The organism is Peribacillus sp. SIMBA_075, from assembly GCF_046534585.1.
Genome location: NZ_JAWRYN010000003.1, coordinates 173,015 through 230,685, shown reverse-complemented (window position 1 = coordinate 230,685; position 57,671 = coordinate 173,015). Strand labels below are relative to the sequence as shown.

53 protein-coding genes and 1 pseudogene (2 of these 54 running past the window's edge) are annotated in these 57,671 nt (G+C 42.0%); 50 read left to right on the top strand and 4 right to left on the bottom strand.

What is annotated here, in order from left to right; all coding sequences use genetic code 11:
* Positions 1–1,966: the 5' portion of a transglycosylase domain-containing protein gene (locus tag SB775_RS04405; RefSeq protein WP_410860633.1), read on the bottom strand. Its footprint begins 104 nt before the window's first position; the window shows 1,966 of its 2,070 coding nt (coding positions 1–1,966); the start codon lies at positions 1,964–1,966; its stop codon lies beyond the left edge, outside the window.
* Between the two features lie 207 nt (positions 1,967–2,173).
* On the opposite strand from SB775_RS04405, the gene speE reads away from it, so the two are divergent.
* The 4 genes from speE to argS all read left to right on the top strand — a co-directional run bounded on the left by speE (position 2,174) and on the right by argS (position 6,284).
* The gene (gene speE, locus SB775_RS04400) at positions 2,174–3,001 is read left to right on the top strand and encodes a spermidine synthase (protein WP_061465766.1); all 828 of its coding nucleotides are present in this window, start codon (positions 2,174–2,176) and stop codon (positions 2,999–3,001) included.
* A 13-nt stretch (positions 3,002–3,014) separates the two neighbouring features.
* Positions 3,015–3,893, top strand: coding sequence for an agmatinase (speB, locus tag SB775_RS04395; RefSeq protein ID WP_061465765.1), 879 nt, complete (start codon positions 3,015–3,017; stop codon positions 3,891–3,893).
* Between the two features lie 276 nt (positions 3,894–4,169).
* Positions 4,170–4,610 carry a YwiB family protein gene (locus tag SB775_RS04390; protein ID WP_061465763.1) on the top strand — a complete coding sequence of 147 codons (441 nt, stop codon included), beginning with the start codon at positions 4,170–4,172 and terminating at the stop codon, positions 4,608–4,610.
* Between the two features lie 3 nt (positions 4,611–4,613).
* The gene (gene argS, locus SB775_RS04385) at positions 4,614–6,284 is read left to right on the top strand and encodes an arginine--tRNA ligase (RefSeq protein ID WP_410860632.1); all 1,671 of its coding nucleotides are present in this window, start codon (positions 4,614–4,616) and stop codon (positions 6,282–6,284) included.
* 48 nt (positions 6,285–6,332) lie between these two features.
* On the opposite strand, the gene uvsE is transcribed toward argS, so the two are convergent.
* Together uvsE and cls are read right to left on the bottom strand one after the other, a co-directional pair.
* Entirely contained in the window at positions 6,333–7,286 is a 954-nt protein-coding gene (gene uvsE / locus SB775_RS04380; protein WP_410860631.1) for a UV DNA damage repair endonuclease UvsE, read from the bottom strand.
* Between the two features lie 27 nt (positions 7,287–7,313).
* A complete protein-coding gene (gene cls, locus SB775_RS04375) occupies positions 7,314–8,516 on the bottom strand; it encodes a cardiolipin synthase (protein WP_410860630.1) in 1,203 nt (400 codons plus the stop codon).
* Positions 8,517–8,823: 307 nt separating this feature from the next.
* Between cls and SB775_RS04370 the strand changes: the two genes are divergently transcribed.
* The 10 genes from SB775_RS04370 (at position 8,824) to pyrG (ending at position 22,719) form a co-directional block, all read left to right on the top strand.
* Complete coding sequence (locus tag SB775_RS04370) at positions 8,824–10,953, top strand: (Fe-S)-binding protein (RefSeq protein ID WP_410860690.1); 2,130 nt, start codon at positions 8,824–8,826, stop codon at positions 10,951–10,953.
* Positions 10,954–11,146: 193 nt separating this feature from the next.
* The gene (locus SB775_RS04365; protein WP_410860629.1) at positions 11,147–12,337 is read left to right on the top strand and encodes an acetyl-CoA C-acetyltransferase; all 1,191 of its coding nucleotides are present in this window, start codon (positions 11,147–11,149) and stop codon (positions 12,335–12,337) included.
* Between the two features lie 31 nt (positions 12,338–12,368).
* Positions 12,369–13,226: a 3-hydroxybutyryl-CoA dehydrogenase gene (locus tag SB775_RS04360; protein ID WP_125159900.1), complete on the top strand. Its 858-nt coding sequence runs from the start codon at positions 12,369–12,371 to the stop codon at positions 13,224–13,226.
* Positions 13,227–13,257: 31 nt separating this feature from the next.
* A complete protein-coding gene (locus SB775_RS04355) occupies positions 13,258–14,394 on the top strand; it encodes an acyl-CoA dehydrogenase (RefSeq protein WP_410860627.1) in 1,137 nt (378 codons plus the stop codon).
* 26 nt (positions 14,395–14,420) lie between these two features.
* Positions 14,421–15,560, top strand: a complete 1,140-nt coding sequence (locus tag SB775_RS04350; protein WP_089362035.1) for an acyl-CoA dehydrogenase — start codon at positions 14,421–14,423, stop codon at positions 15,558–15,560.
* 115 nt (positions 15,561–15,675) lie between these two features.
* Positions 15,676–16,308, top strand: coding sequence for a TetR/AcrR family transcriptional regulator (locus SB775_RS04345; RefSeq protein WP_061465749.1), 633 nt, complete (start codon positions 15,676–15,678; stop codon positions 16,306–16,308).
* A 30-nt stretch (positions 16,309–16,338) separates the two neighbouring features.
* A complete protein-coding gene (gene icmF / locus SB775_RS04340) occupies positions 16,339–19,605 on the top strand; it encodes a fused isobutyryl-CoA mutase/GTPase IcmF (RefSeq protein ID WP_410860626.1) in 3,267 nt (1,088 codons plus the stop codon).
* 137 nt (positions 19,606–19,742) lie between these two features.
* Entirely contained in the window at positions 19,743–19,904 is a 162-nt protein-coding gene (locus SB775_RS04335) for a hypothetical protein (RefSeq protein WP_176431817.1), read from the top strand.
* 214 nt (positions 19,905–20,118) lie between these two features.
* Entirely contained in the window at positions 20,119–20,700 is a 582-nt protein-coding gene (gene rpoE / locus SB775_RS04330) for a DNA-directed RNA polymerase subunit delta (RefSeq protein WP_061465745.1), read from the top strand.
* Positions 20,701–21,111: 411 nt separating this feature from the next.
* The gene (gene pyrG / locus SB775_RS04325; protein WP_089362033.1) at positions 21,112–22,719 is read left to right on the top strand and encodes a CTP synthase; all 1,608 of its coding nucleotides are present in this window, start codon (positions 21,112–21,114) and stop codon (positions 22,717–22,719) included.
* Positions 22,720–22,769: 50 nt separating this feature from the next.
* Here the strand turns inward: pyrG and SB775_RS04320 are convergent, their stop codons facing one another.
* Positions 22,770–23,300 (bottom strand): DUF2529 domain-containing protein, encoded by a 531-nt coding sequence (locus SB775_RS04320; protein WP_089362032.1) that lies wholly within the window; start codon positions 23,298–23,300, stop codon positions 22,770–22,772.
* A 298-nt stretch (positions 23,301–23,598) separates the two neighbouring features.
* On the opposite strand from SB775_RS04320, the gene SB775_RS04315 reads away from it, so the two are divergent.
* The 36 genes and pseudogenes from SB775_RS04315 to nuoH all read left to right on the top strand — a co-directional run.
* Positions 23,599–23,970 carry a response regulator gene (locus SB775_RS04315; protein ID WP_061465740.1) on the top strand — a complete coding sequence of 124 codons (372 nt, stop codon included), beginning with the start codon at positions 23,599–23,601 and terminating at the stop codon, positions 23,968–23,970.
* 248 nt (positions 23,971–24,218) lie between these two features.
* Complete coding sequence (locus SB775_RS04310; protein ID WP_061465738.1) at positions 24,219–25,076, top strand: class II fructose-bisphosphate aldolase; 858 nt, start codon at positions 24,219–24,221, stop codon at positions 25,074–25,076.
* Positions 25,077–25,250: 174 nt separating this feature from the next.
* Entirely contained in the window at positions 25,251–25,901 is a 651-nt protein-coding gene (gene fsa, locus SB775_RS04305) for a fructose-6-phosphate aldolase (protein WP_089362031.1), read from the top strand.
* 208 nt (positions 25,902–26,109) lie between these two features.
* Positions 26,110–27,393 (top strand): UDP-N-acetylglucosamine 1-carboxyvinyltransferase, encoded by a 1,284-nt coding sequence (locus tag SB775_RS04300; RefSeq protein ID WP_061465734.1) that lies wholly within the window; start codon positions 26,110–26,112, stop codon positions 27,391–27,393.
* Positions 27,394–27,492: 99 nt separating this feature from the next.
* Positions 27,493–28,455: a class II fructose-bisphosphatase gene (glpX, locus tag SB775_RS04295; RefSeq protein WP_284469187.1), complete on the top strand. Its 963-nt coding sequence runs from the start codon at positions 27,493–27,495 to the stop codon at positions 28,453–28,455.
* 324 nt (positions 28,456–28,779) lie between these two features.
* Positions 28,780–30,069 carry a transcription termination factor Rho gene (gene rho, locus SB775_RS04290; protein ID WP_034315849.1) on the top strand — a complete coding sequence of 430 codons (1,290 nt, stop codon included), beginning with the start codon at positions 28,780–28,782 and terminating at the stop codon, positions 30,067–30,069.
* A 149-nt stretch (positions 30,070–30,218) separates the two neighbouring features.
* Positions 30,219–30,419, top strand: coding sequence for a 50S ribosomal protein L31 (gene rpmE / locus SB775_RS04285; protein ID WP_053348458.1), 201 nt, complete (start codon positions 30,219–30,221; stop codon positions 30,417–30,419).
* A 138-nt stretch (positions 30,420–30,557) separates the two neighbouring features.
* Complete coding sequence (locus SB775_RS04280) at positions 30,558–31,163, top strand: thymidine kinase (RefSeq protein ID WP_061465730.1); 606 nt, start codon at positions 30,558–30,560, stop codon at positions 31,161–31,163.
* A 220-nt stretch (positions 31,164–31,383) separates the two neighbouring features.
* On the top strand, positions 31,384–31,839 hold the full coding sequence (locus tag SB775_RS04275) for a hypothetical protein (protein WP_089362030.1): 456 nt from the start codon (positions 31,384–31,386) through the stop codon (positions 31,837–31,839).
* A 159-nt stretch (positions 31,840–31,998) separates the two neighbouring features.
* Entirely contained in the window at positions 31,999–33,069 is a 1,071-nt protein-coding gene (prfA, locus tag SB775_RS04270) for a peptide chain release factor 1 (RefSeq protein ID WP_061465726.1), read from the top strand.
* Positions 33,062–33,931 carry a peptide chain release factor N(5)-glutamine methyltransferase gene (gene prmC / locus SB775_RS04265; RefSeq protein WP_410860622.1) on the top strand — a complete coding sequence of 290 codons (870 nt, stop codon included), beginning with the start codon at positions 33,062–33,064 and terminating at the stop codon, positions 33,929–33,931. Before prfA ends, prmC begins: the two co-directional genes overlap by 8 nt.
* Before the next feature lie 275 nt (positions 33,932–34,206).
* A complete protein-coding gene (spoIIR, locus tag SB775_RS04260) occupies positions 34,207–35,091 on the top strand; it encodes a stage II sporulation protein R (protein ID WP_089362029.1) in 885 nt (294 codons plus the stop codon).
* 262 nt (positions 35,092–35,353) lie between these two features.
* The gene (locus SB775_RS04255; protein ID WP_410860620.1) at positions 35,354–36,403 is read left to right on the top strand and encodes an L-threonylcarbamoyladenylate synthase; all 1,050 of its coding nucleotides are present in this window, start codon (positions 35,354–35,356) and stop codon (positions 36,401–36,403) included.
* Positions 36,404–36,478: 75 nt separating this feature from the next.
* Complete coding sequence (locus SB775_RS04250) at positions 36,479–37,045, top strand: manganese efflux pump MntP (protein ID WP_125159887.1); 567 nt, start codon at positions 36,479–36,481, stop codon at positions 37,043–37,045.
* A 146-nt stretch (positions 37,046–37,191) separates the two neighbouring features.
* Entirely contained in the window at positions 37,192–37,635 is a 444-nt protein-coding gene (locus SB775_RS04245; RefSeq protein WP_410860619.1) for a low molecular weight protein arginine phosphatase, read from the top strand.
* A 22-nt stretch (positions 37,636–37,657) separates the two neighbouring features.
* A pseudogene (locus SB775_RS04240) lies at positions 37,658–38,946 on the top strand (methyl-accepting chemotaxis protein).
* Positions 38,947–39,073: 127 nt separating this feature from the next.
* On the top strand, positions 39,074–39,520 hold the full coding sequence (gene rpiB / locus SB775_RS04235) for a ribose 5-phosphate isomerase B (protein ID WP_061465717.1): 447 nt from the start codon (positions 39,074–39,076) through the stop codon (positions 39,518–39,520).
* An 82-nt stretch (positions 39,521–39,602) separates the two neighbouring features.
* Entirely contained in the window at positions 39,603–40,199 is a 597-nt protein-coding gene (locus tag SB775_RS04230) for a TIGR01440 family protein (protein ID WP_061465714.1), read from the top strand.
* A gap of 369 nt (positions 40,200–40,568) precedes the next feature.
* Positions 40,569–41,810, top strand: a complete 1,242-nt coding sequence (locus SB775_RS04225; protein ID WP_061465713.1) for a serine hydroxymethyltransferase — start codon at positions 40,569–40,571, stop codon at positions 41,808–41,810.
* 235 nt (positions 41,811–42,045) lie between these two features.
* Positions 42,046–42,675, top strand: a complete 630-nt coding sequence (gene upp, locus SB775_RS04220) for a uracil phosphoribosyltransferase (protein WP_034315825.1) — start codon at positions 42,046–42,048, stop codon at positions 42,673–42,675.
* Between the two features lie 22 nt (positions 42,676–42,697).
* Positions 42,698–43,840 carry a non-hydrolyzing UDP-N-acetylglucosamine 2-epimerase gene (gene wecB / locus SB775_RS04215; protein ID WP_410860618.1) on the top strand — a complete coding sequence of 381 codons (1,143 nt, stop codon included), beginning with the start codon at positions 42,698–42,700 and terminating at the stop codon, positions 43,838–43,840.
* A gap of 84 nt (positions 43,841–43,924) precedes the next feature.
* The gene (locus SB775_RS04210) at positions 43,925–46,153 is read left to right on the top strand and encodes a S8 family serine peptidase (protein WP_410860617.1); all 2,229 of its coding nucleotides are present in this window, start codon (positions 43,925–43,927) and stop codon (positions 46,151–46,153) included.
* A gap of 286 nt (positions 46,154–46,439) precedes the next feature.
* Positions 46,440–46,811 carry an ATP synthase subunit I gene (locus SB775_RS04205; protein WP_061465708.1) on the top strand — a complete coding sequence of 124 codons (372 nt, stop codon included), beginning with the start codon at positions 46,440–46,442 and terminating at the stop codon, positions 46,809–46,811.
* A gap of 19 nt (positions 46,812–46,830) precedes the next feature.
* On the top strand, positions 46,831–47,547 hold the full coding sequence (gene atpB / locus SB775_RS04200; RefSeq protein WP_061465706.1) for a F0F1 ATP synthase subunit A: 717 nt from the start codon (positions 46,831–46,833) through the stop codon (positions 47,545–47,547).
* 72 nt (positions 47,548–47,619) lie between these two features.
* Positions 47,620–47,844: a F0F1 ATP synthase subunit C gene (gene atpE, locus SB775_RS04195; protein ID WP_061141280.1), complete on the top strand. Its 225-nt coding sequence runs from the start codon at positions 47,620–47,622 to the stop codon at positions 47,842–47,844.
* Positions 47,845–47,994: 150 nt separating this feature from the next.
* Complete coding sequence (atpF, locus tag SB775_RS04190) at positions 47,995–48,513, top strand: F0F1 ATP synthase subunit B (RefSeq protein ID WP_061465704.1); 519 nt, start codon at positions 47,995–47,997, stop codon at positions 48,511–48,513.
* Positions 48,510–49,046 carry a F0F1 ATP synthase subunit delta gene (locus SB775_RS04185; protein WP_089362021.1) on the top strand — a complete coding sequence of 179 codons (537 nt, stop codon included), beginning with the start codon at positions 48,510–48,512 and terminating at the stop codon, positions 49,044–49,046. Before atpF ends, SB775_RS04185 begins: the two co-directional genes overlap by 4 nt.
* Before the next feature lie 24 nt (positions 49,047–49,070).
* Positions 49,071–50,579: a F0F1 ATP synthase subunit alpha gene (atpA, locus tag SB775_RS04180; RefSeq protein WP_061465699.1), complete on the top strand. Its 1,509-nt coding sequence runs from the start codon at positions 49,071–49,073 to the stop codon at positions 50,577–50,579.
* Between the two features lie 37 nt (positions 50,580–50,616).
* Entirely contained in the window at positions 50,617–51,477 is an 861-nt protein-coding gene (locus SB775_RS04175) for a F0F1 ATP synthase subunit gamma (RefSeq protein WP_089362020.1), read from the top strand.
* A gap of 88 nt (positions 51,478–51,565) precedes the next feature.
* On the top strand, positions 51,566–52,963 hold the full coding sequence (gene atpD / locus SB775_RS04170) for a F0F1 ATP synthase subunit beta (protein ID WP_061465696.1): 1,398 nt from the start codon (positions 51,566–51,568) through the stop codon (positions 52,961–52,963).
* 25 nt (positions 52,964–52,988) lie between these two features.
* Positions 52,989–53,390 carry a F0F1 ATP synthase subunit epsilon gene (locus SB775_RS04165; RefSeq protein ID WP_061465694.1) on the top strand — a complete coding sequence of 134 codons (402 nt, stop codon included), beginning with the start codon at positions 52,989–52,991 and terminating at the stop codon, positions 53,388–53,390.
* 370 nt (positions 53,391–53,760) lie between these two features.
* Entirely contained in the window at positions 53,761–54,135 is a 375-nt protein-coding gene (locus tag SB775_RS04160) for an NADH-quinone oxidoreductase subunit A (protein ID WP_061465692.1), read from the top strand.
* A gap of 26 nt (positions 54,136–54,161) precedes the next feature.
* Positions 54,162–54,638 carry a NuoB/complex I 20 kDa subunit family protein gene (locus tag SB775_RS04155; protein WP_176431826.1) on the top strand — a complete coding sequence of 159 codons (477 nt, stop codon included), beginning with the start codon at positions 54,162–54,164 and terminating at the stop codon, positions 54,636–54,638.
* On the top strand, positions 54,639–55,754 hold the full coding sequence (locus SB775_RS04150; RefSeq protein WP_410860615.1) for an NADH-quinone oxidoreductase subunit C: 1,116 nt from the start codon (positions 54,639–54,641) through the stop codon (positions 55,752–55,754).
* A gap of 5 nt (positions 55,755–55,759) precedes the next feature.
* Positions 55,760–56,857: an NADH-quinone oxidoreductase subunit D gene (locus SB775_RS04145; RefSeq protein WP_410860614.1), complete on the top strand. Its 1,098-nt coding sequence runs from the start codon at positions 55,760–55,762 to the stop codon at positions 56,855–56,857.
* Positions 56,858–57,671, top strand: partial view of an NADH-quinone oxidoreductase subunit NuoH gene (gene nuoH / locus SB775_RS04140; protein ID WP_061465685.1) — the 5' portion only. 194 nt of this gene lie beyond the right edge of the window; only the first 814 of its 1,008 coding nucleotides appear in the window; the start codon lies at positions 56,858–56,860; its stop codon lies beyond the right edge, outside the window.

Here is a 57,671-nt window from a genome sequence, read left to right as displayed (position 1 = left end):
ATTCGACAGGTTCAGTTCCTTTAACATAATAAGTCAGTCTTGAGACAGGACAATCCTTTGTTGCCAATTTTCCGCTTGCGGGATTCACGTTTACCCCGATTACGTTTTTCGTTTCCTTAAACGATTTTGCCGGTTTCCCCTGTAGGCCCTTTTCCATATAGGAAGCCCAGATTTTCTTAGCATAGCTTTTTTCAGCGGGGATCTCGATCTTTTTCCCTTGATCATACCCAGTCCATACTCCAGCTACAAGCTCTGGTGTGTAACCGATCATCCAACTATCCGTCGGGGTGGAACCTGATTTACCGGCATATGGGCGGGTCAGCTGGGAGTTGATGGTGCTGCCAGTCACTTTCGTATAGCCATTTAAGGTTTCATCGAAAACCCCTGTAAGCATTTGAGTCATGACAAATGCCTTATCCTCATCCAAAATCTGTTCTGGTTTCTTATTTTCATCAAAAATCACTTCACCTTTTTGATTTTCAACCTTTTTGATAAACACGGGTTCAACTTTCTTGCCACCGTTAGCCAGAATGCTGTATGCGTTCACCATTTCAATCGCCCTTACACCTGACGTACCGAGTGCCAAGGACGGAACTGCATCCATTTTCGCTGTGATGCCGAAACGATGCGCCGTATCGACCAATGTCTGTTCCCCAAGGAACAAGTGCGTTTTTACGGCGAAGATATTATCGGAAAGAGCTATGGCCTGGGCCATCGTGATTTCGCCTTCCGCATATTGATGGTTGTAATTATGCGGTGTGTAAGATGAGTGACCATCATCGAAAGAAAATGTAGTGGTCTCGCTTTTTAAGGTGGTAGACGGTGTGAAACCGTTCTCCAACGCTGAATAGTATAGCAATGGCTTAATGGTGGAACCGGGCTGGCGAACGGCCTGTGTAGCTCGGTTGAATGGCGACTCCGCGTAATCTTTACCGCCGACCAGTGCACGGACCTCCCCGGTGTCCGGATCCATTGCCACTATCGAGGCTTGGATCCCTGAAGACTTGGGTATGATATTGGAGAGAACTTTTTCGGCAGCATCCTGCTGGGTTTCATCCAGTGTAGTATAGACCTTAAGCCCGCCCAGCTCGATCATCCGGTCATCTAAATGAAGCTGTGATTTTAAAGCCTGCTTGACTGCATCCTGGAAATAGGGAGCGGTTTTATTTGTAACCGTTCCGTGCTCACCCTTTAATGCAAGGGATGTTCGCAACGCTTCTGCGATATTTTGCTCTGAAATGTAGTTTTTGTTTTTCATTGCTTGAAGGACAACTCTCTGCCTTGATTTCGCTTTTTCAAAATTATCCAATGGAGAATAATTTGACGGCCCTTTTGGTATTCCTGCCAGCATGCTCGCTTCAGGAAGGGTCAAATCCTTGGCATCCTTGCCAAAGTAATATTGACTTGCAGCTTGGGCCCCATATGCACCATGGCCATAGTAAATCGTATTTAAATAACCTTCTAGAATATCCTTTTTTGAGTAATTCATTTCTAAACGTACCGTATAAAAGGCTTCATTAAATTTACGCGACCACGTTTTGTCATGGCCAAGAAACAGGTTCCTGGCATACTGCTGGGTAATGGTGCTTGCGCCCTGGACTTTGGACATTGCCTTAATATCCGCAAGGATGGCACCGCCGATCCGTTTTATATCAAATCCATTATGAGTGTAAAATTGACGGTCCTCAACAGCGACAGTCGCTTTGATGAGCTGTGGTGAAATCGAACCCAGCCCGGCCCAATAACGTTTCTGGCCATTATCGGTTTCGCCGATCACATTTCCATTATCACTATAGTAAAGAGTGGACTGCGGCACGACCAAAGGAGGCGGACCTAATATTTTTGCATAAATCAGTAAAGAGAGAAGCAATACAAAGAGTATCGTGAGCCCGATTGTGGCAAGGATAATGAAGGCCCGAACATATTTAGTTGTCCTTTTGAATCGTTCGCTTGGAATCAATTCCATTGCTTTCACCTCTCTTATCAGAAAAGAATCTATTATCTATTACTATTATGGAAAAAAAAGAAATTTTTAAACATAAGAACTGCATTTATGAAATTTATCTTGCAATTCTGCTAGATTCGTCTATAATTTTTCTAGCTAATGACTATAACGATTTTGGGGAACCTATTAGGTGACTGACAATATGAAATGGAAAAGGAGCGTTAATAAATGAGCATTTGGTTTACTGAAAAACAAACAGAGAATTTTGGTATTACGATGAAAGTGAATCGTACTTTACATACGGAGCAAACTGAGTTTCAAAAGCTGGATATGATTGAAACGGAAGAGTGGGGCAATATGCTATTGTTGGATGACATGGTAATGACTTCACAGCGCGATGAATTCGTTTACCATGAGATGGTAGCCCATGTTCCTTTATTTACTCATCCTAATCCAGAAAACGTTTTGGTTGTAGGAGGAGGGGACGGAGGAGTTATCCGTGAAATCCTTAAACACCCAAGCGTAAAAAAAGCTACATTGGTTGATATCGATGGGAAAGTTATCGAATACTCAAAGATATTCTTGCCTGAAATAGCAGGCATGCTTGAAGATCCGCGTGTAGACGTACAAGTGGGGGATGGCTTCATGCACATCGCCAAAAGTGAAAATGAATATGACGTGATCATGGTCGACTCGACTGAACCTGTTGGACCTGCTGTCAATTTATTCACTAAAGGTTTTTATGCCGGGATTTCCAAAGCTTTGAAAGAAGATGGGATTTTTGTGGCACAATCAGATAATCCTTGGTTTAAGGCAGACTTAATTCGTGATGTACAACGTGATGTGAAAGAAATATTCCCAATCACTAGCCTTTATTTAGCGAATATCCCGACGTATCCAAGCGGCCTTTGGGCGTTCACCATCGGATCAAAAAAATATAATCCATTAGAAGTGACAGAAGACCGTTTCCATGAAATCGAAACGAAATATTATACAAAAGAACTTCATAAAGCAGCTTTCGTCCTGCCTAAATTCGTTCAAGACTTAGTGAAATAAGGGGGGCATGACAATGAAATTCGATGAAGCCTATTCAGGCAATGTATTCATTAAAAGCCATCCCGTTTTTGAGGAATCTGAAGCTGTGCTATACGGTATGCCGATGGACTGGACGGTAAGTTTCCGTCCGGGCTCTCGCTTTGGCCCTACCCGGATTCGTGAAGTTTCGATTGGTTTGGAAGAGTACAGCCCGTATTTAGATCGTGAATTAGAGGAAGTTAAATTCTTTGATGCAGGGGATATTCCATTACCATTCGGTAATCCGCAGCGCAGCATCGATATGATTGAAAAATTTGTCGACAGCGTGTTGGATGCAGGTAAGTTCCCAATGGGGATGGGAGGGGAACACCTTGTCACATGGCCTGTCATTAAAGCCATGTACAAAAAGTATCCCGATATGGCCATCATCCATATGGATGCCCATACAGACTTACGTGAGGACTATGAGGGCGAGCCGCTTTCCCATGCATCCATCATCCGTAAATCTGCGGAACTTATCGGTCCGAAAAATGTATACTCTTTCGGCATTCGTTCCGGTTTGAAGGAAGAATTCCAATGGGCAAAAGAAAACGGCATGCACATCTCTAAATTTGAAGTTCTTGAACCTCTGAAAGAAGTACTGCCGCAGTTGGCAGGTCGTCCTGTATATGTGACGATCGACATCGATGTTCTAGATCCTGCACATGCGCCAGGAACAGGCACCGTAGATTGTGGGGGCATCACTTCAAAAGAGCTTTTAGCTTCGATTCATGAGATAGCCCGTTCTGAAATTAATGTAGTCGGCTGCGATTTAGTTGAAGTGGCACCGATTTATGATCCATCCGAGCAAACGGCGAACACGGCGAGCAAGCTGATTCGCGAAATGCTTTTAGGTTGGGTACAAAAAGGTTAATGGATGGAAGACTTGACTGTTCCTGTTTTTTAGCGGGGATGGTCTTTTTTTCATCCAATCCGGAAAAGAATTTTACACCTGATGGACTCTTTTTTAATAATTCCGCCCCAATGAGTCATTCTTGCGTTAAAATCAAATGAATTGCTACAATATGATTTCGCAAGTTTATCCTCACTTTATTGGATTTACACTTTATTTTCCCGCTCAAGTTGAAACTTCCTTGAAGAATATTTATACTTATAAAGTTAAGAACGACATGATGAAGGAAGTGTAGCTTTGACTCTTCATGATATAGATAAGCATACTATTAAAGTGACTTTACAGACAAAAATCAAGCACGGCTCAGAAACGGAAACGTATGAGCTAGTCACTTTTGGTACAAAAATGTATAAAGGTTCAGACTTATATTTGCAATATAAAGAGGAAAATGAAGCTGGTCAAACACAAACGACCATCAAGCACAAAACGGATGAAACGATCCTGCTTAGAAATGGTGCCATTAAAATGAGGCAGCTTTTCCGCTTGCAGGAAGCGACAAATGGACATTATGAAAGTATATACGGCAGGTTAGGGTTACGGACGACCGCGAAAAAAATTCATCATCAATGGGATGAGCAGTCCAAACAAGGGAAACTTGTCCTTAAATATACGTTACATATGCAGGGAAGCGAACCCGGTCAATATGAGATGACGATTTCCTATAAGGAGGAAGCATAGCACATGAATATAGTAAAAGAGGTACAGGAAAAACTGAAAGAAGAAATTAAAGCGGCAGTCATTAAAGCTGGTTTAGCAACGGAAGAGCAGATTCCAAACGTTGTATTGGAACTTCCAAGAGATAAAACACACGGAGATTATTCCACGAATATGGCCATGCAATTAACGAAGATTGCAAAGAAAGCACCAAAAATGATAGCGGAAGCAATCATCGAAAACTTTGACAATTCAAAAGCATCCATCGAAAAAATTGAAATTGCTGGTCCAGGATTCATAAACTTCTACATGAATAATTCTTATTTGACAGAATTGATTCCAGTCATTTTGAAAGTGGATGGAGCATATGGGGAAAGTGACTTTGGAAAAGGCGAAAAAATCCAAGTGGAGTTCGTTTCAGCGAATCCGACCGGTGATCTTCATCTCGGCCATGCCCGCGGTGCAGCAGTGGGTGATACGTTATGTAATATCCTGTCTAAAGCAGGTTATGATGTTTCACGTGAATATTACATCAATGATGCAGGAAACCAAATCAATAATTTGGCCTTTTCCATCGAAGCACGCTATTTCCAAGCACTTGGTCTCGAAAAGGATATGCCTGAGGGTGGTTATCATGGCGAAGATATCATTGGCATCGGTAAAACGCTTGCCAGTGAATATGGTGATAAATTTGTAAATGCCGATGAAAAAGAGCGTTTTGAATTTTTCCGAGAGTACGGCTTGAAATATGAAATGGAAAAACTGAAAACAGACTTGGGGAATTTCCGTGTCGGATTTGATGTATGGTATTCCGAAACTTCCCTATATCAAGACGGTAAGATTGATGAAGCACTCAAAGTGTTAAGGGAAAGAGGCCATGTCTACGAGGAAGATGAGGCTACATGGTTCCGCTCTACAGAATTAGGCGATGATAAAGACCGCGTGCTTATTAAACAGGATGGGTCCTACACATATCTGACACCGGATATTGCCTATCACCGTAATAAACTGGAGCGCGGCTTTGAAACGTTGATCAATATCTGGGGTGCGGACCACCATGGCTATATACCGCGTATGAAGGCAGCGATTGAAGCATTAGGATACAAACGCGAGCAGCTTGAAGTAGAAATCATCCAGCTTGTTCACCTGTATAAAGACGGCGAGAAAATGAAGATGAGTAAGCGTACCGGTAAAGCCGTCACGATGCGTGATCTTATTGATGAAGTGGGTCTGGATGCAACACGTTATTTCTTTGCAATGAGAAGTGCGGATACTCATATGGACTTCGATTTGGATCTTGCGGTATCACAATCCAATGATAATCCGGTTTATTATGCGCAATATGCTCACGCCCGTATTTCCAGCATTTTACGCCAAGGTGTGGAACAAGGGATCAGCTATGAAGGGGTCACTGATTTCTCGGCCCTTTCTACTGAAAAAGAAGTGGAGCTTCTGAAGAAATTAGGTGAGTTCCCGCAGGCAATAGCGGAAGCTGCCGAAAAACGTATGCCTCACCGCATGACGAATTATATATTCGACTTGGCTTCTACATTCCACAGTTTTTACAATGCCGATAAGGTTTTGGATGTTGAAAAGATGGAAAGAAGTAAGGCACGTCTAGGACTGGTCAAATCCGTCCAAATTACTTTAAAGAATGCATTAGCTATAATCGGGGTTTCGGCGCCGGAAAAAATGTAAAGGAAAAAGCGTCTGTTTCTAACGAAACAGACGCTTTTTTTAATTTGATTAACACTCGATGGCACCGCCGCTTACCCTTTTTACACCACGTACCTTAGCTATATCATCAATCAGCTGCAACATCGCCCGGTCCTTCATCTTGGCTTCAATCATGAAATCCACGTCTTGTCCATGTCCCTTAAGCACTTTAAAAAGGGGCATGATGAATTCCAAATCGATATAATCAGCATGCGAGCGAAATTCACCTGCCGATTTCGGGGATGAAATATGAATCTTTGGTACCGCCCCTGCCTGACTCCAAGTGGTGAACACCTCGGTGAGCAGCTCGTTAAGAGGCTCAGTTGAAAGGTTTGCGAGATGGTGGTGGTAATCAAAGACAAGTGGAATGCCTTCCTTCTTACATACACTCAGGGTTTCTGATGCTGTATAGGTTTTATCATCATTCTCCAAGGTCATTCTTTCCTTGACGTGGATAGGAAGCGATTTAAGATTGTCATGAACCCTTACTATGGCGGAATCTTTGTCACCATAGGCTCCGCCGACATGGATATTGATAAAAGAAGAGTCTGCAATGGCCATTGCATCAAGCATTTTATAATGGAACTCCATATCTTTTACGGCATTTTGTGTAATCTCGGGTTTAGGGCTGGTAAACAGCGTAAACTGATTGGGATGGAAGCTAATCCTCATCTTATGTTCAGAAACCCAATCTCCAAGCTGTTTCCACTCTCTTCTAAAAGGAGTGACGAAATCCCATTCTATTTCGGGATGCGTGGCTAAAGGAACAATTGAACTGGACATCCGGTATATTTCTATTTGGTGGGCCGTGTTATATTGAAGGACCCTAAAGGTATTTTCAATGTTCTGCCTAGTCACACTCAGCAGTTTTTCCATCCCTTTTTCCGTGCCAAGTGTGCTATATCGCTTGAAAGTAAGTGTCTTAGCTGGAGAAGCTTCCCATAAACAGGTTGCGTTGGATACAAATCCAAATCTTATTTTCATTATATTTTCTCCTTGAACAGCGGGATTTCAAAGAAAAGGAGAAAGGACGGAGGCCAGCGATTCTTTTGCTGATCGGACAACATTCATGGAGGAAAGCGCGTCACTGCTTAATGGCTTGGATTCAGCTTGGTCCACCGCCAATTCCTTTTCTGCATCTGCTATAAATGCCCGGTCAAATACCAGACAATTGATTTCACTATTTAAAAAAAGGCTGCGTTTATCAAAATTAGCCGTACCGATATCACAGATTGTATCATCAATAAGTATCACTTTAGAATGGTAGAACCCTCTTTGGAATTGCATGATTTCAGCCCCATCTTTTAATAGTACCCGGAAGTAGGGAAAGGATGCTTCTTTGACAAGGGCATGGTCTGATTTTTCAGGTACGATGACCGTTACGGAAACATTGCGTGCAAGGGCCTCCCTTAATTCTTGAAATAGAGTTTCACTGGGAATGAAGTATGGAGTCCCGATGATGATTTTATTATTGGCTTGCTGAATCATGTGTGCTAAGGATTGTTCAAGATCACTTCCATTCGTGACAAAAACCTGATGTACCTGCGACCCGGGAGTCAATGTCGGGAAATAGGCAGGTGTTCCCCTGTGATCCTCGTTTGTATCATAGAACCAATCCGAGAGGAAGACTTCCTGCAGGTCCCTTACCCCCTCCCCGGTCATTTTCAAATGATAATCCCTCCAAGGGTTGAGCTTTTCCCCTTGGTTAATATACTCCTTACCGATATTAAAGCCCCCAAGATAGCCGATTTTGCCGTCTATCACAGTAATTTTTCGGTGATTTCTTTTTTGTATTGTATAGAAAAGGAAAGGAAGTTTCGGTTTAAAGCTAAAAGAAAAATGAACCCCGCTTTTAGTTAGCTCCTGAATGGTTTTGCGGGAAATCTTTTTACTTCCAACCCAATCTACTAAAAGTCGCACTTCCACGCCCTCTTCCGCTTTTGATTGCAGTAACTTCAAAAAATCCTTGCTGAATTTATCATTTTTCACAATATAAAAAAGGATATGGATGGAATGCTGAGCTCGCTTGACTTCTTTCATAAAATCATCAAACAGGATTTTTCCTGATGTAAATATAGTCATGTCACTGTTCCGAGGCGGATATTTAATGTTGGTTGCCTGCTTCATATAACGCTTATGCCCTAACTTAAGATCAACCCAGCACCAAGTGAAGATCAATAAAAATATAGAGGCAATCGTAGTGATAATCTTCAAAAAAAATCCCCCCTAAATGATTTCATTTAGTTTGGCTCAAATTCCCTGTTAGTAACCATTAAAAAGCGGGGGAAGGAACCTCAATTTTTTTTAGAATACAGAAGGGGAAATTAACGGAATTGTCGAACTATACAATAAGGTGTAGAAAAATCAAATATGTTTTTAGAAGAAAAAAGTTGACTGAATGCTCATTCATTATATAATGGAGTTAATTAAATTTCAGAAAAATGCCAAATTTTCTATTTTATTTAAATGGCTGCCTTTTGGCATTTTACAATTTACAAAAAGGGGGAAAGACTGCATGGAAATGAATGGCTTGCTGTGGATCAACTTAACTGCATTCCTGATTGTAACCGCTTACGCCGCGGGTCTATTTATCTATTTGGTAAGGACTCGTATAGCTTATATAAAACTTGGCAAAAAAGTGGAATTCGATAACCGTGTGAAAGATCGTCTTGTGAAAATAGGGGTTTATGTATTTGGACAGAAGAAGCTCTTTAAAGATAAGAAAAGCGGAATCATACATGCCATGTTATTTTATGGTTTCATCTTAGTGCAATTTGGGGCACTGGACTTCTTCATTAAAGGCTTAAGACCGGGATGGCATTTACCGTTTGGCCCTGTTTATCCGGCCTTTACTTTCTTCCAGGAAATTGTGACGCTTACCGTTCTTGTAGCAATCCTATGGGCGGCTTACCGTCGTTATGTCGAGAAGCTCGTTCGCTTGAAAAGGGATTTCAAAGCAGGATTGGTTGTCATCTTCATTACTGGAATCATGATTACCGTGTTACTGGGGAATGGAATGGGAATGATCTGGCATGGACACGATGCAACTTGGTCAGAGCCAGTCGCATCAAGCATTGCTTTCCTTTTTGGCTGGATGGGAACAGCAGCGGCAACAGTTGTTTTTTATGTAGCTTGGTGGCTGCATTTACTGATCATATTATCGTTCCTTGTTTATATCCCGCAATCTAAGCATGCCCACTTGATTGCCGGTCCGATAAATGTATTCCTCAATCGCCTGGACAATCCGGGAAAATTGAAGCCGGTTGATTTGGAAGAAGAAGTTTTCGACAAAGAAGGCAATCAATATTACGGCGCCAAATATATCGAAGACTTGACGCAATATCAAATGGTGGACCTCTATGCCTGTGTGGAGTGCGGGCGTTGTACGAATATGTGCCCTGCTACTGGTACCGGTAAAATGCTGTCACCGATGGATATCATCATCAAGATGCGTGACCATTTAACAAATACAGGCGCTGCTGTTACAACGAAGCAGCCATGGGTGCCATCTTTTGTTTTTGGGAATACGGAGGGAAATAAGATAGCTCTAGCGAGTGCCGCAAAGGGGGCGCAGGAATCAGCTGCAGCGACCGAAGCATACAGTCCGAGCCTGATTGGCGAAGTCATTACGGAAGAAGAACTCTGGGCATGTACGACTTGCCGGAACTGTGAAGATCAATGCCCGGTAATGAATGAACATGTCGACAAAATCATCGATATGCGCCGTTATCTGGTATTGACAGAGGGCAGGCTGGATCCTGATGCACAACGTGCCATGACAAATATCGAACGTCAAGGAAACCCGTGGGGGCTTAACCGTAAAGAGAGAGAAGATTGGAGAAGCCTTCGGGAAGATGTCAGCGTTCCTACCGTGAAGGAATTACAAAAGGCAGACGAGGAATTCGAATATTTGTTCTGGGTAGGTTCAATGGGATCATACGATAACCGAAGCCAGAAGATTGCCCTTTCCTTTGCAAAATTATTGAATGAGGCGGGCGTCAAATTTGCAATCCTCGGAAATAAGGAGAAAAACTCAGGGGATACTCCTCGTCGATTGGGAAATGAGTTTGTTTTTCAAGAGCTTGCCATGAAGAATATAGAAGAATTCCAGAAGAATGAAATCAAGAAAATCGTAACGATCGACCCGCATGCATACAATATTTTTAAGAATGAGTATCCGGATTTTGGCTTGGAAGCTGAAGTGTATCACCATACTGAATTGTTAGCCAAACTTGTAAGTGAAGGCAGATTGGTGCCTCAGTATCCAGTGAATGAAACGATTACATTCCACGATTCCTGTTATTTGGGGAGGTACAATGAAGTATATAGCCCGCCGCGTGAAATTTTACAATCCATTGAAGGTGTGAAACTTATTGAGATGGAGCGTAACCGTGAAAAAGGGATGTGCTGTGGAGCTGGAGGCGGTTTGATGTGGATGGAAGAGGAAACAGGAAACCGAATCAATGTGGCACGTACTGAACAAGCACTCGCCGTCAGTCCAACAGTGATCAGTTCCGGATGTCCTTATTGCCTGACCATGCTATCTGATGGGACGAAAGCAAAAGAAGTTGAGGAAAATGTTAAAACGTATGATGTAGCTGAACTGCTCGAAAAAGCGGTCATTGGTGAAAATAAATCGATTGCATCTTAATTTAAAACGGAATGCCTGCTTCTTCTATATGGAATGAGTCAAATGGAAGCAGGCAATTTTTAAACATTTACAAACTAAATATTTTAATTTTTGTAAAAATTATGTAAGATGATATTAAGCGCTTACAAAACGATTTTTTTTAACTTCATATTGAGCGAGCGTTCAATCAATGTTATTGAAGGGGGAAATAATGATGGCAAAAACAGTGATTATTAGTGGTGTGAGAACACCTTTTGGTAAATTTGGCGGCGGTCTTAGCAGTTTGACAGCATCTCAGCTTGGTGGAATAGCAATCAAAGAGGCACTTGATCGGGCAGGGGTTGAAGGCGGGCAAGTAGGCGAAGTCATCATGGGGAATGTACTTCAAGCGGGCCAAGGTCAAATACCGTCACGACAGGCAGCACGTCATGCTGGAATGCCTTGGGAAGTGAAGACGGAAACCATTAATAAAGTATGCGCATCAGGACTTCGCAGTGTTACATTGGCTGATCAGATTATTCGCTTAGGTGAAGAAGAAATCATTGTTGCCGGTGGAATGGAATCGATGAGCAATGCGCCTTATATTCTTCCGAAAGCAAGGTGGGGCCTAAGGATGGGAGATGCCCAACTTAAGGATACCATGATTTCGGATGGACTTAGTTGCAGCTTTACAGGCGTTCATATGGGCACTTACGGAAACAGTACTGCCGAAGATCTTGAAATCACCCGTGAGGAACAGGATAGCTGGGCTTACGAGAGTCATCAAAAAGCGATAAAAGCAATCGATGGCGGTATTCTTGCAGAAGAAATCATTGCCGTACAGGTGCCGGTGCGAAAAGGCGAACCAATTACCATCGAACATGATGAAGGCCCAAGAAAAGATACATCTGCCGGGAAGTTAGCAAAATTAGGTCCTGCTTTTAATAATGAGGGAACCATTACGGCAGGTAATGCACCTGGCGTCAATGATGGGGCAGGAGCACTCGTATTGATGAGTGAGGAACGTGCGGAAAAAGAAGGGAAAACGCCTTTTGCCTATATTGTGGCTCATGCAGAAGTGGCAGTGGAAGCAAAGGACTTCCCTAAAACGCCAGGTTTGGTCATAAATGAAATCCTGAAGAAGACAGGTAAATCGATAGAGGATATTGATTTATTTGAAGTGAACGAAGCATTTGCAGCGGTTGCACTCGCCAGTGGAAAAATTGCCAACATCGAGCCAGGAAAAGTGAATGTTAACGGCGGTGCTGTAGCATTAGGTCACCCAATCGGGGCAAGTGGTGCTCGCATCATCATTACGCTGATGCATGAATTGAAACGCCGCGGAGGAGGATTGGGCATCGCAGCGATCTGTAGTGGAGGCGGGCAGGGAGATGCCATTTTAATCGAAGTGCCAAAACAAGGATGATAGTTTCATAGATAAATGAGGAGGGGTTTTCATGAGCATTCAAAAAGTGATGGTCATTGGTGCGGGACAGATGGGATCTGGCATTGCCCAGGTTTGTGCAATGAGCGGTTATGAAGTACTTTTACACGATTTAAAAGAAGAATATGTAGAAAAGGGACTAGGGACAATTACCAAGAATCTTTCCCGTCAAGTGGAAAAAGGGAAAATGGGGCCCGGGGATAAAGATGCGATCCTTTCCCGTTTGACATCATCGACGGATTTAAAAAATGCAGCTGCCGTTGATTTAGTGATTGAAGCGGCAGTGGAAAATATGGAAATAAAAACAAAAATATTCGCCGAGCTGGATGAAATCACGCCGCAGCAGGTCATTCTTGCATCCAATACTTCTTCGCTTCCGATTACTGAGATAGCCGCTGCCACGAATAGGCCGGAAAAGGTGATTGGCATGCATTTTATGAACCCCGTTCCAGTCATGAAGCTGGTTGAGATCATCCGTGGCCTTGCTACATCGGATGAAGTTTATAAAGAGGTTGAAAAGATGGCTGAAACCTTGAACAAGGTACCCGTGGAAGTCAATGATTTTCCAGGTTTTGTAGCAAATCGGATTTTGATGCCGATGATCAATGAGGCCATCTATACACTTTATGAGGGCGTCGCTACTAAAGAGGCGATTGACGATGTAATGAAGTTGGGAATGAACCATCCCATGGGCCCGCTTACGCTAGCTGACTTCATTGGGCTCGATACATGCTTATACATAATGGAAACCCTTCACCAGGGGCTGGGAGACGATAAATACCGACCGTGTCCGCTGTTAAGGAAATATGTGAAAGCAGGGTGGCTAGGCAAGAAAGCAGGACGTGGATTTTATGAATATAACCAATCATAGAAAGCATTTGCAGCTAGGGAGGAGTGAAGGAATGGATTTCAAGTTTACCGAAGAACAGGAAATGATGCGGAAGATGGTAAGCAATTTTGCAGAAAATGAGATTTCACCTCATATCGAGACAATGGAAAGGGGAGTGTTTCCAAAAACGATCCTGCAAAAAATGGGCGGACTTGGTTTGATGGGAATCCCCATTCCAGAAAAATACGGTGGCGCAGGTATGGATTTCATGTCGTATATCATCGCCATCAATGAGATTTCCAAAGTAAGTCCAACTCTTGGTGTCATACTGTCCGTTCATACTTCTGTTGGCACAAATCCAATCGTTTATTTTGGAACGGAAGAGCAGAAGCAAAAATATGTGCCTAAGTTAGCCGCTGGTGAATATCTGGGCGCCTTTTGCTTAACTGAGCAAAGCTCGGGTTCAGATGCCGCGAGCTTGAAATCCAAGGCAGTAGCAGTAAAGGAAGACGGAAAATATCGAATAAATGGGTCCAAAGTTTTTATCACCAACGGCGGGGAAGCGGATGTGTTTATTGTTTTTGCCTCAACCGACCCTCAGAAGGGAAGCAAGGGAATCTCTGCTTTTATCGTGGAAAAAGGGACGCCAGGCTTAATCATCGGTAAAGATGAACGTAAAATGGGCCTTCATGGTTCGAGCACCGTACAGGTGACGTTCGAGGATATGAAAGTGCCTGCTGCCAATCTCTTAGGCAAAGAAGGTGAAGGCTTTAAAATTGCCATGGCCAACTTGGACGCTGGAAGGATTGGCATTGCTTCTCAAGCTCTGGGAATTGCAGAAGGCGCCATGGAACATGCTGTCCAATATGCAAAAGACAGGGTTCAATTTGGCAAACCCATTGCAGAACAGCAAGGGATTGGTTTCAAACTGGCCGAAATGGCAACGAGCATAGAAGCTTCAAGGTTACTCGTCTATCGGGCGGCGTATTTACGCTCAAGTGGATTGAAGTGCAGTAAAGAAGCGGCCATGGCTAAGCTATTTGCTTCGAGGACGGCTGTCGATGTGGCGATAGAAGCAGTCCAAGTGTTCGGAGGCTACGGGTATACAACAGAATATCCGGTCGAGCGCTATTTCAGGGATGCAAAGGTAACCGAAATTTATGAGGGAACGAGTGAAATACAGAGAATGGTCATCAGTAAGAGTCTATAAATACGAAAAAGACGGGGGACATGGTCATGCAATTTAAACTAACGGAAGAACATGAAATGATTAGGAAGATGGTACGCAATTTTGCCCAGAATGAAGTGGCTCCGACAGCTGCCGAGAGGGATGAAGAAGAACGATTTGACCGAGAGATTTTCGATAAAATGGCTGAACTTGGACTGACAGGGATTCCGTGGCCAGAGGAATACGGCGGAATTGGAAGCGATTACTTAGCGTATTGCATAGCGATTGAGGAACTTTCCCGCGTTTGCGCTTCTACTGGAGTGACTCTATCAGCCCATACTTCGCTTGCAGGGTGGCCAATATATAAATTTGGTTCTGAAGAGCAAAAACAAAAATACCTTCGCCCGATGGCACTGGGGGAAAAAATCGGTGCATACGGCCTTACTGAACCTAGCTCAGGCTCAGACGCAGGCGGTATGAGAACGTCTGCAAAGCTTGTAGGTGATGAATATATTATCAGCGGTTCGAAAATCTTCATTACGAACGGCGGGATTGCTGATACATATGTCGTCTTTGCATTGACAGATCCTGAATCGAAACAAAAAGGAACGAGTGCCTTTATCATTGAAAAGGACTTCCCGGGTTTTAGTGTTGGTAAAAAAGAGAAGAAGCTGGGAATCCGTTCATCACCGACCACGGAAATCATCTTTGATGAGTGCCGAGTTCCTAAAGAAAACCTTCTTGGAAAAGAAGGGGAAGGCTTTAAAATTGCGATGATGACGCTTGATGGGGGCCGTAATGGAATTGCAGCACAAGCTGTAGGCATAGCCCAAGGTGCACTGGATGCCGCAGTTGACTATGCAAAAGAGCGCGTACAATTCGGCAAGCCAATTTCTGCACAGCAAGGAATCGGTTTTAAATTGGCGGATATGGCAACGGGTGTTGAAGCTTCAAGGCTATTAACCTATCAGGCTGCCTGGTTGGAATCAGTGGGCCTTCCTTATGGAAAAGAGTCGGCCATGTCCAAACTCTTTGCTGGAGATACAGCAATGAAAGTGACGACGGAAGCCGTGCAGGTTTTCGGTGGTTATGGTTATACAAAAGATTACCCAGTGGAGCGGTATATGCGTGATGCGAAAATAACCCAGATCTACGAAGGTACACAGGAAATTCAAAAGCTGGTCATCTCAAGGATGATTACTAAATAGTATTGAAATCGAGGTTTTCCGATGAGGCATCGCCCTTACCGGAATACCCTTTTCAATTTCTTCGGAAGTATGTCTTTGGTAATTAATTGATGGGATTCAAAAAAGGGGTTTGAAAATGGAAAAAAGAGAAGTTCTTGCATCGGTAAAGGATGAGCGGCTGGTTGAAAAAAGGCGTACACAAATGATTAAAGGGGCGGTGACCCTTTTTAAGGAAAAGGGATTTCATCGAACGACTACAAGGGAAATTGCCAAAGCCGCTGGCTTCAGTATTGGCACGTTATACGAGTATATCCGGACCAAGGAAGATATATTATATCTCGTCTGTGACTTTATCTACGATGAAGTCCAGGAAAAGCTTCAAAAAGAAATAGAACAGAGTGATGGGACACTTGAAAGTTTGAAGCTGACGATCGCTTACTTTTATAAAGTGATGGATGAAATGCAGGACGAAGTGCTGGTCATGTATCAGGAAGTGAAAGCTCTTACGAAAGATGCTTTACCTTATGTTCTGAACAAAGAAATTCGGATGGTGGGCATGTTCGAAAAGGTCATAACGAAGTGTGTTGAGAATGGGGAGCTATTGTTGACGGAAAAACAAATAAGCCTTGTTTCACATAACATTTTTGTTCAGGGACAGATGTGGAGTTTCAGAAGATGGGCTTTGCATAAAAATTACACGCTTCAAGAGTATGTTGAACTGCAGACGCAATTATTGATTCAAAATGTATCGCTTCAGAAAAGTCTCTGATATAAAAACGTTTCAATAAGGAGGAGCTAAATGAGTACAGTTGAGGTGTATAAACCGAAGAACCATATCAGATTCGTTACAGCTTCAAGTTTATTTGATGGACATGATGCATCTATCAATATAATGAGGAGAATCCTTCAGTCCAGCGGGGCGGAAGTAATTCACTTAGGACATAATCGTTCGGTGGAGGAGATCGTGAATGCTGCCATCCAGGAAGATGTTCAGGGAATAGCCATGTCATCTTACCAAGGCGGTCATGTGGAATATTTTAAATATATGTATGACCTGCTGAAAGAAAAGGGAGCCGAGCACATTCGGATTTTTGCCGGAGGTGGCGGTGTCATCATCCCGAAGGAAATTAAAGAACTCCATGATTATGGGATTGCCCGCATCTTTTCTCCTGATGAAGGGCGGGAATATGGGCTTCAAGGCATGATAAATGTATTGATGGAGGAGTGTGATTTCTCGACTGTCAAACCATCTTTACAGGAACGCTTTGATGAATTGATTGCAGGGGGAACAAATGCCATTGCCCAATTTATTACCTTTGCTGAAAATAGACTCGACGCTTCAAAGGAATCTGCGGCAGCGGTGGAGAGTCTTTTTGAGCAAATCAAGACTTCCGAAAAGAAGGTTCCTGTTCTTGGGATTACAGGGACGGGCGGCGCTGGGAAAAGTTCGTTGACTGATGAATTGATACGGAGGTTCATTAACGAAATTCCAGACGAGAAAGTCGCCATTCTATCTGTCGACCCGACCAAACAAAAAACAGGCGGTGCCCTGTTAGGTGACAGGATTAGAATGAATGCGATTTTTTCAGAGCGAGTTTATATGAGGAGCTTAGCCACGCGTCATTCAAAAAGTGAGTTGTCTTTGGCGATAAAAGATGCCATTTCAGTCGTGAAGGCAGCTGGATTCGACCTAATCATCGTTGAAACGAGCGGAATTGGTCAGGGAGATGCAGAAATTGCCGAAATATGCGATGTATCCATGTATGTAATGACGAGTGAATTCGGTGCGCCTTCACAACTCGAAAAAATCGATATGATTGATTACGCAGACTTGATAGTCATTAATAAATATGAGCGTAAAGGCTCCGAGGATGCAAAAAACCAAGTTCAAAAACAATATCAAAGAAGCCGTACGCTTTTTGATCAAGATCCATCGGAAATGCCGGTATACGGTACAATAGCTTCCCAATTCAATGACCCAGGAACAAATGCATTATTCGCAGCACTGATTGAAAAGCTTAATGAAAAATCAGGGACGGGTTGGATTACTGCCTTTTCGAAAGAAGCGGATGTCTATAAGCAAAATGTCATCATTCCAACCGATCGCCGTTATTATTTACGTGAAATCAGTGATACGGTCAGATCGTATCATAAACGCGCGGCTGAACAAGTACGTATTGCCCGCAGGCTTTTCCAGCTTGAAGGAGCTATTGAAGCAGTTAAGGAAAATGATAGTAACGAAGGCATTGTGGCTTCTTTAAAGAATTTGAAAAAGGAAACCGCTTCAAATTTATCACCTGAATCTAAAAAAATCCTTTCTGGATGGATGGATTTAAAAGAAAAGTATGCAGGGGAGCAGTTTGTAACGAGAGTCAGGGATAAGGAAATCGTCACAAAGCTGAAAACTAAAAGTTTATCAGGTTTAATGATTCCGAGAGTATCACTGCCTAAATATGTTGATTATGGAGAAATCTTAGGATGGGTATTCCGTGAGAACGTTCCCGGCTTCTTTCCTTACACAGCGGGAGTCTTTCCATTCAAGCGTGAAGGGGAAGACCCGAAGCGGCAGTTTGCCGGTGAAGGATCGCCCGACCGGACAAACAGGCGTTTTCATTATTTGTCAAAGGATGATAATGCTAAACGGCTAAGTACGGCTTTCGATTCTGTAACTTTGTATGGCGAGGATCCTGATCATCGGCCTGATATCTATGGAAAGGTAGGGGAAAGCGGAGTCAGTATCTGTACGTTGGATGACATGAAAAAGCTTTATGCAGGCTTTGACCTTTGCCACCCCTCAACCTCTGTATCCATGACCATCAATGGACCGGCACCGATCATTTTGGCCATGTATATGAATACGGCAGTCGATCAGCAGATTCAACGGAAAGAAGAAGAGCTAGGCCGCCCCCTTACGGATGCCGAAGCAGAAGAAGTGCAGGCTTATACTCTTCAAACGGTACGCGGAACCGTTCAAGCGGATATTCTGAAGGAGGACCAAGGCCAGAATACTTGCATCTTCTCTACGGAATTTGCCTTAAGGTTAATGGGAGATATCCAAGCATACTTCATTGATCGGAAAGTCAGGAACTACTACTCTGTATCCATTTCTGGCTATCACATTGCTGAAGCGGGTGCCAATCCCATTTCACAGCTGGCTTTTACATTAGCGAATGGCTTTACTTACATCGAATATTATTTAAGTCGCGGAATGAATATTGATGACTTTGCCCCGAATTTGTCATTCTTCTTCTCAAATGGGCTCGACCCGGAATATACGGTTATCGGGAGGGTGGCAAGAAGGATTTGGGCGACAGTCATGCGGGATAAATATGGTGCGAATGATCGTAGCCAGAAGCTGAAATACCACATACAGACTTCAGGGCGCTCCCTTCATGCGCAAGAAATTGATTTTAATGATATTAGAACGACACTACAGGCTTTAATGGCACTACAGGACAACTGTAACTCGCTGCATACTAATGCGTACGATGAAGCCATCACGACGCCTACTGAAGAATCCGTACGCCGGGCAATGGCCATACAAATGATCATTACAAAGGAGCATGGGCTCTCAAAAAATGAAAACCCGATGCAAGGTGCCTTTATCGTAGAGGAATTGACGGATCTGGTTGAAGAAGCTGTACTGCAAGAGTTCGATCGGATCAATGATCGAGGCGGGGTGTTGGGTGCTATGGAGACACAGTATCAGCGCGGGAAAATCCAGGATGAATCCATGCATTACGAAATGAAAAAGCATACGGGTGAATTGCCGATCATTGGGGTCAATACGTATTTGAACCCCAATCCTCCTTCCGAGGAGGCTGTGAACAGCATGGAAATTGCCCGTGCAACAAAGGAAGAAAAGGAAGGGCAAATCATAAATCTCCGGGCATTCCAGGAAAGAAATAAGGAGTTCACGGATGAGGCGCTAACTAAACTGAAATTGGCAGCCATGAATGGGGAAAATATCTTTGCTGAACTGATGAACTGTGTGAGAGTGGCCAGTCTTGGCCAGATAACCAGGGCGCTATATGATGTAGGCGGTCAGTATCGAAGAAATATGTAGAGCAAGAAGGGGGGCACCGATTTTTGGGCCCCCTTTTTTAAATAATTTCCGTCTTTTTTAACAAAATGAAGATTTTACCTTATAATTATTTGGAAAAGGGGCATAAATGAAGAATCAGCCCTATTGGAGTTGAGAAAATGAACCTGAAAATGATTGGGAAAATCATAGGTTACATTCTTGCCATCGTTATTTTAATTGAATTGTATGAGCATCAATTGGGTGCCGTCTCTTTTTTTATCCTGACTGTTGTATTTTTTACGGCAGCCTTTCGTCAGAAATCGAAAAAAGAAAGTGCATGATTTTTTCTGCTTAAGGGTTCCGGTGAAAGATAGACATTTAGGTAAATCTGTGAAAGTATCAGATAGAACTAGCATAAACCCATTTAGATTGTTTATAATGGAGTATATGTCTAGCAGGAATTGTCGTTATTTTATCGAAATACTGTTTTAGATTATTTTTTTATGTGAAAAAACACGGAATTCAGTGTTTGAATAGAGAAGGGAAGTGCGGAATTTGAGTTTAAAAGAACACTCAAAAGAGCAATTATTGGAAATGTCCTTAATAGAGATGGCATATGATTTGTTGGTGGAAAGAAATGAACCGATTCCATTTAAAGACTTAATAAGCGAATTAGCTTCGCTGCACCATTTATCTAAAGCGGAAGTGGCAAAGAAAATTGCACAATTCTATACGGATTTAAATGTGGATGGCCGCTTCACTTCACTTGGGGACAACCGCTGGGGATTGAAAACATGGTATCCAGTTGACCAAATCGAAGAAGAAGTCGTGCATGTTGTAAAACCTAAAAAGAAAAAGAAAACGAAAAAGGCTGCTGTCGTTATCGACGATTTCGATGAACTTGAAGACGAAGATCTTGACTTTGAAGAAGATGTCGATGATCTTGATGAGGATGAAGATGACGACGATGATGATATTCTAGGTTCTCCAGTTATTGACGAAGTGCTTTTGGATGATGACGTGGATGATGATGACGATCTGGAAGAAGAAATAATTGAAGATGAAGCATTTGTCCTGGAAGATGATGAGGACGAAGATGAAGACGAAGAAGAGTTGAAAGAAGAGAATGACAAATAAATAATCGCCCTTGACTTTTTGAGGCGAAATTTGTAGAATCATTTTTGGGCTCCTTAAAAAAGGACACAATGATTAAATTATATCGCTCCCTTACTTTTATTGTAAGCGGAGCGTTTTTGTTTTTAATGATGGAATGAATAAATGACATCATTTTTTTATTTTTAAAAATGATTTCTCTTAGAATTGTAAAAACTATAGAGAACATATTTATGTTAACTGTCATTTAAGGAAATTTATTCTTGTTCATGTATCCTGCATGACTCTCACTAAAAACCTTTAAGTGATTAATGGTTTGTACAGATTTTATGGTTATAGCTTTAACCGCCTGTGTGGCGGAAGATTTGATGCAGGTTCAGATTAAAAGATGTGAAGAACGGCATTCGAAGAAAACAATCTATAGGAGGATATAAGATGACAAAATATATTTTTGTGACAGGTGGAGTAGTTTCTTCCTTAGGAAAAGGGATAACTGCAGCTTCTTTAGGTAGACTTTTAAAAAATAGGGGATTGAATGTTACGATCCAGAAGTTTGACCCTTATATCAACTTGGATCCTGGTACGATGAGTCCATATCAACATGGTGAAGTGTTTGTAACAGATGATGGTGCTGAAACGGATTTGGATCTTGGGCATTATGAGCGTTTTATTGATATCAACCTTGGTAAACACAGCAATGTGACTACAGGTAAAATTTATTCAACCGTCCTGAGAAAAGAACGCCGTGGTGATTATTTAGGTGGAACAGTTCAAGTCATTCCCCATATCACGAATGAAATTAAAGAACGGGTTTTCCGTTCAGGTAATGAAACGAATGCCGATATAGTCATTACTGAAATTGGTGGTACTGTAGGGGATATCGAGTCTCTTCCGTTCCTTGAAGCGATTCGCCAAATTAAAAGTGATATCGGGATCAATAATGTTATGTATATCCACTGTACACTGGTCCCTTACATCAAAGCTGCTGGTGAAATGAAAACAAAACCGACACAGCATAGTGTAAAAGAATTACGCAGTCTTGGCATTCAGCCGAATATCATCGTTGCACGTACAGAAAGCCCAATTTCACAAGATATGAAGGATAAAATCGCTTTATTCTGCGATATCGATAAAAATTCTGTCATCGAATGTCTTGATGCGGATACACTTTACTCCATCCCTCTTGCGCTTCAAGCACAAAATATGGACCAAATCGTTTGTGATCACTTGAAATTGGACTGTGGCGAAGCGGATATGGAGGATTGGAAGGAACTTGTCAAAAAGGTAACTTCTTTATCAAAGAAAACGAAAATCGCTCTAGTCGGAAAATATGTTGAATTGCAAGATGCTTATCTTTCTGTTGTGGAAGCACTTAAGCATGCAGGTTACGCATTTGATGCAGATGTTGAAATCGACTGGGTGAATTCTGAAGATGTAACAAAAGAAAATGTTGCTGAACTTCTTAAAGATGCAGATGGAATCCTTGTCCCTGGCGGCTTTGGAGATCGCGGAATCGAAGGGAAAATTGCAGCGACCGAGTTTGCCCGTACGACAAAAACACCGTTCTTCGGAATCTGTTTAGGCATGCAGTTGGCATCCATTGAATATGCACGCAACGTCCTAGGATTGCCAGAAGCGCATTCAGCTGAAATTAAGGAAGATACTCCAGATCCAATCATCGATCTTCTTCCTGAGCAAAAGGATGTAGAAGATTTGGGCGGAACACTGCGTCTTGGTTTGTATCCATGTAAGCTTATCGAAGGAACTAAAGCATACGAAGCATATAATGATGAGGTTGTTTATGAACGTCACCGCCACCGTTATGAGTTCAATAACCACTACCGTCAGGCTATGGAAGAGGCAGGATTTGTCTTCTCCGGTACAAGCCCAGATGGCCGTCTGGTTGAAATCATTGAATTGAAAGATCATCCTTGGTTTGTGGCTTCCCAATTCCATCCGGAATTCACGTCACGCCCTAACCGTCCACAGCCGCTATTCCGTGACTTTGTCGGTATGTCTTTAAAGAGCAGCAAAAAACTTTAATAAATAAAAAAACAGCCCATGTGGCTGTTTTTTTTGTTTAAGATAATTTATCATTCTTCATCTTCATATTCTTTTATGATTTCTTCAAGAGTGAATTTAATCCCATAATAAGCGAAAAGAGCGGCAATGAGGGTAGGGTACCCATATCGATTTCCAGTTTCATCGGGGATCAACCCTCGTTGCATACGTAAGTCTATATGTACGTCTGCCAACTCTGGAAGGGACTCCTCTTTAGAAGGAACGGATGTAGAAACTGCAACAAATGGTATATCATTTTCCTTTAGTTGTTTTGCCAGCATCAATGCTTCAAAATCATCTGAATGGCGAGTGAATATAAGAAATCGATCTTCCCTGGACATAGTTTCTCCCAATTCAAATCTTTTTGCCTTAGGAAAAGGTTCTGCCCCATCCAAAGCCTCCGACGTGACGCCCTGCATTTCACCAAATCCGTGAATGAACACTGAGCCATCCCCAATCGCCGCCTGAGCCAGCAGGCGGCCGGCATCCTCCATTTCAAAGGCTTCATTTTCAATCATTTTTTTAAATAAACCGCTTATCTGTGTCGAGAAAATTTTTAACATGACTAGGGACTCCTTTAAAGAATTATATCTTTATTATAAAGGACTTTCCTTTGCATTGACAGGCTTCTGGGCTTCTGATCCAAAGGGCTGAATTAACTAAATCGGTCGAAAAAACAAAAAAAATGAAAATCCTTTTAGCCATAGAGCAGGAATTTTGTTACAATTATCGAATATGAACATAGAAATCATGAATGGGAAATAAATGCGTTGGACTACAAGTAATTTGACGCAGCCTATGTAATGGCCGACTAGGCTAATACATTTAATTAAATAAATCGGGTAAGGGAGAGGTGATTAAATGTCAGGGAAAATATTAATAGTTGATGATCAATTTGGGATTCGTATTTTATTGAACGAGGTTTTACATAAAGAAGGGTATGAAACATTTCAAGCCGCAAATGGCATTCAGGCCCTGGAAGTGCTAAATAATCATTCACCAGATCTTGTATTACTGGATATGAAGATTCCCGGAATGGATGGCATTGAGATATTGAAGAGGATGAAAGTGGTCGATCCGGACATCCGGGTCATTATCATGACCGCATATGGTGAACTCGATATGATTCAAGAAGCAAAGGATTTAGGTGCAATGACCCACTTTGCAAAGCCGTTTGATATTGATGATATTAGAAAAGCCGTTCGTGAATATTTACCGATACAGTCAAGTTAATGGTCTTGAAAATTTAATATTTTTGACTAAAGAATTGCCGCGGCTATCTTTTTTAAGATGGGCCGTTGTTTTTTTTGGAATAAAATTTGAAGCACGATATAGTGTATTTGTTGCTGTTTTTTTGATGTATTGATATGCTAAAAGAAGCGAGATATTCTGATTTATAAGCGTATGCTACTTTGGTTTTAGGGAATATCTAGAAAGAATTAACTTTAAAATAATTACATTCACTAGTAGGAGGAAATCAAATGCCTTTAGTTTCTATGAAAAATATGCTGAATAAAGCTCTTGAAGAAAAATATGCAGTAGGTCAATTCAATATCAATAACTTGGAATGGACTCAAGCCATTTTAGCTGCTGCAGAACAAGAAAAATCTCCAGTCATCCTTGGTGTTTCCGAAGGGGCTGCCCGTCATATGGGTGGTTTTAAAACGACTGTCATGATGGTTCAAGGATTGTTGGAAGACATGAAAATCACTGTTCCTGTGGCCATTCACCTTGACCATGGTTCAAGTTTTGATAAATGTAAAGAGGCTATCGAAGCTGGATTCACTTCAGTAATGATCGATGCTTCGCACCACCCGATTGAAGAGAATATCGAAACAACCAAGAAGGTTGTCGAATTCGCTCACGCACGTAATGTTTCTGTTGAAGCGGAAGTGGGCACAGTTGGCGGACAAGAAGATGATGTGATCGCTGATGGAGTCGTATATGCAGATCCTCAAGAATGTGAACAGTTAGTTAAAGAAACGAATGTCGATTGTTTTGCTCCAGCGTTGGGATCCGTTCACGGTCCATACAAAGGTGAACCTAACCTAGGCTATAAAGAAATGGAAGAAGTACGGGATTTAACAAACAAACCTCTTGTTCTTCATGGTGGTACAGGCATTCCTACGAAAGATATCCAAAAAGCGATTTCTCTTGGAACATCAAAAATCAATGTGAATACGGAAAATCAAATTGTGTTCACAAAAGCCGTTCGTGAAATTCTGAATAACGATGCTGAAGTATACGATCCACGTAAATACATGGTACCTGGCCGTGAAGCGATTAAAGAAACTGTCATCGGCAAAATGCGTGAATTCGGTTCAAACGGTAAAGCATAAATAACAAAAGCAATATGGGTTTCATCCCTTAAATGTAAGATGAAATAGATGATAATTCCATTTGGGGGGGCACCCCCCTAATGGTTTCTTTTAGATGCAGACTGGAATCCGAGCTCTATTTTTTGAACAATTAGAATTCAGATAAAAAAATTGATTACATACGGAGGATATTTTATGAAATTCTTTATTGATACAGCAAACATGGAAGAAATAAAGCAAGCACACGAACTTGGCGTTTTAGCAGGTGTTACGACTAACCCGTCCCTTGTTGCAAGAGAAAAGGGAGTTTCTTTCCATGAACGGTTAAAAGAAATCACAAGCCTTGTTAAGGAATCCGTTTCTGCAGAAGTCATTGCGCTTGATTTTGAAGGAATGATGGCTGAAGCCAAGGAATTAGTTGCAATTGCACCTAATATCACGATTAAGGTACCAATGACTCCAGACGGTTTGAAGGCTGTTGCAGCTCTTACAAAACAAGGTGTCAAAACAAATGTCACCCTTATTTTCAGTGCCAACCAAGCATTATTGGCAGCTAGGGCTGGGGCAACATATGTATCGCCATTTTTAGGACGTTTGGATGACATTGGCCAAAATGGTTTGGATTTAATTTCGGATATTGCTGACATATTTGCGATCCATGATATCAATGCTGAGATCATTGCAGCTTCTATCCGCCACCCGATGCATATTACTGAAGCGGCTCTTAAAGGGGCACATATTGCAACGATCCCTTATAAAGTTTTAATGCAACTATTCCACCACCCATTAACGGACAAAGGGATTGAAGCTTTCTTGAAGGATTGGAATTCTCGCACTGAAGCATAATGCCTTGCCGCTAAGTCGCTATAGATTGCACCGTTTTAAATAAAATTAACATAAATTAGAAATTTTTAGCTTTTTTTACATGAATTTTATAATTTTGTGTAAACTAAGGAACAGATAGTGAATGTTGTCGGATTATGCAATTTTCTTGTGGTAAAATATTACTTTTTGGAAGTAGCATCTAAGTGCTTAGCGTGGAAGGGAGTTTATTATGGAAAAACTTAAAATTGCCGGTGGCTATCCTTTAAAGGGAAGCATTCGTGTCAGCGGAGCAAAAAATAGTGCGGTTGCCCTTATCCCTGCAACAATTTTGGCGGACTCTCCTGTAACGATTGAAGGCCTGCCTGATATCTCGGATGTACAGATGCTGAAAGAGTTAATGGAGGAAATTGGCGGTGAGGTTTCCTTTGATGATGGGGAAATGACAGTGAATCCCAGCAGAATGATTTCAATGCCTCTTCCCAATGGAAGAGTTAAGAAGTTACGTGCCTCCTATTATTTAATGGGGGCGATGCTTGGTAAATTCAAAAAGGCAGTGATTGGCTTGCCTGGAGGCTGCCATTTAGGTCCTCGCCCAATAGATCAGCATATAAAGGGGTTTGAAGCGCTAGGCGCACAAGTGACGAATGAACAAGGAGCCATTTACCTTAGGGCGGACGAGCTACGGGGGGCACGCATTTATTTGGACGTCGTCAGTGTAGGGGCAACGATCAATATTATGCTTGCCGCTGTTTTGGCCAAAGGCCGCACAGTGATTGAAAATGCTGCGAAAGAACCGGAAATCATCGATGTTGCCACATTGTTGACCAACATGGGAGCGAAAATCAAGGGTGCCGGAACCGATATCATTCGTATTGATGGTGTGGAGAGTTTACATGGGTGCAAACATACGATCATACCAGATCGGATTGAAGCCGGGACTTTCATGATTTTAGCCGCTGCGGTCGGTGAAGGAATCTTGATCGATAATGTCATCCCCCAGCATTTGGAGTCATTGACTGCCAAAATGAGGGAAATGGGAATTAATATTGAAGCCGGTGATGATCAGATCTTTGTCTCACCAGGAGATAAATATAAGTCCGTTGATATCAAGACGCTGGTTTATCCCGGATTTCCAACAGATCTTCAGCAGCCCTTCACTTCGCTCTTAACAAAAGCAAGCGGTTCTAGCATGGTGACCGATACGATATACGGGGCACGATTTAAGCATATTGATGAACTGCGACGCATGAATGCGAAGATCAAAGTCGAGGGCAGAGCAGGCATCATTGATGGTCCTGTCCAGCTTCATGGAGCAAAAGTGAAGGCAAGCGATTTACGTGCCGGAGCAGCTCTGGTAATTGCCGGTTTAATGGCTGAAGGGATTACCGAAGTGACCGGGCTTGAACATATAGATCGCGGATATAGCCATCTGGTTGAAAAACTTTCAGGTTTGGGAGCAACGATTTGGCGTGAAGAAATGACGCAAGAAGAGGTGGAGCAGCTTAAAAGCTGATCCCTTTTCTTGTTACCCCATTGTGTTACTATATATGATATAATGTGTTATACTAATATATAAATAAATCATGCTAGTGTACATGAGGGGGAACCGGAAATGGAAAGAAGTTTATCGATGGAGCTTGTCCGCGTAACAGAGGCGGCGGCACTGAATTCTGCTCGTTGGATGGGAAGAGGAATGAAAGACGAAGCAGATGATGCAGCAACAACTGCAATGAGGGATGTTTTCAATACAATACCCATGCAAGGGACGGTTGTAATCGGTGAAGGGGAAATGGATGAAGCGCCAATGCTTTATATTGGTGAAAAGCTTGGTACTGGTCTTGGGCCACTAGTGGATGTTGCAGTTGATCCTTTGGAAGGAACGAACATCGTTGCATCTGGCGGCTGGAATGCATTGGCTGTATTGGCGATAGCAGATAAGGGGAACTTGCTTCATGCCCCGGATATGTATATGGATAAAATAGCCGTTGGTCCCGAGGCTGTTGGTCAGATTGATATCAATGCTTCTGTGTTGGACAACCTGAAAGCGGTAGCCAAGGCAAAAAATAAAGATATCCAAGACGTAGTCGCAACAGTTTTGAACCGTGATCGTCATTCGAAGATCATTCACGAACTTCGTGAGGCAGGGGCACGTATCAAGTTGATCAACGATGGAGATGTAGCAGGTGCCATCAATACGGCCTTCGATCTTACCGGTGTTGACATCTTATTCGGATCTGGCGGAGCTCCAGAGGGAGTTATTGCAGCTGTTGCCTTGAAATGCCTCGGAGGAGAAATTCAAGGTAAACTTATTCCTCAAAGTGATGAAGAAGTGGAACGCTGTGTAAAAATGGGCCTTGAATTAGGAAGAGTCCTCAGAATGGAAGACCTTGTTCGCGGAGATGACGCAATTTTTGCTGCAACAGGTGTGACTGATGGAGAGCTTTTACGAGGTGTACAATTTAAAGGAAATTACGGCGAAACACAATCCGTAGTCATGCGTGCTAAATCTGGAACCGTTCGTTTCATTGATGGACGTCACAGTCTTAAAATTAAACCGAATGGTCTGATTGACTAAGAACGTTTTTTAGAAAATCACAGCTAAAAAGCGAGCGGGTTCATCGCTCGCTTTCTCTTTTAAAAAATTTAAGTTGAATAATTAAAATAAAAAAAGTAAAATAAAGCTTGGTTTACTATTAATTGATTTATATATAAAATCTGCCCTTTCACTCCAAACTTCAAGAAGCCTTCAAATAATTTTCTTCTTTACATGTAAAAATGTATCATCCTTTCTAAGAAAACTCTGGTCGGGTACATGGATTGCGGTTTTTCTTCCATCTAACAAACCATTTCTTTTTCAGTATGGGTGAAAACGTTTAATTAATAAAAGTGTGGTGTCATAATGAATTTAACTATTTCTAATTTAGAAAACATGAAACTAAAGGATCTCTATGAGCACGCGCGTGAATATAAAGTTTCCTATTACAGCAAACTTTCAAAAAAGGAACTTATTTTCGCTATCCTGAAAGCACAAGCTGAGCAGGATGGTCTCCTATTCATGGAGGGTGTTTTAGAAATCATCCCTTCCGAGGGCTTCGGTTTCTTGCGTCCAATTAATTATTCTCCAAGCTCGGAGGATATTTATATTTCTGCTTCACAGATCCGCAGATTCGATTTGCGAAATGGAGATAAAGTGTCCGGTAAGGTAAGACCTCCAAAAGAAAACGAGCGCTATTATGGATTGCTGCATGTTGAAGCCGTCAATGGCGATAATCCGGAATCGGCTAAGGAGCGTGTACATTTTCCAGGCTTAACGCCGCTGTATCCAAACAGACAAATTAAACTGGAAACGACACCGAAGAACTTATCAACTAGAATTATGGATGTCTTGGCACCGGTAGGTTTTGGACAGCGTGGTCTGATTGTCGCACCTCCAAAAGCTGGTAAAACGATGCTTATCAAAGAAATTGCCAATGCGATAACCACGAACCATCCTGAATCGGAATTGATTGTACTATTGATCGATGAACGCCCGGAAGAAGTGACGGACATTGAACGCTCCGTTGCTGGAGACGTGGTGAGTTCAACGTTCGATGAAGTGCCTGAAAACCATATAAAGGTGGCAGAGCTAGTGTTGGAAAGAGCTATGCGCCTTGTGGAGCATAAACGGGATGTCATCATTTTAATGGATAGCATTACCAGGCTTGCCCGTGCTTATAACCTTGTCATTCCGCCGAGCGGGCGTACACTATCCGGAGGGATTGACCCTGCTGCATTCCATCGTCCAAAACGCTTTTTCGGTGCGGCGAGGAATATCGAGGAAGGCGGCAGCTTGACGATCCTTGCTACGGCATTGGTAGACACGGGTTCGAGAATGGACGATGTCATTTATGAGGAATTTAAAGGTACGGGTAATATGGAACTGCATTTAGATCGTGCCCTTGCCGAAAGACGTATCTTCCCGGCAATCGATATCCGTCGCTCAGGCACTCGTAAAGAAGAATTGTTAATTCCGAAAGATCGCCTGGATAAATTATGGGCTATTAGGAAAACGATGTCAGATTCACCTGATTTCTCAGAGAAATTCCTTCGCCGTCTAAAACAGACAAAAGGTAATGAAGAGTTTTTCAGTAAGTTGGATGAAGAGATGTCAGAAATGAAAAAGGGACCAGCGAGCGTTAAACGTTCTTAAACAGTGAAAGAAACAAACTGTTGCACAACTAGTCTTAAGTTGCTATAATGGGTTCATGTGTTTTTACAATAAATGTGAGGGTGCTTTTCCCTCACCTTGAAGTATATAACTCTGTTTCGAATGATTCAGGGCAGAAGGAGCTGAAAAGAATGAAAACTGGAATTCATCCAAATTATAAACTTTCAAAAGTATCTTGCTCTTGCGGAAACACTTTTGAAACTGGTTCAGTTAAAGAAGAGATCAAAGTTGAGACTTGTTCAGAGTGCCACCCATTCTATACTGGTCGTCAAAAATTCGCTGAAGCTGGCGGACGTGTTGATCGTTTCAACAAAAAATACGGTATTAAATAAGCCGGACTTTTTAAAAAACAGGCAAGTATTTTTCTTGCCTGTTTTTTATTTTCTGTAAACAGGTAAGAATTTTTATAAAGCCGGGTCCACTTCAATTATGGCTAAGGGATCGACAGGTGGAAGGGAGTGGCTGTTTCCATGTATGTAATGAAACAAACAGGCTGGATTGAGCTTATTTGCGGAAGCATGTTTTCAGGTAAATCTGAGGAATTGATTAAACGAGTCAGCCGTGCTCAATTTGCTAAAGAGCAAATAGCTGTATTTAAACCGGCTATAGATAATCGCTATGCGGAAGAGGCTGTCGTATCGCACAATGGCTCTTCTGTGATGGCAAAACCGATTGCCCATTCAACTGATATTTTTAAGCATTTGGACAAGCCCCTGGATATCATTGCTATAGATGAAGTGCAATTTTTTGATCATGAAATTATCGGGGTTGCCCAGCATCTTGCGGACAGCGGTTATCGAGTGATTATGGCTGGACTCGATCAAGACTTCAGAGGTGAACCATTCGGTCCTATGCCTGTTCTATTGTCGCTAGCAGAATCAGTGACTAAGCTGCAGGCTGTGTGTGAAGTGTGCGGTTCACCTGCGAGCAGGACACAGCGATTGATAGATGGGGCGCCGGCCTCCTATGATGAGCCGATCATCCTAGTGGGTGCATCGGAATCATACGAGCCCCGCTGCCGCCATCATCACGAAGTTCCAGGTAAGCAGGCTGTCGGGATTAAAGAACATATTTGAGATCTTAGGGTGCTTTTTTATGAAGAAATGGGTAAGTAATTTATACGGGAAATTGAGTTTATTCTGAAAGCGGATAAGCCATGTTGAAAAAACTTTCTAAAGGCATTCAGGTGGTAAGACCAATACATGGAAGGGAAATAAAAGATAAATATTGCCCCATTTTGGGAAGGCTAACTTAGGAAATGTCCTTGTTTAGCTAGTCAAAATGGAGGGAGAAAATATGAAATCAATACTGGTTTTTATGATGGCCTTTTTTCTTGCTGCACTAACAGCATGCGGTCAAAATGACAATGCAATAAATAATGATTCGGAATATGGCGATCAATCCCGGGATGGAAAAGATTTTGTTGGCAAAGGTTTAAAACGTATGTCTAATAATGATTGGGACAATGAAACGGAACGGCCATCGGATCAAGTCCTAAACACTCCGCATCAAACATCGAATAATTCCCCTTCCATGGGGCAGGAAATTGATAAAATCCGAGAGGTCGTTAAGTCGAAAACTAAATATGAAGCGGGCACCGTGTGGTTAAATGGCAATACCATACATGTTACGGTCCATGATAAAGGCGAAATCAAGACGGAAGAGAAAAGAAATGAGGAAAAGCGGCGAATTCAAGACATGATAACCAGGGTTGTGCCCCAATATAAAATAGATGTTAAGTTAAAGAAATAACCACAATTTTGAATCCTCTTTGACGTTGATTATTCACCTATACTATAATTAACCTAGAAGTGAACTGAGCTGGGGCACTGAACTACTTATTTATAGTTAGAAAAGATGGATTACTTCCAATTCGTTTCAGATGTTTTGGAAAATTATGAGGTGAATAATTTGTTTGATCGATTGCAAGCAGTAGAAGATAGATATGAAAGATTGAATGAACTATTAAGTGACCCGGAGATCATTAATGACAATAAGAAGCTAAGGGAATATTCTAAGGAGCAATCCAGTATTCAAGAGACCGCATCGACTTATAAAGAATATAAAGCGGTTCGTGAGCAACTTCAGGAAGCTAAGGCTATGCTGGAGGACAAACTTGATGCGGATATGCGTGAAATGGTAAAAGAAGAAATCAATGAACTCGAAGAGACCATACAAGGCCTTGAGGATAAACTGAAAATATTGCTCATTCCGAAAGACCCTAACGATGATAAGAACGTAATCATGGAGATCCGCGGAGCGGCAGGCGGAGATGAAGCGGCTTTATTTGCAGGTAGCTTATACCGAATGTATAGCCGTTTTGCAGAAGTGCAGGGTTGGCGGACTGAAGTCATTGAAGCAAGTCCTACCGGGCTTGGAGGCTACAAGGAAATCATATTCATGATTAATGGCAATGGCGCTTATTCAAAATTGAAATTCGAAAATGGAGCCCATCGGGTTCAGCGAGTGCCTGAAACTGAATCAGGTGGACGAATTCATACATCTACAGCAACGGTTGCCGTTTTGCCCGAAGCTGAGGAAGTGGAAGTCGAGATCCATGATAAGGATGTTCGTGTCGATACCTTTGCATCAAGCGGTCCTGGAGGGCAAAGTGTCAATACGACCATGTCAGCGGTGCGATTGACTCATATTCCGACTAATACGGTTGTATCCTGTCAAGATGAAAAATCACAAATCAAGAACAAAGAAAAAGCGATGAAGGTTTTGCGTGCCAGGGTGTATGATAAAATCCATCGCGAAGTGCAGGCGGAATATGATCAAAATAGGAAGCTTGCTGTTGGTACGGGCGATCGTTCCGAAAGGATTCGCACGTATAACTTCCCGCAAAACCGCGTTACTGACCACCGCATTGGTTTAACGATTCAAAAGCTGGATCAAATCATGGAAGGTAAACTGGATGATGTCGTGGATGCTTTAATCATGGAAGACCAATCTTCAAGGCTGGAAAATGCAGATGAATAATTCTGGCCTGAAAGTGTTTGAAGCCCTTAAGTGGGCTTCTTCTTTTTTAAAGGAAAATGATCGTGACGCCAATGCAGGGGAAATCCTGTTACAGCATTTATTAAAACAAACGCGCTCCCAGCTACTAGCCAACCTTCATGATGAGCTTAGTGAAGATGATTTTGGACAATTTAAGGCAGCTATTGAGCTTCACGCTCATGGAACACCCATCCAATATATAATAGGCAGTGAAGAATTTTATGGACGGACCTTCTTTGTAAATGAGGAAGTGCTGATACCGAGACCTGAAACGGAAGAATTGATTTATTATACATTACGTAAGCTCCCGGCCATTTTTATGGAGGGACAGAAGCTCCGATTAGCGGATATTGGGACGGGCAGCGGTGCAATCGCCATTACGATGAAACTTGAAAAAACAAGCTTGTTGGTGATGGCCACGGACATAGCAGATCCTTCACTTGAAGTAGCGAGGGAAAATGCTGAATCACTTGGTGCCGAAGTGCAGTTCATGCAGGGTGATTTGCTTCAGCCTTTCATTAACACGAACCAGAAGGTGGACATCCTTTTATCGAATCCGCCATATATACCAAATGATGATCAAAAATCCATGTCTGTAGTCGTAACAGGCCATGAACCACATCGTGCATTATTTGCTGGTGTCGACGGGCTGGATTTTTACCGCCGTTTTATGGAACAGTTACCTCTAATCATGAATGTGCCTGGACTGATCGGTTTTGAAGTGGGTACTGGACAGGGTCAGGCGGTTGCCGATTTATTGAAGCGAACCTTTCCCGCCGCAGAAGTATCCATTGTAAATGACATTAACGAAAAAGATAGAATGGTCTTTGCCGTATTAAAATAATTCGTCTCTTCTTTGGGACGGAAAGCGAGTGCCCTGCGTTCCAATCAACGTTCTAATAGTGCAAACCCTCAAAAAAAAGTAGGCAAAAAAATCAATAAAATATCGAGTTGGTCTACAGTCTGGATCCGTCTCTACTTAGAGGCGGTTTTTTTTTATAATCTCCCCCCTCACTATCCAATTGGAATCTATATTTCCAACTATCAACTTTTTTGATTTTTACTAGTTTAAGATAGCTGGAAAATGGTGAGACTAATTCATGTGAGGGGGCGAAGGCGATGAAAACTAAACATTTAGCCATTATTTATCTATTAATCTTAACTATAGGAACGATCGTAAGTATATATATGCCTAAAGCGGAAATGGTCGGTGCAGAGGAAACGATGGTGATCCCGGATGAGGCGATTCGTCTGCGGATACTTGCTAATAGTGATACAGAAGAGGATCAATCGGTTAAGCGGCTGATTAGGGACGAGGTAAATAAAGATATCACAAAGTGGGTCGAGGAGCTTACTTCTTTGGATGACGCGAGGGATGTGATCACCTCACATCTGCCGGATATCCAGGCCACGGCTGAGGCGGTTATAAAGGAACATGGTTTGGAACAGTCAGTAAAAGTAGATTTTGGACAAGCAGAATTTCCAACAAAACTTTACGGGCAGTATTTATATCCGGCAGGGGATTATGAAGCTGTGATCATTACACTGGGTGAAGGGGAAGGGGCTAATTGGTGGTGTGTGTTATTTCCTCCATTATGTTTCTTGGATTTTTCAAATGGGACGGCTGTAAGTCAAAGTCCGATTGTCGAGGATGAAGAGAAAGAATCCGTAACTTCGGGAGGGAAGGCTTATGCTGCAACGAATGAAGAGAAAGAACCTGTTCAGGAGGAAGAAGTTGAAGAAAAGGTAAAAGATGAAAGTGTAAAAGAGGAAGTACCGGAAGAAACGGTAAAGGTTATCGAGCCTGAGGTAAAAGAAGAAGTGACAGAAGTAAAGGGGAACGAGGAAGTAACGGAGGAAGTCATTGATGGGAATGTTAAGGAAAACAAAGAGAAGCAGCTTGCAGCATCCAATGAACAGGGGCAACAATTATATGAAGGTGAAAAGGAGCCTGAGGTAGAAGTGAAGTCCTTATTTGCAGAAATCTTCAATGAGCTTTTTTAAGATCAGATAATTTAAAAAACATATCCACAGGGTTATTAACAAAAAATCAAAAAAGTCTGTCATTAATCTTTAATATCCACAAACTTATCCACGGATTCGATATAGTTATCCCCAATTTGTGGATAACACTTGAATTATGTGTATACTTCTTTTATACTTTCAAAGTATCTTTTAAGTAAAATTAGTAAGATAAGTTGAAAATATCGTTCATATAAAAGCAATCATATAAAATAAGAAATGTTAAAAGGCGATGGTGTTAAAAATGAAAACGAAAGTTTGGTCAGTGGATAAAAATGTGGATAATTTACAAAGTTATCCCCAGATTACACAATCAGCTGAATTATTAATGGCTAATCAAGTGGTTGCCTTTCCTACAGAGACCGTTTATGGACTAGGCGCGAATGCCAAAAGTGACGAGGCGGTCAAAAAAGTGTTTGAAGCAAAAGGGCGTCCGAGTGATAATCCTTTAATCGTTCATATAGCCTCAGATGACCAGTTGTCAGGTATTGTAGAAGAGATCCCGGTAAAGGCACGGAAGCTAATGGCGGAATTTTGGCCGGGTCCTTTGACTTTGATCATGAAACGAAAACCGGGCCAGCTATCAACCCTTGTTACAGCTGGATTGGACACGGTGGCTGTCAGGATGCCAGATCATCAGGTTGCCCTCGGTCTTATTCGTGCGAGTGATTTGCCCATTGCGGCTCCAAGTGCAAATACTTCAGGAAAACCAAGCCCCACCTCAGCCAAACATGTTGAAGATGACTTGATGGGCCGGATTGCAGGCATTGTCGATGGCGGTACTACGGGTGTGGGCGTAGAATCCACAGTACTGGATTGCACTGTGGAAGTCCCTGTTATTTTAAGGCCTGGTGGGGTGACCTTGGAACAGTTGGAAGCGGTAATAGGAGAAGTTAGGCAAGATGTCGCTTTGAAGAATCAGGAAACGGCGCCAAAAGCTCCGGGCATGAAATATACCCACTATGCTCCAAAAGCCCCTCTATTTTTAGTCAAGGGTAATCAATCTTTCCTTCAGAAGCTTGTGAATGAAAAAAGAAATGACGGGTTAAAGGTAGGCATCATAACGGCTTTAGAACATCAACAGGATTATAATGCGGATTATGTGGTTGCCCCAGGTTCTTTATCGGATTTACATACAGTTGCGACAGGCTTATATGATACTTTACGACAATTTGATGAGCTGGAGGTCGATATCATTTTCAGTGAAATGTTTCCTGACCGCGGTATCGGGGCTGCTGTCATGAACCGGCTTGAGAAGGCGGCAGGTCATCAAATCATCGACGAACAAGTGTAACAAGGACTGATTTATTCTTCTATTTCTTTTCGGACATGCATAACATGTAATAGGCACGTCCGAGGGAGGATTGGAATGAATACATTTGCTGGGGAAATCATCACCTTATTGCTCATGGCATTCGCGTTGGGAATGGATGCCTTTTCCGTCGGCCTAGGAATGGGAATGTTTAAGCTAAGGTTGAGGCAAGTATTTTTTATAGGGCTGATAGTAGGTATTTTTCATATTTGGATGCCCTTGCTTGGTATGGGGGCTGGTCGTTTCATTTCAGAAAAATTCGGGACCTTTGCTACATACGCCGGAGGTCTCTTGTTGATCATTCTTGGTATACAGATGTTCATCCCGGGTAAAAAGGGTGAAGCTGATGCCAGGGGAATTAAGATGCTGGCTCCTGTCGGGAAAGGCTTATTCATTTTTGCTTTAGGGGTAAGCCTGGATAGCTTCTCAGTAGGATTAACCCTGGGGATTTACGGTGCGAAAACGATTATAACCATTCTTTGTTTTGGGTTGGCTGCCACTCTGTTAACGTGGGGAGGGCTATTACTGGGTAGAAAAATACAGGGGGTGCTCGGAGTTTATAGTGAGATTCTTGGCGGAAGCATCCTGTGTGCGTTTGGATTAAAATTATTGTTCTCTTTTTAAATCCACTTGACCTCATACCTTTCCTTCCTCAACTGTTCCGATTATCGGGACGGTTTTTATTTTTCTCATGACATAAAGAGAGTGTTTATTTTTTTGCCTATATAGAACGGGCGATAGCTTATAATGAATAAAAAGGAGGCGTTAATATGATCCGAGTATTATTTGTATGTACAGGTAACACATGCAGAAGCCCCATGGCAGAAGCGATATTAAAAAATAAGCATATTGCAGGTGTTGAAGTGAAGTCCGCTGGTGTTTATGCTTCAATGGGCCAGGATGCTTCCATGCATGCTAAAAATGTATTGGTTGAGAATGACATAGTGCATAATCATCATTCAACGCCTTTATCCGAGAAGGAAATGGAGTGGGCGACTCATATTTTCACCATGACGGAAGGGCATAAAGCGGTCATTATCCGTACATATCCTAAGATGATCGATAAGACTTTTACTTTAAAAGAATTCGTTATTGACGATAAATATGATAGAGACATAATAGATCCGTTTGGCGGTTCTGAAGGCATCTATCGGGAAACCTTCAGGGAGCTGCAGGAATTAATAGAAGAATTAGTCATAAGGCTGAAAGAGTAAACAGTCTACAGGGGGGAGCGGTATGGAGGAAAGAACACATTATAAGTTTGGCTTGCGAAAAAAATTGGTTATCTTCACTACAGTCCTTGCTCTGATCACCTATTCAACCTCGGCATTTTTTATTTTCGTGATCCATCCAATGTTTTTTGAAAAAACGAGTTCGCTAAGTTTTAGTGTAGGGACGCTTTCATTAGGCATATTTTGGTCGGGGATTCTTTCGTTTTTTGCTTCTGGTCTTATTACTAAACCACTAAAAAGACTAGAAAAAGCCGTATTAAGTGCTGCTGATGGAAGTATAAACGAAGAAGTGGTGTTATCGAAGACGGATGATGAAATCCGTTCATTAGGCACTGCTTTCAATCATATGCTTTCTAACCTTAAGGACATGGTTCGGAATATTGAAGAGAACTTCCGTGAGACCAACAAAAAAGTCCTCCATATCTCTCAAGAATCTTCAAAAGCATCCGAAAAGGCAGATAATATAGCAAGAACCATAGAGGAAATCTCAAAAGGGGCGGATACATCTGCCGCTTCCATCATGAATACTGCTGAATCCATTGATGATGTCGTCATGATTGCCAAAAAGGTTCAAAGCAAAGCACAGGAATCCGTTGGACTATCCAGTGATATGGCGACAGAACTTGTTCAGAGCAAAGCGTAGTCAATTCCTTGGTTCATGGCATTAAACAATTGGCTAAAGAAAATCAAAAGTCGCTGAAAACAGTCAATCGTTTAGAGGAAAATGCAAAAAAGGTAGAGCAAATCATCGAACTTGTCGGCGAGATTGCGGCACAGACGAACCTGCTGGCATTGAATGCTTCCATTGAAGCTGCACGGGCAGGAGAACATGGAAAAGGGTTCGCAGTTGTAGCCGAAGAAGTCCGGTTGTTAGCTGATCAGAGTGCAAAAGCTGTTCAGGGCATTTCGAACCTGGTTCAAAATATTCAAGATGAGGTCCAGGCAGTTGTGAAACAAATCGGCGATCAGGTCATATCGGCAAATGAAGAAGCCCAAAAAGGGACAAATACGGATATAGCGATAGAAGGAATGACAAAAACGGTACATAATGTGGTCGTTGCAGTAAAAGATATTACTGAGCTTGTTGACCGTCAAATGGAAAGTGTAGAAGAAACATCTAGGCAGTCCCAAGAGGTGGCTGCCATTGCAGAAGAAACATCTGCTGGAGCGGAAGAAGTAACAGCTATGACGAGCGAACAAGCAATAGTCATGGAAAACGTCAAAAAATCGGCGATGGACCTTAAAGTGCAAGCGGAAAAGTTGAATGGGACCATTACACGCTTTAACACTTGACATTTTTCAGCAGGAAACCTTAGTTGGTTTCCTGCTTCTTTACGGGAGAAAAAGGTTGGCCGTCCTTTATCTTTTCATAATTTTGTGACACAATAAAATCAAATAAAAAAGCTAGGGGAGGATTTTGATGAAAGTTGCGATTGCTTCGGATCATGGTGGCATACATATCCGTGAAGAAATAAAGAATTTAATGAATGAATTACAGATTCCATTTGAGGACTTTGGCTGTGAATGCAGTACGTCAGTGGATTATCCGGATTATGCATTGCCGGTTGCAGAAAAAGTTGCAAAGGGTGAGTTCGATCGGGGGATTTTAATCTGTGGTACTGGAATTGGAATGAGCATTGCGGCTAATAAGGTCAAAGGGATACGTTGTGCATTGGTTCATGATGTCTATAGTGCAAAGTTGACCCGTCAGCATAATGATACCAATATGTTAGCTATGGGGGAACGTGTCATTGGGCCGGGTCTTGCCAGGGAAATTGCACAAACATGGCTGACTTCGGAATTCGAAGGCGGACGTCATCAAAACAGGATTGGTAAGATAGCGGAGTATGAAGGTAAACACAGCTAATCGTTAAGGTTCTGGAAAAGAATTTAGAGAGTCCACTCTTTTCTTCCAATAGCAAGTTTTCTTATTGAAAGGATGCGTTTTCATGACAAATGATGCTATATTTTCGAATGAACTTGAGATATGGGAAAACCAGTTTCGGAAACTATTACATGAGTTTCAAGAAGAGGCAGCTTTAAAAGAAAACCAGCTACTGGTAATCGGCTGCAGTACAAGTGAAGTGATCGGAAAACGAATCGGTACGGAAGGGACGCTCGACGTTGCGGGGATGGTTTATTCCGTAGTGAGGGATTTTCAAGAAAAAACGGGCATTCAGGTTGCATATCAATGTTGTGAGCATCTAAATAGGGCCCTGGTTTTGAAAAGGGAAACCGCAGTGCGAAACGATTATGAAGAAGTTTCGGTTGTGCCGGTCAGAACAGCTGGTGGATCGATGGCAACGTTCGCCTATCAACAATGGAAGGATGCTGTCGTCGTTGAGCATATTAAAGCGGAAGCGGGGATAGACATTGGGGATACCTTCATTGGCATGCATTTAAAGCATGTGGCGGTTCCAGTTCGATCTGCCATTAAAGAAATAGGACATGCACATGTGACCATGGCAAAAACCCGCCCGAAACTAATAGGCGGGGAACGGGCCGTTTATCAGGACCTCATTGAAAACAAGAGTTGTACTTTATAGGTAAAGTTAGACAGCATTTCTCGGGTGGGGAATGCTGTTTTTCGTATAGAATGATAGCGGAAGTGTAAAGCTTAAGATAATGTTCACAAAAAATCCTTATTTTTTTAGTGCCAATAAAATGGTTTTTTCGCTGATTAAATATAGGGTAAAAGAGCTATTTAACTTAATTTAACTGTTAAATACGAACGTTTTTTAATAAAAAAACATCTAATGTTCGATAAAATTAGACTATCACTTCTAAATTAGACATGTTAAAATGGAGTAGAATTTTCTAATTATTATTGGTAAGGCTTTTTCATGTCTTTTAGAAGGCATGTTGCACATAAATCTAAAAAGCGAATCACGCACAATTTGGGGAGGAATTACGGAATGGATCGTTTAGCAAAGCAAGATGAGCAAGTGTTTAACGCAATTCAACTGGAATTAGGGCGTCAAAGAAGTAAGATTGAGCTTATTGCTTCTGAGAACTTCGTAAGTGAAGCTGTCATGGAAGCGCAAGGGTCGGTCTTAACTAATAAGTATGCAGAAGGATACCCTGGAAAACGTTACTATGGCGGATGTGAGTATGTTGACATCGTTGAAGATCTAGCACGTGAGCGTGCAAAAGAAATTTTCGGCGGGGAGTATGTAAACGTACAGCCTCACTCTGGAGCTCAAGCTAATATGGCCGTTTACTTTACAGTACTTCAAACTGGCGACACAGTGCTTGGGATGAACCTTTCTCATGGCGGCCACTTAACACATGGAAGTCCAGTTAACTTCAGTGGTGTTAACTACAATTTTGTTGAATATGGTGTAGACGAACAAGATCACCGTATTGATTACAATGATGTATTGGAGAAAGCCCGTCAGCATAAACCGAAATTGATCGTAGCTGGTGCAAGTGCATATCCACGTGAAATTGATTTCAAGCGATTCCGTGAAATTGCAGATGAAGTTGGAGCTTATTTAATGGTCGATATGGCGCATATCGCAGGTTTAGTTGCAGCAGGATTGCATCAAAGTCCAATTCCTTATGCAGACTTTGTAACGACAACTACTCACAAAACACTTCGCGGACCACGCGGAGGAATGATCATCTGTAAAGAAGAATTCGGTAAGAAAATTGATAAATCCATTTTCCCTGGTATTCAAGGTGGGCCATTGATGCATGTGATATCCGCTAAGGCTGTTGCATTCGGCGAAGCGCTTCAAGATGATTTTAAAGTGTATGCACAACAAATCATCGATAATGCTAAACGCTTGGGCGAAGGCTTGAAGAAAGAAGGATTCACCCTTGTTTCTGATGGAACGGACAATCACTTGATTCTTCTTGATGTGCGCTCAACAGGATTAACAGGAAAAATCGCAGAACATGTTTTGGATGAAATCGGTATTACAGTTAACAAAAATGCGATTCCTTATGATCCGGAAAAACCATTCGTTACAAGTGGTATTCGTATTGGGACTGCTGCAGTGACATCGCGTGGCTTCGGGTTGGAAGACATGGATGAAATAGCTTCAATCATCGGACTTGTTTTAAAAAATAATGAAGACGAAGCTAAACTTGAAGAAGCAAAACAGCGCGTTGAATCATTAACGAGCAAATTTGAATTATATCCTTCAATGTAATATCGGAGCCGCTCCCTTTTAAAGGGAGTGGTTTTTTTGTACTTTAAAGAAGGTGAGTATATTAGAATAGTGCGAATAGTAAAAAAGGTCTGACATCTAAACCTTTATTGAAGATTGAAACATTTTTCTGTAAAATAGGTTGAAGTGAATTATAAAAGACACGACAATTTTTCTATTCAATTAGGGAAATCATAAAAAAGCGCAAAAATAAGCAATGGAATTGGAGAGATGCTGAATGGGAAAAGTTTATGTTTTCGATCACCCGTTAATTCAACACAAATTAGCCTATATACGTGATATAAATACAGGAACAAAAGAATTCCGCGAACTAGTGGACGAAGTTGCATCATTGATGGCATTTGAAATTACAAGGGATATGCCACTGGAAGAGGTGGAAATCCAAACACCTGTAAGCACGGCGAAAGTGAAAATGCTTTCTGGTAAAAAAGTGGGGATCGTCCCGATTTTACGTGCAGGCATAGGGATGGTGGACGGAATCATTAAACTGATTCCAGCTGCAAAGGTCGGGCATGTTGGACTTTACCGTGATCCTGAAACATTGAAACCAGTTGAATATTATGCGAAAATGCCAAGTGATTTGGCAGAAAGAGAATGCATTGTCGTTGACCCGATGTTAGCAACTGGCGGTTCAGCCATCGAAGCGATCCATTCCATTAAAAAGCGCGGTGCAGTCAACATTAAATTCATGTGTTTGATCGCAGCGCCAGAGGGTGTAGAAGCACTAAAAGAAGCCCATCCTGATGTTGATATTTATATTGCGGGACTTGACGAAAAACTGAATGAACATGGTTATATCGTTCCGGGTCTTGGAGATGCAGGAGATCGTTTATTCGGCACAAAATAAGAAAGAAACTGAGGTGTCACGAATGAACAAACCGATAAAGGTCATGACAATTTTCGGGACGAGACCAGAAGCTGTCAAAATGGCTCCCTTAGTACTCGAATTTCAAAAACACCCAGAATATTTCAAGCCGATCGTTGCTGTTACGGCTCAGCATCGCCAAATGTTAGATCAAGTTCTCGAATTATTTTCCATTCAGCCGGATTATGACTTGAACATAATGAAGGAAAGGCAAACGCTTGCTGACATTACAACAAGAGCATTAAATGGTCTTGATTCCGTAATGAAGGACGCTAAACCCGATATTGTTCTTGTCCACGGTGATACAACCACAACGTTTGTCGCAAGTCTGGCTGCTTTTTATAATCAGATCGTCATTGGTCATGTAGAAGCTGGGCTGCGCACATGGAATAAGTATTCCCCTTATCCGGAAGAGATGAATCGGCAGCTTACCGGTACGATGGCGGATTTGCATTTTGCACCGACTTCAAAAGCGGAGGAGAATCTGCTGAACGAAAACAAGAAAGACAATATCTTCGTGACGGGAAATACCGCAACAGATGCTTTAAAAACGACTGTGCGGTCCACATATTCCCATCCGGTTTTAAATGGACTTGGAGAAGACAGGCTCATTTTACTTACCGCCCACCGCAGAGAAAATCTAGGCGAACCCATGAGGAATATCTTTAGGGCCGTCAAGAGAATCATTGCTGAGCATGAGGACGTTCAAGTGGTTTATCCAGTCCATTTGAATCCTCTTGTTCAAGAATTAGCAAACGAAATTCTCGGGGACGATCCACGGGTACATTTAATCGAGCCGCTGGATGTATTGGATTTCCATAACTTCGCTTCAAGAGCTTATCTGATTTTGACCGATTCTGGAGGAATCCAAGAAGAGGCACCGTCACTAGGTGTACCTGTTCTTGTTTTGAGGGATGCGACTGAACGCCCAGAGGGAATTGCAGCTGGAACCTTAAGGTTGTCGGGTACTGATGAACAAACCATATTCAATATGGCACATGAATTGCTCACCAATCGAGGGGAACACGAAAAAATGTCCAAGGCTTCAAATCCATATGGGGATGGAAATGCTTCGGCCCGTATTGCTGAAGCCATCCGATACTATTTTAAGCAAATAAATATACCGCCAACTAGATTTGATTCATAAAAAAGGAAAAGCCACGTGGCTTTTCCTTTTTTATTTGCATACTCCAAGGTTGTTGAGAAAAGATAACTGCTAAGGGGGGTGCTTATGTTGGGAAAGAAAACGTTCATAGTGTTTGTTTTCGTTTTTATATGTATTTATTCAAATGAAAAGGGATTGGCGTCCGTCACTCTGCCGCCTTTACCAAAAATATCTGAAGCTAAGGAAGTAACGGTAGTTGTCACTTTGGATAGGGAAATTCAGCAAAAAAAGATCAGTAAACTGATTGAAAAATATCCTTCCCTTCAATTGCGGAATGTTTATTCGGTTGCCCTGAATGGTTTTTCTTTACATGGGAAACTGAATGAAATAGAACAACTCAAAAAGGAGAATGAAATTCAGACTGTAACGGAAGTATCCATGTATCATGCCGTGTTGGATAAAAGTGTGCCATACATAGGAGGAGGCAGGGTGAGGGGGTTCTTCGATAAGGAGAATCATCGAATCACCGGGAAAGGGGTAAAAGTAGGAATCATCGATACTGGAATTGATTATACACACCCAGATTTAGACCGTGCTTACAAAGGAGGGAAGGATCTAGTTGATGGTGATGAGGACCCGATGGAAACCAAAAATCAAGGCGATCTGGATACATTGCATGGGACTCATGTGGCAGGTATCATTGCGGCCAATGGAAAAATGAAAGGAGTCGCGCCAGAAGCGGAGATATATGCATATCGGGCTTTGGGACCAGGTGGTGCAGGAGATACAGAGCAAGTCTTGACTGCTATTGAGTCGGCCATGAAGGATAATGTGGATGTATTGAACCTCTCTCTGGGGAATAACGTCAATGGCCCTGATTTACCTATTTCTCTTGCTTTGAATAAGGTTGTGGAAAGCGGGATCGTTGCCGTGACATCAAACGGGAATTCCGGTCCGGCTGTTTGGACCGTCGGATCACCCGGAACAGCAGAAAAAGCGATTTCCGTTGGGGCATCGACTCCCCCCTTAAGGGTTCCATATATGGTTTACGGACTTGGCTCGAAAAAGTATCAATCTCACTTAACCTTGTTTCAAGGCTCCAAAAAGTGGAACCTGACATTTTCCGAGGATGTCATATATGGGGGATTGGGAAATGAAAGAGACCTGAAGCATGTTCAGGATAAGATTGTGTTGTTGGAGCGAGGCACACTTACTTTTCAGCAAAAAGTATCCAATGCGGAAAAGGCAGGTGCAAAAGGGGTAATTGTTTATAATAATACGAGCGGGACCTTTACTGGAACCTTGGAAAAAGAAATGAATATACCAGCTGCTTCTATTAATAGAAGAGATGGGTTGCAACTTAAGCAAGTTATGGAGCAAGATCACAGTAAAACCGTTCAATTTGTTTATAAGAATGAACAAGATAGGCTCGCTGATTTTAGCTCTAGGGGACCGGTAACCGTATCATGGGAAATAAAGCCTGACGTATTGGCACCAGGAGTGGAAATTGAAAGCACCATTCCTAAAGGATATATGTCCCTGGATGGAACAAGTATGTCCGCGCCGCATGTTGCAGGAGCATGCGCTTTAATCCTGCAAAAACACCCGGAATGGACTCCAGATCAAGTGAAATCTGCGTTGATGAGTACTTCCAAGCCATTGAGGAAATCTGGAAAACAATTGTATCATACATACGAACAGGGGGCTGGGCGCATCCAGATCGACGAGGCTCTAAAAGCGGATACGCTCTTGAATCCAAGTTCATTGTCATTCGGGATGTATACAAAAAAAGATGGAATTGAAGAGCATCATGAAACGATAGTCATTGAAAATACCGGAAAGAACATGATGAAGTACTCTTTTATGGTCCCATTAAAAGAGACGGGACTCACTTGGGAATTGCCGAAATCCCTTACTTTGAATCCAAAGGAAAAGAAAACGATTAAAGTGGGACTGCAGGTCAACCCAGCCAAGCTGAGGAAAGGAGTCTTTGATGGATACCTTATTATAATGGAAGGAACCAAAAGAATATCCCTTCCTTATTTATATGTAAAAGAAGAACCTGATTATCCAAGGGTAATGGGTTTTGATTTTGGCCAAGGAGACCAGAAAGACACATATCGATACGAAATGTACCTTCCCCGGGGGGCTGATGAATTCGGGGTTGCCCTATATGAAGAAGATAGCTTGAAATTCGTGGGATATTTGGATTGGTCGAGACCGGCACCTTCCGGTTTGATCAAAAAAGAAGTGTTGAAAAAGAACTTGCCGCCTAAAGGAGTGTATAAAGCAATAATTTTTGCCAGGAAGGGCGGAAGGGAAGATCGGATAGAAAAGACGTTACTTATTGAGTGAACTCGGGACAATAAGTAAAATAAAACGCTTGTCAATAGTATAAAAAAGATAATTTGTGAACAATTCGTTAATAATTACAAACCTGTGACAAATTTCACTAACCACTCATTGACAATGATTCTTGCCTATTGTATGCTAACAAAGGATATAGAATGAGAGGGGTTTCATACGTAAATAACGTGTCAAAAAGAAGTTTATTATTGACTTTTTAATTGGACTTGTTACGGGAAACTTCACCTAGCTAACCACAGATTCTACAATATTTCTAGGGAGATTACATGACAAAATGCTAGAATTGGAAAAAATGTTCAATAGGCAACTAAAATACATGTTGTATTTAATGGGTATTTATGTACTTGGTGTGGGATTCACTCCATATGATTCAGTCTTCCAAGGATTATTGCTTGGTACTGCCTTCAGCCTATTTATATTCTGGTCAATGGTCAAAAAAAACAAAAAGTTCTCTCAAGAGGTTGCGGAAGGTAAGAAAACGCGCTCCCTTGGTAGTTTAACTAGAATGTCTGTAGCGGGTTTAGCTGCAATTATTGCATTGAGATATCCATATGAGTTTCAAGTGGTCTGTGTGGTTGTGGGATTAATGACGGTTTATTTTGTCATTATGATAGATTATTTTATGCAAAACATACGTAGGAAGTAAAGAAGAGAGGTGAATACTGTTGAATCATGAAGCTCCTATGTGGGAATTTATGGAGACTGGAATATATTTCAATTTGGCTAATGTGCTTATGATGACTATCGCAAGTCTCATTGTCTTCATAATTGCTGTTACAGCAACTCGTAAACTTGCGATGAAGCCAACAGGAATCCAAAACTTTATCGAATGGGTAATGGATTTTGTGAAAAACATCATAAACAGCAATATGGATTGGCGTACTGGTGGTCAGTTCCTAATGTTGGGAATGACATTAATTTTGTACGTATTTGTTTCAAATATGTTAGGATTGCCGTTCTCGATTGTAATAGGACATGAACTTTGGTGGAAATCACCTACATCTGATCCGGCAATAACTCTAACCTTGGCAGTTATGGTAATGGGATTAACTCATTATTATGGTATCAAGATGAGAGGTATGAAAAATTATGCCAAAACTTATGTCCAACCAATGGGTTTCTTGTTTCCGTTAAAGATTATTGAAGAGCTTTCCAATACGTTAACCCTTGGATTGCGGCTTTACGGAAATATTTATGCAGGTGAGTTACTTCTAACCTTACTGGCTGGTTTAGGAACAAGTAGCGCTTTAGGTGCAGTTACTGCTTTTATTCCAATGATGGCTTGGGAAGGATTTAGTGTCTTTGTTGGCTCGATTCAAGCATTTATTTTTACTATGTTAACGATGGTTTATCTTTCCCATAAAGTAAGTGACGACCATTAATTATAAAATTGTTCATTTCGAACATTATATTGATGAAAAAAATAAAACAACATTTCAAGGAGGAAATTTATCATGACAGGTTCTTTAGGTCTTATAGCTGCTGCTATCGCAGTTGGATTAGGTGCACTTGGTGCGGGTATTGGTAATGGTCTTATCGTTGGGCGTACAATTGAAGGGATGGCTCGTCAGCCAGAAGCTCGTGGTATGCTTCAAACTACAATGTTCGTCGGTATTGCGTTAGTTGAGGCACTACCAATCATCGCGGTAGTTATCGCGTTTATTGTTTTAGGTAAATAAGATAACTTGAAAAAGTTCAATAATGGCGAAGATGATCCAAGGAGACCCTTCGCCATTGCTCTGTGTTAAAGTGAACATTTATGGCACTTATAGTGTCAATTGAAAATACAGAACTTCAATAGTGAATCTCATGAAGGGAGTGAACCGAGCGTGTTAACAAGCAATTTTGTTCTTGGTCAAGCAATCCACTTTAATGGTGGGGATATCATATACCAGCTTTTAATCTTTATCATTTTGTTAGCGTTGCTTAAGAAGTTTGCATGGGGTCCGCTAATGGGCATCATGAAAGAACGTGAAGAGCATGTTGCAAATGAAATTGAAGCAGCTGAAGTTAGTAGAAAAGAAGCACTGAAGTATTTAGAAGAACAGCGTGAAATCGTAAAACAATCTCGTACTGAAGCGGGACAACTTATAGAGAATGCTAAACAACAAGGCGAAGCACAACGTGAAGATATTATCAATCAAGCGCGTGCAGAGGCTGAACGTGTTAAAGAATCAGCAAAACGTGAAATCGTTCAAGAGAGAGAAAAAGCAGTTGCCGCCTTGCGTGAGCAAGTAGCTTCTCTATCTGTCATGATCGCATCTAAGGTGATTGAGAAAGAACTTTCATCAGCTGATCAAGAAAAACTAATAAACGAATATATTCAAGAGGCAGGAGAAGGTAAATGAGCGATATAACTGTAGCAGGACGTTATGCTGTAGCTCTTTTCCAAATTGCGAAAGAGCAAAATCTCATTAACCAACTTGAAGAAGAGCTTCGCATAGTGAATGAAGTTTTTACAAAAGATAAAGAGCTTTTAGGTTTTTTGGCTCATCCTAAAATGACAAGCGATGCAAAACGTCAATTATTGACAAATGCATTTGCAGGTCTATCATCTTCCGTTCAAAACACTTTAATGTTAATGGTGGAGCGTCATCGTACAGATGAAGTGACTGCTATGGCACAAGAGTTCATTGAACTTGCGAATGAAGAAAATTCAGTTGCGGATGCGACTGTTTATACAGTTAATCCTTTAACTGAAGCTGAAGCAAAAGCTGTGTCTTCAGCTTTCGCTGCAAAAATCGGCAAACGGAATTTACGGATTACTAATATTACGGATAGCAATATCATTGGCGGCATCAAACTTCAAATCGGTAACCGCATTTATGACGGTACGATTAGCGGTAAGTTAGATCGCCTTAGCAAACAACTATTAGGTTAATATTCACAGATAGGGGTGAAATTCATGAGCATCAAAGCTGAAGAAATCAGTGCGCTGATTAAAAAGCAGATTGAAAACTATCAGTCGGAAATTAAAGTAAGCGATGTAGGTACGGTTATCACTGTTGGTGATGGTATCGCACGCGTTCATGGTTTAGATAATGCAATGTCTGGGGAGCTCTTAGAATTTTCCAATGGTTCAATGGGATTAGCACAAAACCTTGAGCAAAATAACGTGGGTGTTGTTATTCTTGGACCATTCAGAGACATTCAAGAAGGCAGTGAAGTTCGCCGTACTGGCAGAATCATGGAAGTGCCAGTTGGAGAAGAATTAATCGGACGTGTCGTGAATCCGCTTGGACAACCATTAGATGGTCTTGGCCCGATCGCTACGACAAAAACTCGTCCAATCGAAAGCCCTGCAACAGGTGTAATGGACCGTAAATCTGTTCATGAACCTTTACAAACAGGTATTAAAGCAATCGATGCATTAGTTCCAATCGGTCGTGGGCAACGTGAGTTAATCATTGGTGACCGTCAAACTGGTAAAACATCAGTTGCGATCGATACAATCCTTAACCAAGCTGACCAAGATATGATCTGTATCTATGTTGCTATCGGTCAAAAAGAATCAACGGTTCGTGGAACAGTTGAAACACTACGTAAAAATGGTGCATTGGATTACACAATCGTTGTATCTGCATCAGCTTCCCAACCGGCACCACTTTTATACCTAGCTCCATATGCTGGTGTGACTATGGGTGAAGAGTTCATGTTCGCTGGCAAGCACGTTCTTGTGGTTTATGATGATCTTTCTAAACAAGCATCTGCATACCGTGAACTTTCCTTGCTACTTCGTCGTCCTCCAGGCCGTGAAGCATTCCCAGGGGATGTATTCTACTTGCACTCCCGTTTACTTGAGCGTGCAGCAAAATTGAATGACACTTTAGGTGCCGGTTCAATCACTGCGCTTCCATTTGTTGAAACACAAGCTGGAGACATCTCTGCTTACATTCCAACAAACGTTATTTCCATCACTGATGGACAAATCTTCTTGCAATCCGATTTGTTCTTCTCAGGTGTACGTCCTGCGATTAACGCTGGTCTTTCCGTATCACGTGTTGGTGGATCTGCACAAATTAAAGCGATGAAAAAAGTTGCTGGTACATTACGTCTTGACTTGGCTTCATACCGTGAATTGGAAGCATTCGCTCAATTCGGTTCTGATCTTGATGCTGCAACACAAGCAAAACTTAACCGTGGTGCTCGTACAGTTGAAGTACTTAAGCAAGATCTAAACAAACCGATCAAAGTTGAAAAACAAGTCATGATTTTCTATGCATTGACGAAAGGTCATTTAGATGATATTCCTGTATCGGATATCCTTCGTTTTGAAGAAGAATACTATGTGTTCCTAGATCGTTCTCATCCAGAATTATTAGATCACATTCGCACAACTAAAGGTCTTCCTGAAGACGCTGCTATCGTTGCTGCAATTAACGAATTCAAAAAGAACTTCGTTATTTCCGAATAATAAGGTCTAACTAATTTATAAAGGGTGGTGAGAATGAATGGCCTCTTTACGCGATATTAAGTCTCGGATTACTTCAACGAAAAAGACGAGTCAAATTACAAAAGCGATGCAGATGGTATCTGCTTCTAAAATGAACCGTGCAGAAGCTAATGCTAAAGCATATGTTCCATATATGGAAAAAATTCAAGAAGTGGTTTCTAGTATTGCGAACGGAAGCACGGATGCATCTCATCCAATGCTTACTTCACGTCCAGTTAAGAAAACCGGTTACTTGGTAATCACATCTGACCGTGGATTGGCTGGGGCTTACAATAGTAGTATCCTTCGCCACGTTCATAAAACTATTCTTGAACGCCATAAATCCAATGATGAGTTCGTCATTATCGCAATCGGAAGGGTTGGCCGTGATTTCTTTGTCAGCCGTAACATGCACGTAGAGCTTGAGGTAACTGGGATTCCTGATCAGCCGTCTTTCGCTGACATCAGCGCCCTTGCTAAATCTACAGTGAATTTATATCTGAATGAACTGTGTGATGAGCTTTATATGTACTATAACCATTATGTCAGTCCAATCCAGCAGGATGTAACGGAAAAGCAAGTCCTTCCGTTAGCTGACTTCAATACTTCCAATGCTACATTGACTTCTTATGAATTTGAACCGAATGCAGAAGAAATTCTTGAGGTATTATTACCTCAGTACGCAGAAAGTTTGATTTATGGTGCTTTGTTAGATGGTAAAGCAAGTGAGCACTCTGCACGTATGACTGCAATGAAAAATGCAACCGATAATGCAAAAGAATTGATCGATTCACTTTCATTACAATATAACCGTGCACGTCAGGCAGCTATTACTCAAGAAATTACAGAGATTGTCGGCGGTGCAGCAGCTTTAGAATAAAATCATTAAAGGGGACGGTCGGCCCGGACGAAGCTTGGCCGTTCCATAAACTCGATAGTCGTTATAAGCAACGTTAGGAGGGAAAACGATGAATATAGGACGCGTTACTCAAGTTATGGGTCCGGTTGTTGACGTGAAATTCGAAGACGGACAACTTCCTAAGATCTATAACGCGTTAAGAATCGAAAATACAGCGTCTGGTACAGGACTAACTCTTGAAGTAGCCCTTCAACTAGGTGATAATACAGTTCGTACTGTAGCAATGTCTTCCACTGATGGTTTAACCCGTGGTGCAGAGACTGTTGATACAGGAGCTCCAATTTCCGTTCCTGTAGGTGAAGTTACTCTAGGTCGTGTTTTCAACGTATTAGGGGAAAACATTGACTTATTTGAACCACTTACAGCAGAGGTGCGTCGTGATCCAATTCACAGACAAGCACCAACATTTGAAGAATTATCAACATCCGTTGAAATTCTTGAAACGGGTATTAAAGTAGTAGATTTACTTGCACCTTACATCAAAGGTGGTAAAATCGGTCTTTTCGGTGGTGCCGGTGTTGGTAAAACTGTACTTATCCAAGAACTTATTAATAACATCGCACAAGAGCACGGCGGTATCTCGGTATTCGCTGGTGTAGGTGAGCGTACTCGTGAAGGTAATGACCTATTCTACGAGATGACTGATTCTGGTGTTATTAAGAAAACTGCGATGGTATTCGGACAAATGAACGAGCCACCAGGCGCACGTATGCGTGTAGCACTAAGCGGTTTGACAATGGCTGAATATTTCCGTGATGAACAAGGACAAGACGTTCTTTTCTTCATCGATAACATTTTCCGTTTCACACAAGCAGGTTCTGAGGTTTCTGCCCTACTAGGCCGTATGCCTTCAGCGGTAGGTTACCAACCAACGCTTGCTACAGAAATGGGTCAATTACAAGAACGTATCACTTCAACTAATAAAGGTTCAGTTACATCCATTCAAGCGATCTATGTACCTGCCGATGACTATACGGATCCGGCTCCAGCTACAACTTTCGCTCACTTAGATGCAACAACAAACCTTGAGCGTAAACTTTCTGAGATGGGTATTTACCCTGCAGTTGATCCATTGGCGTCATCTTCTCGTGCTCTTAGCCCAGAAATCGTTGGAGCTGAGCACTATAAAGTGGCTCGTCAAGTTCAATCGACTTTACAGAAGTATAAAGAATTACAAGATATCATTGCCATCTTGGGTATGGACGAATTAAGCGAAGACGAAAAAGTAATCGTTGCCCGTGCTCGTAGAATTCAAAACTTCTTGTCACAAAACTTCCACGTGGCTGAACAATTCACTGGTCAAAAAGGATCTTATGTACCAGTTAAAGAAACAGTCCAAGGATTCAAAGATATCCTAGCTGGAAAATATGACGAACTTCCTGAAGATGCTTTCCGTCTGGTTGGCCGCATCGAAGAAGTTATTGCTAAAGCAAAAGAAATGGCTTAATTAAAGGGACCTAGGAGGGAATGAAATGAAGACCATTAAAGTCAATGTTGTTACTCCCGATGGCCCAGTATATGATGCAGAAGTTGAAATGGTAAGCACTAAAGCTAAAAGCGGTGAGCTGGGAATTATGGCTGGACACATTCCAACTGTAGCCCCACTTACCATTGGTGCTGTCCGTCTTAAAAATGGAAGCAACACAGACTATGTAGCTGTAAATGGTGGCTTCTTAGAAGTTCGCCCTGATGTGGTAACCATTTTAGCTCAATCTGCTGAAAGAGCTGAAACTATCGATCTTGCACGTGCTCAAGAAGCAAAAGCTCGTGCTGAACAAAGATTGCAGAACAATGATGGATCAAATGACGCCAAAAGAGCTGATTTAGCGCTTAAACGTGCCATCAACCGGATCCAAATTGCAGAAATGCGATAACTTTAAATGATGAAAACATCTGATTGAACCATTCGTGGTAAAATCAGGTGTTTTTTTATTTACCCAAATGGTTTTGAGGATTTTTGTCATTGAACGTCGTAATTAGGAAAAAACTGTTGATCATTCGACATAAAAATCGAATTATGGAATGTAGTTTTTTTACCATATTAATCCTTACGGTCGTCGACATTAGATTGTCTTGATGATATAATGTATACGCTTACATCAATTGCTTCATACCCCTCCTTGTCACTTTGCTTCTAAAAGAATGTTACCCTGCATAATATTTAAAAATGGTATCCAACAAAAAAGAAGACAAGCAAATTTTTAATGCACATTTATCATGATTTATCCATAAAGGGAGATGAACATGGGACAGCTGCATATTTACCAAAATAACTATTTAATTGTATTTGTTTTTCTTTGTCTTGGGATTCTATTACCTGTAATCGCATTATTTCTTGGTAGACTGCTAAGACCTTATAAACCTACAGATATGAAGCATACGACTTATGAAAGTGGAATCGAGCCTTTTCATGATTCAAGGGTTCAATTCAATGTCAGGTATTATCTATTCGGATTGATGTTCGTCATATTTGACGTAGAAACGGTTTTTCTCTATCCATGGGCGGTTGCCTACGATGAACTTGGGCTGTTTGCGCTGATTGAAATGCTATTTTTTGTCCTTATCCTTATGCTAGGGCTAATCTACGCTTGGAAAAAGAAGGTGTTAAAGTGGAATTGAAGTTAGATGAACTTACCGCTAAAGAAATGGAAGAAATGCGTCACAGTATTTTTTTATCCACACTTGAACAAATAAAAGGCTGGGCTAGAAGTAACTCGCTCTGGCCAATGACTTTCGGTTTAGCTTGCTGTGCAATTGAAATGATGGGTGTAGGTTCCTCTCATTATGATTTGGACCGTTTTGGTTCATTTTTTCGGACATCACCGAGACAATCGGATGTCATGATTGTCTCAGGAACGGTAACGAAAAAAATGGCTCCAATAATAAGTAGATTATACGACCAAATGCCAGAACCGAAATGGGTCATTGCAATGGGATCCTGTGCAACTGCGGGAGGGCCCTATGTGAACTCATACTCTGTGGTCAAAGGAGTAGATCAAATTGTACCTGTTGATGTATATATACCGGGGTGTCCCCCAAACCCAGCTGCACTTATTTATGGAATCAATAAATTAAAAGAAAAAATCCGTTACGAGGCAAAAACCGGAAAGCGGGTGATATAGATGAGTGAGAAGGAAGACTTAGTGAAACAAAAGGCAGCGGCAGCGGCCAAGGCGAAGGCTGTAGCGTTAGCCCGAAAACAGGCGAAGGGGGAAGCGGCAGAAAAGCCGGAAGTCGAAACGGATATAGCGAAGCAAAAGGCGGCGGCAGCAGCCAAGGCGAAGGCTGCAGCATTGGCTCGGAAAAAGGCGAAAGCTGAAAGTGCAGAAAAGCCGGAGGGCGAAACGGATATAACGAAGCAAAAGGCGGCGGCAGCGGCCAAGGCGAAGGCTGCAGCATTGGCTCGGAAAAAGGCGAAAGCTGAAAGTGCAGAAAAGCCGGAAGTCGAAACGGATATAGCGAAGCAAAAGGCGGCGGCAGCGGCCAAGGCGAAGGCTGCAGCATTGGCTCGGAAAAAGGCGAAAGCTGAAAGTGTAGAAAAGCCGGAAGGCGAAACGGATATAGCGAAGCAAAAGGCGGCGGCAGCGCCCAAGGCTGCAGCATTGGCTCGGAAAAAGGAATCAAGGGATAATGATGATGATGATTTTGAAAATGCGAAGGCAAAGGCTATTGCAGCTGCCAAAGCGAAAGCCGCTGCTGCTGCGAAGACCAGGACCACTGTAAAGGAAAGCACGGAAGATAACACCCCAGATGAACCTTCCCCAAATCAGGCTAAACTTGATCGAATTGTTCATGCTATTGAAAGGCATGTAGGACAAGAGGCATTAATAGACCACTATATTAATAGACTATCAAAAGATGTACCCACTTTAGTGGCTAATCCGGATACATATTTCTCAATAGCAAAATTTCTGCGAAATGATGAGCAGCTTAACTTTTCGTATTTATCGGAGCTTCATGGTACGGATTTTGAATCCCATATGGAAATCTATGTGCATTTACATTCATTCAATATGAACCAATCGGTTGCCTTAAAGGTGAAGCTGGATAGGGATTCTCCCCTTATTCCATCATTGGTTCCATTATGGTCAGGAGCAAATTGGCCGGAATGTGAGGCGTATGATTTATTAGGTATTAACTTTCAGGAACACCCTGATTTAAAGCGAATTTTACTTGGTGATGATTGGAAAGGGTATCCCCTTAGAAAAGATTATCAGCCTTATGATGTGGAGGTGTAAGCCCAATGTTAAGGACGGAAGAAATGCTTCTCAATGTCGGGCCGCAGCATCCGAGTACACATGGTGTTTTTAGGCTTGTCATCAAGATTGACGGTGAAATTATAAAAGAGGCCACCCCGGTCATTGGGTATTTGCATCGAGGTACGGAGAAACTAGCAGAAAAACTGCAATATACACAAATAATTCCATATACCGACCGGCTCGATTATCTAGCCGCAATGACAAATAATTATGTACTTTGCCATGCTGTTGAAACAATGATGGGAGTGGATATCCCCGAAAGGGCAGAATATTTGCGTGTTATCGCGATGGAATTGGGCAGAGTTGCAAGCCACCTTGTCTGGTGGGGTACATACCTGCTTGATATAGGTGCGACGAGCCCTTTCTTATACGCTTTTCGAGAACGTGAAATGATCGTTAACTTATTGACTGAATTGTCAGGGGCACGACTCACATTCAATTATATGCGTGTTGGAGGTGTGAAATGGGATGCGCCTGACGACTGGATTGTGAAGGTGGCCGAGTTTGTACCATATATGAGGGAGCAGCTTATCGGTTACCATGAGCTTGTAACAGGGAATGAAATCTTTGTGAATCGAGTTAAAGGGGTGGGCATCTATACGAAAGAAGAAGCGCTGCAGTATTCACTTAGCGGTGCTAACTTAAGGTGTACGGGTGTGAAATGGGATTTGCGAAAGAATGAACCATATTCCATTTACGACAGGTTCACCTTTGATGTTCCTACACGGGAAGAGGGTGATGCCTTTTCACGCTATCACTGTAGAATGGAAGAAATCGAAGAATCACTGAAAATCATCGAGCAGGCGGTTGAGCAATTTCCAGAAGGGCCGGTCCTTGCTAAGGTCCCGAAAATAATAAAGGTTCCTAAGGGTGAAGCGTTTGTCCGGATTGAATCACCAAGAGGGGAAATCGGCTGTTATATCGCGAGTGAAGGCAAAAAGGAGCCATATCGTTTGAAATTTCGAAGGCCTTCATTTTATAATCTGCAAATTCTTCCGAAATTATTGGAAGGGGAAAATATGGCGAACTTGATAACGATATTAGGGGCTATCGATATCGTTTTAGGGGAGGTGGATGGATAAATGATCAAGGATTTGCTCCACTCCACTCCAAGCCTACTGAATTTTGGCATATTTTTTGGTTTGGCAGTCCTGCTGTTATTCGTTGTATTAGGGTTTGTAACATATGGAATCCTATCAGAGCGGAAAATCATGGGGTTCATGCAGCTGCGTGTCGGCCCCAACCAAATTGGGGGTAAATGGGGGCTCTTGCAGACCGTTGCAGATGTTTTGAAACTTCTGATCAAGGAAGATACTATACCAAAAAAAGCCGATAAGCCGCTATATATATTAGCTCCAGTGATTGCTTTTGCTCCGGCTTTCATGGTCCTGGCCACCTTGCCGTTCACCGATGCCTTCCAATTTGCTGATATAGGTGTCGGACTGCTTTATTATATCGCCATTTCCGGCATATCGACAATCGGCATCGTCACTGCGGGTTGGGCATCCAATAATAAATATTCTTTGATTGGCGGAATGAGGGCAGCCGCTCAAATGATATCTTATGAGATTCCGTTGGTGATGTCGCTAGTGGGAATAGTCCTCTTAACAGGTAGTTTAAATTTGAATGAAATAGTCGCAGCCCAGGAGAAGGTTTGGTTCATTTTTCTTCAGCCGCTTGCGTTCATCGTGTTTTTTATTGCATCGGTTGCCGAGCTGAACAGGGTTCCTTTTGACCTTCCGGAAGCGGAGTCCGAGCTTGTTGCAGGCTATCATGTTGAATACTCTGGATTTCGCTGGGCCTTCTTTATGTTATCCGAATATGTGTATATGTTTGCAATGGCTACACTAACCACTGTATTATTTTTAGGGGGATGGAATTCTATTCCGTTTTTGG

Coding starts and splice junctions, on each gene's coding strand:
- SB775_RS04360 (WP_125159900.1), top strand. CDS start 12,369: ATGAGCATTCAAAAAGTGATGGTCATTGGTGCGGGACAGATGGGATCT.
- SB775_RS04210 (WP_410860617.1), top strand. CDS start 43,925: ATGTTGGGAAAGAAAACGTTCATAGTGTTTGTTTTCGTTTTTATATGT.
- SB775_RS04300 (WP_061465734.1), top strand. CDS start 26,110: ATGGAAAAACTTAAAATTGCCGGTGGCTATCCTTTAAAGGGAAGCATT.
- rho (WP_034315849.1), top strand. CDS start 28,780: ATGAATTTAACTATTTCTAATTTAGAAAACATGAAACTAAAGGATCTC.
- SB775_RS04205 (WP_061465708.1), top strand. CDS start 46,440: ATGCTAGAATTGGAAAAAATGTTCAATAGGCAACTAAAATACATGTTG.
- SB775_RS04280 (WP_061465730.1), top strand. CDS start 30,558: ATGTATGTAATGAAACAAACAGGCTGGATTGAGCTTATTTGCGGAAGC.
- speB (WP_061465765.1), top strand. CDS start 3,015: ATGAAATTCGATGAAGCCTATTCAGGCAATGTATTCATTAAAAGCCAT.
- SB775_RS04255 (WP_410860620.1), top strand. CDS start 35,354: ATGAAAACGAAAGTTTGGTCAGTGGATAAAAATGTGGATAATTTACAA.
- atpA (WP_061465699.1), top strand. CDS start 49,071: ATGAGCATCAAAGCTGAAGAAATCAGTGCGCTGATTAAAAAGCAGATT.
- SB775_RS04175 (WP_089362020.1), top strand. CDS start 50,617: ATGGCCTCTTTACGCGATATTAAGTCTCGGATTACTTCAACGAAAAAG.
- glpX (WP_284469187.1), top strand. CDS start 27,493: ATGGAAAGAAGTTTATCGATGGAGCTTGTCCGCGTAACAGAGGCGGCG.
- fsa (WP_089362031.1), top strand. CDS start 25,251: ATGAAATTCTTTATTGATACAGCAAACATGGAAGAAATAAAGCAAGCA.
- SB775_RS04245 (WP_410860619.1), top strand. CDS start 37,192: ATGATCCGAGTATTATTTGTATGTACAGGTAACACATGCAGAAGCCCC.
- atpE (WP_061141280.1), top strand. CDS start 47,620: ATGACAGGTTCTTTAGGTCTTATAGCTGCTGCTATCGCAGTTGGATTA.
- SB775_RS04370 (WP_410860690.1), top strand. CDS start 8,824: ATGAATGGCTTGCTGTGGATCAACTTAACTGCATTCCTGATTGTAACC.
- argS (WP_410860632.1), top strand. CDS start 4,614: ATGAATATAGTAAAAGAGGTACAGGAAAAACTGAAAGAAGAAATTAAA.
- upp (WP_034315825.1), top strand. CDS start 42,046: ATGGGAAAAGTTTATGTTTTCGATCACCCGTTAATTCAACACAAATTA.
- rpmE (WP_053348458.1), top strand. CDS start 30,219: ATGAAAACTGGAATTCATCCAAATTATAAACTTTCAAAAGTATCTTGC.
- SB775_RS04355 (WP_410860627.1), top strand. CDS start 13,258: ATGGATTTCAAGTTTACCGAAGAACAGGAAATGATGCGGAAGATGGTA.
- SB775_RS04365 (WP_410860629.1), top strand. CDS start 11,147: ATGGCAAAAACAGTGATTATTAGTGGTGTGAGAACACCTTTTGGTAAA.
- SB775_RS04335 (WP_176431817.1), top strand. CDS start 19,743: ATGAACCTGAAAATGATTGGGAAAATCATAGGTTACATTCTTGCCATC.
- SB775_RS04315 (WP_061465740.1), top strand. CDS start 23,599: ATGTCAGGGAAAATATTAATAGTTGATGATCAATTTGGGATTCGTATT.
- SB775_RS04145 (WP_410860614.1), top strand. CDS start 55,760: ATGTTAAGGACGGAAGAAATGCTTCTCAATGTCGGGCCGCAGCATCCG.
- icmF (WP_410860626.1), top strand. CDS start 16,339: ATGAGTACAGTTGAGGTGTATAAACCGAAGAACCATATCAGATTCGTT.
- SB775_RS04345 (WP_061465749.1), top strand. CDS start 15,676: ATGGAAAAAAGAGAAGTTCTTGCATCGGTAAAGGATGAGCGGCTGGTT.
- SB775_RS04150 (WP_410860615.1), top strand. CDS start 54,639: ATGAGTGAGAAGGAAGACTTAGTGAAACAAAAGGCAGCGGCAGCGGCC.
- SB775_RS04185 (WP_089362021.1), top strand. CDS start 48,510: ATGAGCGATATAACTGTAGCAGGACGTTATGCTGTAGCTCTTTTCCAA.
- atpD (WP_061465696.1), top strand. CDS start 51,566: ATGAATATAGGACGCGTTACTCAAGTTATGGGTCCGGTTGTTGACGTG.
- SB775_RS04310 (WP_061465738.1), top strand. CDS start 24,219: ATGCCTTTAGTTTCTATGAAAAATATGCTGAATAAAGCTCTTGAAGAA.
- wecB (WP_410860618.1), top strand. CDS start 42,698: ATGAACAAACCGATAAAGGTCATGACAATTTTCGGGACGAGACCAGAA.
- SB775_RS04250 (WP_125159887.1), top strand. CDS start 36,479: ATGAATACATTTGCTGGGGAAATCATCACCTTATTGCTCATGGCATTC.
- SB775_RS04275 (WP_089362030.1), top strand. CDS start 31,384: ATGAAATCAATACTGGTTTTTATGATGGCCTTTTTTCTTGCTGCACTA.
- SB775_RS04160 (WP_061465692.1), top strand. CDS start 53,761: ATGGGACAGCTGCATATTTACCAAAATAACTATTTAATTGTATTTGTT.
- rpiB (WP_061465717.1), top strand. CDS start 39,074: ATGAAAGTTGCGATTGCTTCGGATCATGGTGGCATACATATCCGTGAA.
- SB775_RS04320 (WP_089362032.1), bottom strand. CDS start 23,300: ATGTTAAAAATTTTCTCGACACAGATAAGCGGTTTATTTAAAAAAATG.
- SB775_RS04155 (WP_176431826.1), top strand. CDS start 54,162: ATGGAAGAAATGCGTCACAGTATTTTTTTATCCACACTTGAACAAATA.
- pyrG (WP_089362033.1), top strand. CDS start 21,112: ATGACAAAATATATTTTTGTGACAGGTGGAGTAGTTTCTTCCTTAGGA.
- SB775_RS04350 (WP_089362035.1), top strand. CDS start 14,421: ATGCAATTTAAACTAACGGAAGAACATGAAATGATTAGGAAGATGGTA.
- SB775_RS04230 (WP_061465714.1), top strand. CDS start 39,603: ATGACAAATGATGCTATATTTTCGAATGAACTTGAGATATGGGAAAAC.
- spoIIR (WP_089362029.1), top strand. CDS start 34,207: ATGAAAACTAAACATTTAGCCATTATTTATCTATTAATCTTAACTATA.
- speE (WP_061465766.1), top strand. CDS start 2,174: ATGAGCATTTGGTTTACTGAAAAACAAACAGAGAATTTTGGTATTACG.
- SB775_RS04165 (WP_061465694.1), top strand. CDS start 52,989: ATGAAGACCATTAAAGTCAATGTTGTTACTCCCGATGGCCCAGTATAT.
- SB775_RS04225 (WP_061465713.1), top strand. CDS start 40,569: ATGGATCGTTTAGCAAAGCAAGATGAGCAAGTGTTTAACGCAATTCAA.
- uvsE (WP_410860631.1), bottom strand. CDS start 7,286: ATGAAAATAAGATTTGGATTTGTATCCAACGCAACCTGTTTATGGGAA.
- prmC (WP_410860622.1), top strand. CDS start 33,062: ATGAATAATTCTGGCCTGAAAGTGTTTGAAGCCCTTAAGTGGGCTTCT.